The sequence below is a fragment of the Dyadobacter sp. CY351 genome (assembly GCF_021502625.1).
GTDB lineage: Bacteria > Bacteroidota > Bacteroidia > Cytophagales > Spirosomataceae > Dyadobacter > Dyadobacter chenhuakuii.
Genome location: NZ_JAKFFU010000011.1, coordinates 173,015 through 230,685, shown reverse-complemented (window position 1 = coordinate 230,685; position 57,671 = coordinate 173,015). Strand labels below are relative to the sequence as shown.

At 45.9% G+C, this 57,671-nt stretch carries 55 protein-coding genes (1 of these 55 cut by a window edge); 25 read left to right on the top strand and 30 right to left on the bottom strand.

The genetic code is table 11. The features are described from left to right. Positions 1–38: 38 nt before the first annotated feature. Both L0660_RS20095 and L0660_RS20090 read left to right on the top strand, forming a co-directional pair. Complete coding sequence (locus L0660_RS20095) at positions 39–560, top strand: HAD family hydrolase (RefSeq protein ID WP_235161081.1); 522 nt, start codon at positions 39–41, stop codon at positions 558–560. 30 nt (positions 561–590) lie between these two features. After that, positions 591–1,706 (top strand): acyltransferase, encoded by a 1,116-nt coding sequence (locus L0660_RS20090; protein ID WP_235161080.1) that lies wholly within the window; start codon positions 591–593, stop codon positions 1,704–1,706. 2 nt (positions 1,707–1,708) lie between these two features. Here the strand turns inward: L0660_RS20090 and L0660_RS20085 are convergent, their stop codons facing one another. Beyond that, complete coding sequence (locus tag L0660_RS20085; protein ID WP_235161079.1) at positions 1,709–2,461, bottom strand: polysaccharide deacetylase family protein; 753 nt, start codon at positions 2,459–2,461, stop codon at positions 1,709–1,711. Positions 2,462–2,578: 117 nt separating this feature from the next. Between L0660_RS20085 and L0660_RS20080 the strand changes: the two genes are divergently transcribed. Beyond that, positions 2,579–3,802 carry an exonuclease subunit SbcD gene (locus L0660_RS20080; protein ID WP_235161078.1) on the top strand — a complete coding sequence of 408 codons (1,224 nt, stop codon included), beginning with the start codon at positions 2,579–2,581 and terminating at the stop codon, positions 3,800–3,802. 1 nt (position 3,803) lies between these two features. Here L0660_RS20080 and L0660_RS20075 read toward each other — a convergent pair whose 3' ends face one another. From L0660_RS20075 to L0660_RS20045, 7 genes are all read right to left on the bottom strand, one after another. Next, the gene (locus tag L0660_RS20075; RefSeq protein ID WP_235161077.1) at positions 3,804–4,442 is read right to left on the bottom strand and encodes a nucleotidyl transferase AbiEii/AbiGii toxin family protein; all 639 of its coding nucleotides are present in this window, start codon (positions 4,440–4,442) and stop codon (positions 3,804–3,806) included. Continuing rightward, the gene (locus tag L0660_RS20070) at positions 4,432–4,692 is read right to left on the bottom strand and encodes a DUF6922 domain-containing protein (protein WP_235161076.1); all 261 of its coding nucleotides are present in this window, start codon (positions 4,690–4,692) and stop codon (positions 4,432–4,434) included. Before L0660_RS20070 ends, L0660_RS20075 begins: the two co-directional genes overlap by 11 nt. 128 nt (positions 4,693–4,820) lie before the next feature. Next, positions 4,821–5,204, bottom strand: coding sequence for a TraR/DksA C4-type zinc finger protein (locus L0660_RS20065; RefSeq protein ID WP_026631728.1), 384 nt, complete (start codon positions 5,202–5,204; stop codon positions 4,821–4,823). A 34-nt stretch (positions 5,205–5,238) separates the two neighbouring features. Beyond that, on the bottom strand, positions 5,239–6,219 hold the full coding sequence (locus tag L0660_RS20060) for a pyruvate dehydrogenase complex E1 component subunit beta (protein WP_026631727.1): 981 nt from the start codon (positions 6,217–6,219) through the stop codon (positions 5,239–5,241). 172 nt (positions 6,220–6,391) lie between these two features. Beyond that, on the bottom strand, positions 6,392–7,267 hold the full coding sequence (locus tag L0660_RS20055; RefSeq protein WP_235161075.1) for a transglutaminase family protein: 876 nt from the start codon (positions 7,265–7,267) through the stop codon (positions 6,392–6,394). Further along, positions 7,257–9,812, bottom strand: a complete 2,556-nt coding sequence (locus L0660_RS20050) for a circularly permuted type 2 ATP-grasp protein (protein WP_235161074.1) — start codon at positions 9,810–9,812, stop codon at positions 7,257–7,259. Before L0660_RS20050 ends, L0660_RS20055 begins: the two co-directional genes overlap by 11 nt. A gap of 30 nt (positions 9,813–9,842) precedes the next feature. Beyond that, a complete protein-coding gene (locus L0660_RS20045) occupies positions 9,843–13,268 on the bottom strand; it encodes a DUF2126 domain-containing protein (RefSeq protein WP_235161073.1) in 3,426 nt (1,141 codons plus the stop codon). 314 nt (positions 13,269–13,582) lie between these two features. Here L0660_RS20045 and proC point away from each other — a divergent pair, with 314 nt between their 5' ends. Then, positions 13,583–14,386, top strand: a complete 804-nt coding sequence (gene proC / locus L0660_RS20040; protein ID WP_235161072.1) for a pyrroline-5-carboxylate reductase — start codon at positions 13,583–13,585, stop codon at positions 14,384–14,386. Positions 14,387–14,456: 70 nt separating this feature from the next. Beyond that, positions 14,457–15,365, top strand: coding sequence for a DUF1338 domain-containing protein (locus tag L0660_RS20035; RefSeq protein WP_235161071.1), 909 nt, complete (start codon positions 14,457–14,459; stop codon positions 15,363–15,365). A 1-nt stretch (position 15,366) separates the two neighbouring features. Here L0660_RS20035 and L0660_RS20030 read toward each other — a convergent pair whose 3' ends face one another. From L0660_RS20030 to L0660_RS20020, 3 genes are all read right to left on the bottom strand, one after another. After that, a complete protein-coding gene (locus L0660_RS20030; protein ID WP_235161070.1) occupies positions 15,367–15,666 on the bottom strand; it encodes a hypothetical protein in 300 nt (99 codons plus the stop codon). Beyond that, positions 15,666–15,929, bottom strand: a complete 264-nt coding sequence (locus L0660_RS20025; protein WP_235161069.1) for a DUF4160 domain-containing protein — start codon at positions 15,927–15,929, stop codon at positions 15,666–15,668. The genes L0660_RS20030 and L0660_RS20025 overlap by 1 nt, the downstream gene beginning before the upstream one ends. A 64-nt stretch (positions 15,930–15,993) precedes the next feature. After that, on the bottom strand, positions 15,994–17,934 hold the full coding sequence (locus tag L0660_RS20020) for an SGNH/GDSL hydrolase family protein (RefSeq protein ID WP_235161068.1): 1,941 nt from the start codon (positions 17,932–17,934) through the stop codon (positions 15,994–15,996). A 93-nt stretch (positions 17,935–18,027) separates the two neighbouring features. Here L0660_RS20020 and L0660_RS20015 point away from each other — a divergent pair, with 93 nt between their 5' ends. Then, positions 18,028–18,318 carry a hypothetical protein gene (locus L0660_RS20015; protein WP_233799044.1) on the top strand — a complete coding sequence of 97 codons (291 nt, stop codon included), beginning with the start codon at positions 18,028–18,030 and terminating at the stop codon, positions 18,316–18,318. A gap of 43 nt (positions 18,319–18,361) precedes the next feature. On the opposite strand, the gene L0660_RS20010 is transcribed toward L0660_RS20015, so the two are convergent. From L0660_RS20010 to L0660_RS19995, 4 genes are all read right to left on the bottom strand, one after another. Continuing rightward, positions 18,362–19,240 (bottom strand): NAD(P)-dependent oxidoreductase, encoded by an 879-nt coding sequence (locus tag L0660_RS20010; RefSeq protein WP_235161067.1) that lies wholly within the window; start codon positions 19,238–19,240, stop codon positions 18,362–18,364. A gap of 21 nt (positions 19,241–19,261) precedes the next feature. Further along, on the bottom strand, positions 19,262–20,875 hold the full coding sequence (locus tag L0660_RS20005) for an acyl-CoA carboxylase subunit beta (RefSeq protein WP_235161066.1): 1,614 nt from the start codon (positions 20,873–20,875) through the stop codon (positions 19,262–19,264). A gap of 122 nt (positions 20,876–20,997) precedes the next feature. Then, complete coding sequence (locus L0660_RS20000; protein WP_235161065.1) at positions 20,998–21,963, bottom strand: MlaD family protein; 966 nt, start codon at positions 21,961–21,963, stop codon at positions 20,998–21,000. A gap of 41 nt (positions 21,964–22,004) precedes the next feature. Further along, positions 22,005–22,799, bottom strand: coding sequence for an N-acetylmuramoyl-L-alanine amidase (locus tag L0660_RS19995; protein WP_026632835.1), 795 nt, complete (start codon positions 22,797–22,799; stop codon positions 22,005–22,007). Positions 22,800–22,916: 117 nt separating this feature from the next. On the opposite strand from L0660_RS19995, the gene L0660_RS19990 reads away from it, so the two are divergent. Then, complete coding sequence (locus L0660_RS19990) at positions 22,917–25,775, top strand: putative LPS assembly protein LptD (RefSeq protein ID WP_235161064.1); 2,859 nt, start codon at positions 22,917–22,919, stop codon at positions 25,773–25,775. 106 nt (positions 25,776–25,881) lie between these two features. Here L0660_RS19990 and L0660_RS19985 read toward each other — a convergent pair whose 3' ends face one another. Next, entirely contained in the window at positions 25,882–26,277 is a 396-nt protein-coding gene (locus L0660_RS19985) for a DUF1573 domain-containing protein (RefSeq protein WP_026632059.1), read from the bottom strand. 209 nt (positions 26,278–26,486) lie between these two features. Here L0660_RS19985 and L0660_RS19980 point away from each other — a divergent pair, with 209 nt between their 5' ends. From L0660_RS19980 to L0660_RS19965, 4 genes are all read left to right on the top strand, one after another. Further along, the gene (locus tag L0660_RS19980; RefSeq protein ID WP_235161063.1) at positions 26,487–28,895 is read left to right on the top strand and encodes a thiamine pyrophosphate-dependent enzyme; all 2,409 of its coding nucleotides are present in this window, start codon (positions 26,487–26,489) and stop codon (positions 28,893–28,895) included. Further along, entirely contained in the window at positions 28,825–29,499 is a 675-nt protein-coding gene (locus L0660_RS19975; protein WP_235161062.1) for a sugar transferase, read from the top strand. The genes L0660_RS19980 and L0660_RS19975 overlap by 71 nt, the downstream gene beginning before the upstream one ends. Positions 29,500–29,597: 98 nt before the next feature. Then, the gene (locus L0660_RS19970; RefSeq protein ID WP_235161061.1) at positions 29,598–30,266 is read left to right on the top strand and encodes an acetyltransferase; all 669 of its coding nucleotides are present in this window, start codon (positions 29,598–29,600) and stop codon (positions 30,264–30,266) included. Beyond that, complete coding sequence (locus tag L0660_RS19965; protein WP_235161060.1) at positions 30,193–31,320, top strand: aminotransferase class I/II-fold pyridoxal phosphate-dependent enzyme; 1,128 nt, start codon at positions 30,193–30,195, stop codon at positions 31,318–31,320. Before L0660_RS19970 ends, L0660_RS19965 begins: the two co-directional genes overlap by 74 nt. 64 nt (positions 31,321–31,384) lie before the next feature. Here L0660_RS19965 and L0660_RS19960 read toward each other — a convergent pair whose 3' ends face one another. The 4 genes from L0660_RS19960 to L0660_RS19945 form a co-directional block, all read right to left on the bottom strand. Then, positions 31,385–32,251: an FKBP-type peptidyl-prolyl cis-trans isomerase gene (locus L0660_RS19960; RefSeq protein ID WP_235161058.1), complete on the bottom strand. Its 867-nt coding sequence runs from the start codon at positions 32,249–32,251 to the stop codon at positions 31,385–31,387. Between the two features lie 77 nt (positions 32,252–32,328). Beyond that, a complete protein-coding gene (nth, locus tag L0660_RS19955; protein ID WP_235161057.1) occupies positions 32,329–32,991 on the bottom strand; it encodes an endonuclease III in 663 nt (220 codons plus the stop codon). A gap of 61 nt (positions 32,992–33,052) precedes the next feature. Further along, positions 33,053–33,301 carry a hypothetical protein gene (locus tag L0660_RS19950; protein ID WP_233799053.1) on the bottom strand — a complete coding sequence of 83 codons (249 nt, stop codon included), beginning with the start codon at positions 33,299–33,301 and terminating at the stop codon, positions 33,053–33,055. After that, a complete protein-coding gene (locus L0660_RS19945; protein WP_026632052.1) occupies positions 33,276–33,875 on the bottom strand; it encodes an RNA polymerase sigma factor in 600 nt (199 codons plus the stop codon). The genes L0660_RS19950 and L0660_RS19945 overlap by 26 nt, the downstream gene beginning before the upstream one ends. 381 nt (positions 33,876–34,256) lie before the next feature. Between L0660_RS19945 and L0660_RS19940 the strand changes: the two genes are divergently transcribed. After that, the gene (locus tag L0660_RS19940; protein ID WP_235161056.1) at positions 34,257–34,952 is read left to right on the top strand and encodes a YjjG family noncanonical pyrimidine nucleotidase; all 696 of its coding nucleotides are present in this window, start codon (positions 34,257–34,259) and stop codon (positions 34,950–34,952) included. Here L0660_RS19940 and L0660_RS19935 read toward each other — a convergent pair. From L0660_RS19935 to L0660_RS19920, 4 genes are read right to left on the bottom strand one after another with little or no spacing between them, the layout of a single operon-like run. After that, positions 34,949–35,839 (bottom strand): trypsin-like peptidase domain-containing protein, encoded by an 891-nt coding sequence (locus tag L0660_RS19935; RefSeq protein WP_235161055.1) that lies wholly within the window; start codon positions 35,837–35,839, stop codon positions 34,949–34,951. The genes L0660_RS19940 and L0660_RS19935 overlap by 4 nt on opposite strands. Before the next feature lie 21 nt (positions 35,840–35,860). Continuing rightward, on the bottom strand, positions 35,861–36,400 hold the full coding sequence (locus tag L0660_RS19930) for a DUF2911 domain-containing protein (RefSeq protein ID WP_235161053.1): 540 nt from the start codon (positions 36,398–36,400) through the stop codon (positions 35,861–35,863). 4 nt (positions 36,401–36,404) lie between these two features. Continuing rightward, positions 36,405–37,106, bottom strand: a complete 702-nt coding sequence (locus tag L0660_RS19925) for a DUF6089 family protein (protein WP_233799057.1) — start codon at positions 37,104–37,106, stop codon at positions 36,405–36,407. Positions 37,107–37,118: 12 nt separating this feature from the next. Then, entirely contained in the window at positions 37,119–38,129 is a 1,011-nt protein-coding gene (locus L0660_RS19920) for a hypothetical protein (protein WP_235161051.1), read from the bottom strand. Positions 38,130–38,293: 164 nt separating this feature from the next. Between L0660_RS19920 and L0660_RS19915 the strand changes: the two genes are divergently transcribed. Genes L0660_RS19915 through L0660_RS19905 form a run of 3 tightly spaced genes read left to right on the top strand, consistent with a single transcriptional unit; the run spans position 38,294 to position 40,675 of the window. Continuing rightward, complete coding sequence (locus tag L0660_RS19915; protein WP_235161045.1) at positions 38,294–38,920, top strand: ABC transporter ATP-binding protein; 627 nt, start codon at positions 38,294–38,296, stop codon at positions 38,918–38,920. A 27-nt stretch (positions 38,921–38,947) separates the two neighbouring features. Then, complete coding sequence (locus L0660_RS19910) at positions 38,948–40,165, top strand: FtsX-like permease family protein (protein WP_233799060.1); 1,218 nt, start codon at positions 38,948–38,950, stop codon at positions 40,163–40,165. 57 nt (positions 40,166–40,222) lie between these two features. After that, on the top strand, positions 40,223–40,675 hold the full coding sequence (locus tag L0660_RS19905; RefSeq protein WP_233799061.1) for a DUF3299 domain-containing protein: 453 nt from the start codon (positions 40,223–40,225) through the stop codon (positions 40,673–40,675). Here the strand turns inward: L0660_RS19905 and L0660_RS19900 are convergent, their stop codons facing one another. Both L0660_RS19900 and L0660_RS19895 read right to left on the bottom strand, forming a co-directional pair. Beyond that, on the bottom strand, positions 40,676–41,761 hold the full coding sequence (locus L0660_RS19900) for a complex I subunit 1 family protein (RefSeq protein WP_235161140.1): 1,086 nt from the start codon (positions 41,759–41,761) through the stop codon (positions 40,676–40,678). Positions 41,762–41,808: 47 nt separating this feature from the next. Continuing rightward, a complete protein-coding gene (locus L0660_RS19895) occupies positions 41,809–42,819 on the bottom strand; it encodes a gliding motility protein (RefSeq protein WP_235161043.1) in 1,011 nt (336 codons plus the stop codon). Between the two features lie 14 nt (positions 42,820–42,833). On the opposite strand from L0660_RS19895, the gene L0660_RS19890 reads away from it, so the two are divergent. Continuing rightward, the gene (locus L0660_RS19890; RefSeq protein WP_235161041.1) at positions 42,834–43,712 is read left to right on the top strand and encodes an NAD-dependent dehydratase; all 879 of its coding nucleotides are present in this window, start codon (positions 42,834–42,836) and stop codon (positions 43,710–43,712) included. Positions 43,713–43,764: 52 nt separating this feature from the next. Here L0660_RS19890 and L0660_RS19885 read toward each other — a convergent pair whose 3' ends face one another. The 3 genes from L0660_RS19885 to L0660_RS19875 all read right to left on the bottom strand — a co-directional run bounded on the left by L0660_RS19885 (position 43,765) and on the right by L0660_RS19875 (position 47,127). Continuing rightward, positions 43,765–44,919, bottom strand: coding sequence for a peroxiredoxin (locus tag L0660_RS19885; RefSeq protein ID WP_233799064.1), 1,155 nt, complete (start codon positions 44,917–44,919; stop codon positions 43,765–43,767). A gap of 33 nt (positions 44,920–44,952) precedes the next feature. Next, complete coding sequence (gene gatB, locus L0660_RS19880; protein WP_235161039.1) at positions 44,953–46,446, bottom strand: Asp-tRNA(Asn)/Glu-tRNA(Gln) amidotransferase subunit GatB; 1,494 nt, start codon at positions 46,444–46,446, stop codon at positions 44,953–44,955. Between the two features lie 87 nt (positions 46,447–46,533). After that, the gene (locus L0660_RS19875) at positions 46,534–47,127 is read right to left on the bottom strand and encodes a hypothetical protein (RefSeq protein WP_233799066.1); all 594 of its coding nucleotides are present in this window, start codon (positions 47,125–47,127) and stop codon (positions 46,534–46,536) included. A gap of 274 nt (positions 47,128–47,401) precedes the next feature. Between L0660_RS19875 and rpmG the strand changes: the two genes are divergently transcribed. The 5 genes from rpmG (at position 47,402) to L0660_RS19850 (ending at position 50,860) form a co-directional block, all read left to right on the top strand. Then, entirely contained in the window at positions 47,402–47,584 is a 183-nt protein-coding gene (gene rpmG / locus L0660_RS19870) for a 50S ribosomal protein L33 (protein ID WP_026632037.1), read from the top strand. 28 nt (positions 47,585–47,612) lie between these two features. Beyond that, positions 47,613–47,765, top strand: a complete 153-nt coding sequence (locus tag L0660_RS19865) for a DUF4295 domain-containing protein (RefSeq protein WP_015813059.1) — start codon at positions 47,613–47,615, stop codon at positions 47,763–47,765. Between the two features lie 153 nt (positions 47,766–47,918). Next, positions 47,919–48,881 carry a signal recognition particle-docking protein FtsY gene (ftsY, locus tag L0660_RS19860; RefSeq protein ID WP_235161038.1) on the top strand — a complete coding sequence of 321 codons (963 nt, stop codon included), beginning with the start codon at positions 47,919–47,921 and terminating at the stop codon, positions 48,879–48,881. Positions 48,882–49,003: 122 nt separating this feature from the next. After that, positions 49,004–50,314: a 30S ribosomal protein S12 methylthiotransferase RimO gene (gene rimO / locus L0660_RS19855; protein ID WP_235161034.1), complete on the top strand. Its 1,311-nt coding sequence runs from the start codon at positions 49,004–49,006 to the stop codon at positions 50,312–50,314. Positions 50,315–50,383: 69 nt separating this feature from the next. Beyond that, positions 50,384–50,860: a DUF4293 domain-containing protein gene (locus L0660_RS19850; RefSeq protein WP_235161033.1), complete on the top strand. Its 477-nt coding sequence runs from the start codon at positions 50,384–50,386 to the stop codon at positions 50,858–50,860. Positions 50,861–50,959: 99 nt separating this feature from the next. On the opposite strand, the gene L0660_RS19845 is transcribed toward L0660_RS19850, so the two are convergent. Continuing rightward, positions 50,960–51,934, bottom strand: coding sequence for an SIS domain-containing protein (locus L0660_RS19845; RefSeq protein WP_235161031.1), 975 nt, complete (start codon positions 51,932–51,934; stop codon positions 50,960–50,962). 92 nt (positions 51,935–52,026) lie between these two features. Between L0660_RS19845 and recQ the strand changes: the two genes are divergently transcribed. The 4 genes from recQ to L0660_RS19825 all read left to right on the top strand — a co-directional run. Then, the gene (recQ, locus tag L0660_RS19840; protein ID WP_233799073.1) at positions 52,027–54,240 is read left to right on the top strand and encodes a DNA helicase RecQ; all 2,214 of its coding nucleotides are present in this window, start codon (positions 52,027–52,029) and stop codon (positions 54,238–54,240) included. Positions 54,241–54,290: 50 nt separating this feature from the next. Further along, complete coding sequence (gene purD / locus L0660_RS19835; protein WP_235161030.1) at positions 54,291–55,580, top strand: phosphoribosylamine--glycine ligase; 1,290 nt, start codon at positions 54,291–54,293, stop codon at positions 55,578–55,580. Between the two features lie 116 nt (positions 55,581–55,696). Continuing rightward, positions 55,697–56,791: a regulatory iron-sulfur-containing complex subunit RicT gene (locus tag L0660_RS19830; RefSeq protein ID WP_235161028.1), complete on the top strand. Its 1,095-nt coding sequence runs from the start codon at positions 55,697–55,699 to the stop codon at positions 56,789–56,791. A 74-nt stretch (positions 56,792–56,865) separates the two neighbouring features. Next, positions 56,866–57,671, top strand: partial view of an anhydro-N-acetylmuramic acid kinase gene (locus tag L0660_RS19825; protein ID WP_235161027.1) — the 5' portion only. The gene runs 388 nt beyond the window's last position; only the first 806 of its 1,194 coding nucleotides appear in the window; its start codon is at positions 56,866–56,868; its stop codon lies beyond the right edge, outside the window.

Sequence of the window (57,671 nt, the reverse complement as noted above, 5' to 3'; positions counted from 1 at the left end):
TTAGGCTATATTTGCGGGATTCATTATTCGGATTTTTCATGAATGCAGCACTAATAGACCGCTTTAAACGCATTACAACCTTTATTTTCGACATCGACGGCGTCATGACAGACGGCAGCGTGATTGCGCTGGAAAGCGGAGAACAGCCTCGTAGTTTTAATGTAAAGGACGGTTACGGCATCAATCGCGCGATTAAGATGGGTTACCGGGTGGCTATTATTTCTGCACAAAATCAAATGGGTGTCCGCAAACGGCTTGAATATCTGGGCGTATCGGACATTTTCATCGGAACTTCACCGGATGGGAAGTTGCCGATTTTTAAAAAATATCTCGAAGAAACCAATCTCACAGAAGACGAGATCGTGTTCATGGGCGACGATCTGCCCGATTATGAAGTGATGCGGACCAATGTGCTGAGCGCCTGCCCGGCAGATTCGGTGGACGAAATCCTCGCATTATCCGACTATATATCTCCTAAAAACGGCGGTCACGGCGCAGTACGCGACCTGATCGAACAAGTAATGAAGGCTCAGGGCAAATGGATGGCTTGGTTTCAATAATCTTCAAAAGCAGAAATCAGGCTTAACTAAGTGGAAAAAAAGCGTTACTTCCCAAATCTCAACGGAATCCGGTGCATTGCGGCCCTTTTGGTTGTTTTTCACCATTTGGAGCAGGCCAAACATGCTTTGGGAATTGCCAATATTTACGAGCTTCCCATTATTCAGCACGCTGGCAGGCTTGGCGTTGGCCTTTTCTTCGTGCTTAGCGGCTTTTTGATCACTTATTTATTATTGGAAGAACGCGGGCGTTTTGGTGATGTGGATACTAAAAAGTTCTACTTGCGACGGGTCTTTCGGATCTGGCCCATTTACTTCCTCATTATAGGCCTCTCTTTTTTCGTTTTCCCGCACATTGAGTTGCTAAGCTTTCCCGGGACCGACGAGAAAATCACGATTCACGCCGCCGAGCGGTTAACATTGCTGCTTTTGGTTTTGCCCAATTTCGCTTTCGTGCTGTATGACTTGCCTTACTGGTGCGCTCAAACGTGGTCCATTGGTGTCGAGGAGCAGTTCTACTATCTGTGGCCCTGGCTGATCAAATATCCAAAAAAGCGCATTCCGATCATTCTCCTTTTCCTGGGCATTACGGCAGCAATCCTGTTCATTGGCTTGCATTATGTGAATGTTGATGAAGAAACGAAAAGCACAATGATCTCAACTTTTCTGGGCCAATTCCGGATCCAGACGATGGCTTTGGGTGGGTTATGCGCCTGGCTGGTTTACAAGCAAAAAACAAACGTCCTGCAAGTGGTTTTCAGAAAAGATCTTCAAATTGTCGTCTATACGCTGCTGATCGCCCTTTTCCTTTCCGGAATCCATTTTTACGGCTTTCTTGAAGTTTACGCCCTTTTCTTTGCCTTTTTTATTCTGAATGTTTCCTGTAATCCAAACACGATAGTCAGTCTGAACAATGGTGTGATGAATCATTTGGGTAAAATCTCTTATGGACTTTACTTATATCACGTAGCTGTGATTGTGTTCATTATCAATGTTTTGAACAAATATCTACCCGATTGGACCGGCACATCTTACCACATTGGCCTGTATGTGTTGACTTTCTTAGGATCGGTTGCAGTGGCGTCGCTTTCTTACTCTTACTTTGAAAAACCGTTGTTAGCCTACAAAGACAAGCGCTTCGGGAGATAATCTCAATTCCTATCAGGCAATTCCGACATGGTGTAGAATTTCAAATTTTGTCTGGCTGCTTCCTTTAATATTTTTTCGAGAAATGGCACATGAAAGCCGTATTCGCCATTTTGCGGCTTTCCATATAAAGGCTCGTGTCCGAATAACATTAAAGCCGTGTTATCATTTTTCGCTTTTTCCAGCGCTTCTTGCATTTCCGGGTCGGTTAATCCGGAGTCTTCGTCGATTAGCAGCGCATCCACAATGCGTTCATTATCAAAATTATAGTAAATCCAGGGCATCAGTCGTGGCGCCAGGGCATACATTTGAAAACCCATAATTTTTCTTCTGGATATGGCCACGTCGCGCAAGATCTTAAAGCCGCTGGCTAGCAACACAGAGTCAACCCGGGCGTTATGGTTCCCTCCGGGATGCGCATAGGAAGTGGGCTTAAAGCCTGCTTCGGCCATATGTGCAAGGCCGGGTGCCAGTTCAATATTTTTATAACTATCCGGCCCTGTGGCAATCAATTCTGTTGATTTACCATGAATTGTGCCGTGAAAACCGATCTCATGACCGTCGGCCTGCAATATTTTTAGTTTAGAAATTTCGTCGGCTGTCAGGCTGTCGGGACAGGTTATGAAAAAGGTGACTTTCGCATTGTATTTCCGGAACATCGGCCGCAATGCAAACCACTCGTTGATAAAATGATCGTCGAAAGAGATTGCTATCCCCGCCTTTTCATGCGTTTCAGCATCCCGCCGACAATGCGTCATGCTGATTCCGACACAGAGAAAAATGCATTTTAGGAAGCAATGACGCAGGAATGTTGCAGTTGAATATTTCAATTCTTACCGGATGAAATGTTATTTTCGCTAAATTAATCACACAAAATGAAAATCCTCCACACCGCCGACTGGCACATTGGTAAAAAGCTCGACAATTATTCCAGGCTCGAAGAACAACGGCTCGTGCTGGCAGAAATTTGTGAGATCGCCGAAGCCGAGCAGGTCGATGCAGTTGTCGTAGCAGGAGATTTGTTTGATAATTTCAATCCTTCTTCGGAAGCCACAGAGCTATTATACAGCACATTACACCGCCTCTCCGCCAACGGGAGCCGCGCTGTGATCGCCATTGCAGGCAACCACGATTCCCCGGAACGCATTCAGGTTCCGGACGCATTGGCGAAAGTTTGCGGGATCATTTTTGTTGGTTTTCCAAACACCGAAATCTCGCAATTCTGCACGCAGGCGAAGGTTGACATTCTTCGGACTGCGAAAGGATTTGTTGAAATTGAGCTTCCTAATGCCAGTTTCCCGTTAAGAATTCTGCACACACCTTATGCGAACGAGCAGCGTTTGAAGACTTTTTTGGGTGTAGAAGATTCAGAAGAAGCGCTTCGCGTCCATTTGCAACAGCATTGGCAGGAACTAGCAGACAAGTATCTGGATGATGCGGGCTTCAATTTACTGATTACCCATTTGTTCGTCATGAAAAAAGGCGAGCCGGTGCCCGAAGAGCCTGAGGAAGAGCGCCCTATCCTGCACATTGGTGGCGCACAAGCCATTTATACCGAAAATTTCCCGGACAAAATACATTACATTGCCCTCGGACATTTGCACCGTTACCAGGTTATTGATAAAACACCAGCGCCAGCCATTTATTCCAGCAGCCCGCTCGCTTACAGCTTTTCGGAAGCGAACCAAACCAAATATGTGGTCCTGATAGAAGCAGAAGCCGGAAAGCTCGTTTCCTACCGCGCGATCGAGCTCACCAAAGGCAAAAAACTACGCAGAAGAAGCTTTAACGACATTGACAAAGCCATCGAATGGCTCGGCGAGCACAGTGAAGACCTCATTGAACTTACCATCGTTTCCAACAATTACCTGGAAGCCACCGACAAAAAACGCCTGAACGAAGCCCATCCCGGCATCATCCAGATCATCCCCCAAATCAAAAAGAGCGAACTCGCAACCACCACTTCCGAAATCGACCTTTCCCTAAGCATGGAAAAGCTCTTCCAGGAATACTTCAAAACCAAAAACAAAGGCCAGGAACCCTCCGATGGATTAATGGCGGTTTTTAGGGAGGTTTTAGGGACTGAGGAGGAAAACTGATTTATTGGAAAAGCTTGTTTCCTGAGATAATAGCCTGCTCTATGCGTTGCTGAATCTTCGAAATTGGCAGCTTAACCTTCATTTTAGGTGGATCCATTTCGGGATCTATATCATAGAAATAGGATAACGATTTCAATGCAATTAACGGGTTCATGTGTGGATACTTTGTTTCAAAAAATGAAATAATTTCATTCAGCGAAAAGTGTTCGAGCAGAAAGTAAATGTCCACAAAGTCTTTCAGTCGCTTGCCGGAATTTATAATGGCATTCACTTTCATAGCTGCGATATCTTCCAAACCTAACAAAGTAATTCCTTCTTCTATTTGGGGCTGTTTTATCAATGTATAATCATGGCGAATGAAATCTGTCTTGATGTTATCGATAAAGGTGAAAAGATTATTTGTACTCTTTTGATAGGCAACTTCTACTTTGAAGGATTCGCGTAGCAACTCGATTAACTCACTTGTTTCAAATGTTACATTCGTAAACAGGTCGATATCGATGGAATTTCGGTGTCCGATTTGTAATGCGAGGGAAGTGCCTCCAACCAGATAAAAGTTTTTCAACTCAGGAATAGCCTGGATTCGCTGAATCAGCTTAAACGTATCCGGATGAATTACGAAAGGGTCTTTATACAACATTCACAAAGTCAGAGTTAATGAATAATCTGGAAAAGCGCTTGTCCTTTTCATCTATTTGAGATGACCATTCAATCGTCTCCAAAATTTGACTTTTGGAATAGAACCTGATCATTTCCCGCCAGTTGTCCAGATTCCCCCGTTCTAAAACCCGCTCAATTACAATTTTATACGATTTTTTAAAATCGAAACTATCGTAATCAAATTCCCAAAGGAGCCTTGATGGAATATTTGGTTTGTTAGTGTTCTGCATATTGTTTGAAGGCAATAAGTAAATTTACATTAATTCAAATAACTGGCAATTCTCCCGCTTCATAAACAAAAAAGCGACAAGCCATCCGCAGATCACTTGTCGCTCACGATAAATTTCAGAAGCCTGAATTAGCTCGCTCTTCTCAGCTTTGCTTCGATGGTTTGCTGGGTATGAGGAACGATTCTTAATCTTTCCTTAGGAATCAGCTTGCCGGTGTCAATGCAGATGCCGTAGGTGCCGTTTTTGATGCGGACCAGGGCGTTTTCAAGCTGGATCGAGTATTTCTGTAATCTGGCAGCCAACTGGCTCAGGTTCTCACGTTCGCTGGCGTCGGCGCCGTCTTCTACAAGCTTGGCCGAACCAGCAGTGATTTCCGTACCACTGTCGTTCTTCTTACTTAAACCTCCCTTGATATAATTAAGCTCACTCATTGTCGCTTCGAGTTTTCCGCGAATGAGTTCTTCAAATTCCCTCAACTCTTCCTCCGAATATCTTGTGCGTTCTTCTTGCATAACGAGAAATGGCTTTGTCTTTTTCTTTAACTTCTTATTTGTAAAGCACCGACTTTACTGCTTCCACCACACGCTTAACGCTAGGCAGGATTTCTTCGATCAATGTTGGTGCGTATGGAAGCGGCACATCGCGGTTGGTTACGCGGATCACCGGTGCATCCATATAATCAAATGCATGACGCTGAATGTGATAAGTAATTTCTGTTGAGATAGATGCAAGCGGCCAGGCCTCTTCCACAACCACACAGCGGTTTGTTTTCTTAACAGATTCAATAACCGCAGGATAATCGATAGGACGAACAGTTCTCAAATCAACCACTTCTACGTCAATGCCTTCTTTTTCCAATTGCAAAACGGCTGGCATCACAACGCGGGGGATCATTTTACCAAAAGAAACAATGGTAACATCCTTGCCCTGACGTTTCACATCTGCTTTACCCAGCGGGATCAGGTATTCTTCCTCCGGAACCTGCATTTTATCACCGTACATTACTTCCGATTCCATGAAGATTACCGGGTTGTTGTCGCGGATAGACGATTTCAAAAGTCCTTTCGCATCATATGGGTTCGAAGGAACTACTACTTTCAGACCGGGCGTGTTAGCAAACCAGTTTTCAAAGTTCTGCGAGTGCTGCGCTCCCAATTGTCCTGCGTTACCGGTTGGTCCGCGGAAAACGATCGGGCAGCCATACTGGCCGGCAGACATGGAAAGAATTTTCGCTGCGCTGTTGATGATCTGGTCGATCGCAACAAGAGAGAAGTTGAAAGTCATAAATTCAACGATCGGGCGAAGTCCGTTTCCGGCAGCTCCTACTGCGATCCCGGCAAAGCCAAGCTCAGCAATAGGCGTATCGATCACGCGCTCGGGACCGAATTCGTCCAACATTCCCTGACTTGCTTTATAGGCGCCGTTGTATTCTGCAACTTCCTCTCCCATTAAAAAAATACTCTTGTCAAGGCGCATCTCTTCCGACATGGCGTCGCGAATGGCATCTCTGAATGCTAATTCTTTCATTCGTAATTTTATAATTATTTAATTCTTAGAAGAAACCATTGCCAATCCATGCGAAGTGCAGGATTTTAAACTGCTTGGTTACATTAAAAGACGTTTTGTATACTTATTTCAAAATGATGTGTAAAATTAGAGAAATGAGGCCAATTCTCAAATTCTTTATATTAACTATTCTTCACACGGGAATTACATCCACTTCCACTTTCAGCGTGTGTTTTCCATAACTGAAAATGATGCCCTTCAATGGTGGCACGTCGCTGTAATCGCGGCCCCAGGCAGTGACAATGTGCCGTTCACCGGGAACAATGTTATTGGTCGGGTCAAAATCGCACCAGCCGAAGTCGGGAATGTACACCGAGATCCAGGCATGCGACGCATCCGAGCCTTGTAATTTCTGCTTTCCGGGCGGCGGCAGCGTTTCCAGATAGCCGCTCACATAGCGTGCAGCAAAGCCGAAACTCCGGATGCAGGCAATGGCCAGATGCGAAAAATCCTGGCAAACACCCTTTTTAGCTGCAATAACATCCTTAATAGGCGTATGCACGGTTGTAAAATCCGGAACAAAATCGAATTCATGGAAAATCTTGGCGCAAAGCGCTTCCACACAAGCATATAGCGGCATTCCTTCCTGAAAACAATCTTTTGCAAAATTCCGCACCTCCTGATCCCATTTGATCATAGGGCTCGGCAGCATGTATTCCAGCAGCGAAATTTTCAGCGCCCGGTCGCCCAGAAGTTGCTGACGGGCTGCTTCGCAGGAGATTTCGGAGGGCAAAAACAAAGACCCGGTTTCCTCGGTAAGCCGCTCCACCATGGCTGTTGTGAGTACGGTAAGCGTTTTGTGCGGGGAATGCAGGGAGAAATAATGGGTTGTATTTCCGTAAAAATCCTTCCGGTCGATGATCTGCGAAGGTTCGGGGGAAATTTGAATGTCGAAATTCTGGCACAGCTGATTCGGCAGCGAGCGCGGCGCGAGGCACACCAGACTATGATAATTATTGACCGCCTCCGCGTATTTATATTCCGTTTTGTGAATCAGCTTATATTTCATCCGTATCGTAATCCATCGGATCGTAAAATGAATGATGCATAAAAGTGTGGCTGAAATACATGTTGGTCAGGTTCACCGAAACGGAGCTGATGAGCTTGGATACTTCCGAAAGGAGGTTGAACAATTCCCGTCTTTCCAATCCCACATTGCATTTGCTCAAATCGCTCACATCCGCCAGCTTGACCAATGTGGCCGCCTTCAAAACGAATTTCTGCGCCTCATTAAGCCTTTCGCTCCGGGTTGTTACGGGCAGCTTGCTAATGTTGTTTTTCAGCTCATCGAGCATATAAACCAGCGAGTAAGGCAATGTTTTTTCCAACAAAACCATATCCAGCATCGCTTCCACGCTCAAATGCGACTTATAGATCTGCCGGTAATTTACCAGCAAATGATGGTTGATCAATGTCGCCTCGATCAGCTCATTTTCAACGCCAGGCGTGTTTTTTACACCAAAATTAGATTGGATAACACTGATCCGCGACAGGATGCGCTCGATCAGCTTGCCCGTTTCGAGGAGCAAAAAGCTGTTGTCGCGCGGCATACTTTCTGCTATCACGCCCAAAAACGTGAACATATTATTGAACAATCCATCAAGAGTCTTCTGAATGTTATTGTTATGCATCGACGACGCATTGCGGATCTCATGATAACCATTATCGATCAAATCCACGATCCGCCAGATCTCCTGGTCCCACTGGTTCCGCACCGCTGCAACAGCATTCAGAAATGCACCGATATTGGCCGCAATGGTGCCTGGACGGCTGGTGTTGGAAATCAGGTCAATGATCTCAGTGTAAGGATCTGACATTAAATCCTCCTCTTCCAGAAAACCCGGATAAGTGGAAGACAAATGTGTGAGTGATTGCAACAGGATCTTAATGTGCTCCTGCTTCGCTGAGCCGCCGAAATTCCTGTCCAGGTTAAGCACATTGATCGTAATGTTCATAAACTTGATAACGGCCATCGTCCGCTCGCAATAACGCCCTATCCAGAACAGATTTTCCGCGCTGCGGCTGGGGAGCGAGACGTGCTTGTTAACCGAGATCGGTGAAGTCAGAACGATCTTTTCCTGAATGTCTTCCGTTTTGTCCGACACAATCCAGGTGTCCTTCGACAAGCCGCCATATTGATTTGAAATCACAAAACGGTCCTTAACCGGTGAGCTCCGCGTCAGTCCGCCTTGCATGACGTGGTAACCACTTTCATCGGCCACCATAAATGCCCTTAATGCAGCATAACGCGGCTCAATGTTGCCATTGATCAGGGACGGCGTTGTGGACAAGCTCACTTCCTGCTGCGCGATAAACTCGTGCGGCCGCTGAATGATCATTTTTTTCAGCTCGTCCTTTTCAGCAAAAGTCAGCAGCCTACCGTAAATCGACCTGAATTTCGTTTTGCGATTTGCTTTCTTAATGATCAGCTCATCCATGTGTTCCAGCACGTAATTGAGCTCTTTCACATGCCCGCACCACCAGGTGGCCACGGAGGGCATAATCAGTTTTTCACCTAAAAAATAATTGGAAATATTGCCCATAAAGGCATGAAATGCATGATTTTCCAAAACACTCGTCCCCGGCGGGTTCAAAACCTGCACATTACCAAGCCTGATGGCCTGCAACAATCCTGGAACGCCCAAACGGGAATCTTCGCGCAGTTCAAGCGGATCACACCAGTCGTCGTCGATACGGCGGATGATCACGTCCACTTTTTGCAAACCATCAATGGATTTCAACCAAACGCAGCCATTCCGCACAAGCAGATCGTCGCCCTGCGCGAGTGTATAACCCAGGTAGGAAGCCAGATAAGCGTGCTCGAAATAGGCTTCGTTATTTGGTCCCGGCGTGAGATAAACAATGTTCGGCGCGTCTTTTCTTTTATCCGATAATTTTAAAACTGTGTTTTGCAGACTGTTAAAAAAAGGCGACAGCTTGCTAACATACATTCCCTCAGCCAGTTCGGGAAGCAGCTTGCTCATTACCACACGGTTTTCCAATGTATAACCCGACCCGGACGGAGCCTGCGTGCGGTTGTCCACAATCCACATCTGCCCATCGGGCCCGCGCGACATATCGGCCGCGTACATGGTTAGCTGATTATTGCCCGGCACTTTTATGTCAATGCACGGGCGGAAAAAGCCGGTGTTGTCAAAAACGAGTTCTGCCGGGATAATGCCGTCTTTCACCAGGTTTCTGGGTCCGTAAAGGTCTTTCAGGATCAGATCCATCAGGATTGCGCGCTGCTGCAAGCCTTTGGCAATGCCGTTCCATTCTTTTTGTTCAATTAAAAAAGGGATAGGGTCCAGCTGCCAGGGACGGTTAAGGCCGTCGGGCGTGCCGTATACATTATAAGTCACCCCGTTTTCCCGGAGCTTGCTGATGATTTCCTGGTTCCGGATTTTCAGTTCATCCATGCCCAGCCTTTCCAGCTGAGAAAATAGCGCTTTCCAGTACGGCTTTACCTTCCCGTTCAAATCCAGCACTTCGTCATAAGAAGTGAGTCCGTTTTGATAGGATTGTAAAAGATCCACAGGAGCCTCGGTAAGCATAATGTAGTAAGTAGGGTTTGTACTAAAAATCTATTTTGATTTCCAGTATTTACGTAAATCCAGCGTATTCGGATACTCCGGATTAATTAATTCGATCGGCGTATCGCTTTTCATTTCTTTCTTCGTCTCAGCAATAAAACGTGACACCGCACCCGTCGATTTTTCCAGAATAGGCACTTCCTGCTTGGCAGATGGCGTATGCCCAAAACCCTGGAACAAGCTTATTTTGCGTGATTCTGCTTCAAAACTGTTCACCGGATAAGTATCAAAAGCGCGGCCTCCCGGATGTGAAACAAAGTAAGTGCAACCGCCCAATATACGGTTATTCCAGGTATCCACAATGTCAAAAACGAGCGGCGCATCGGCCCCGATCGTCGGGTGCAATGCCGATGGCGGGTTCCAGGCTTTATATCGAATTCCCGAAACAAATTCGCCCTTAATCCCCGAACTGCGCAGCGGAACGCGGCAGCCATTGCAAACCAGAATGTGCCTTCCTTCTACAAATCCGCTCACTTTCACCTGCAAGCGTTCCAGCGAAGAGTCCACAAAACGGGCAGTGCCGCTGTTGGACAATTCTTCTCCCAAAACATGCCAGGGCTCGATGCCCAGTCGCAGATCGAGCTGAATGTTGTCCACTGTAATGCCGCCATAATGCGGAAAACGGAACTCAAAGAATGGGTCAAACCAGGAAATATCGAAGTTATAGCCCGCATCTTTCAAATCCTTTACCACATCCACCATATCCAGGTAAGCAAAATGCGGCAGCAGGAAACGGTCGTGAAGTTCCGTTCCCCAACGGATGAGCTTGTGCTTATAAGGGTTTTTCCAAAACTTCGCAATCAACGCCCTTACAAGCAATGTTTGGACGAGATTCATATGCTTGTGCGGCGGCATATCGAACGCGCGGAATTCCAGAATCCCGAGTTGTCCCGTTGCGGAATCAGGTGAATAAAGCTTATCCATGCAGAATTCCGAACGGTGCGTATTGCCCGTAATGTCCACCAGCAAGTTCCTGAAAATGCGGTCAACCATCCAGAATGGCACTTCTTCTCCTTCGGGAATTTGTTCAAATGCAATTTCAACTTCATAAAGCTTCTCGTCCCGGCCTTCGTCAATGCGCGGCGCCTGGCTTGTAGGGCCAATGAATGGTCCTGCAAAAAGGTAACTTAATGCAGGGTGATGCTGCCAGTAAGTCAGCAAGCTCCTCAGCAGATCGGGCCGGCGCAGAATTGGGCTGTCGGCAGGCTTTGCACCGCCAATGGTCACGTGGTTACCGCCGCCGGTTCCGGTGTGGCGCCCGTCAACCATGAATTTATCTGTGCCTAATCTTGAAAAGAAGGCCTCTTCATACAGCGCACTCACATTATCAACGAGTTCCTGCCAGTTTTTGGCCGGGTGAATGTTCACTTCTATCACCCCGGGGTCAGGCGTAACAATCAGTTTTTGAACCCTTGCATCCGTTGGCGCAGCATAACCTTCGATCCGGACGGGCATTTTCAGCTTTTCCGCCGTGGCTTCTATGGACGCCATCAAGTCCAGATAATGTTCCAGATAATCCGTCGGAGGCAGATATACATAAATGATTCCCTCCCGTTCCTCAACACAAAGCGCCGTTTTGATAATCGGAAGCTCAAAAAGAAGTTTGTCTTCCGCCTCTTTTTCGGTTAATGGTGTCTTATCATCCTCCTCCTCTTCAAAAATCGCATTCACCGGCAGCTCATATGGAGGCGCCACCGACCCATAACGCGACTCTACAACCGGCTTGAAATCAATCAGCGGCGGCAAATCTTCAAACGGACTGCGTTCCACCGGCTGCTCGCGATGCGCTTTGGCAACTTCTGGCAAGGATTTCAGCGGCAAACGGAAACCGATCGCCGAATTTCCGGGCACAAGGAAACAATGGTTGCGCTTAAACTGCCAGGCTGAGCTCGACCAATGCTGTCCTTTCTCATTCCATTTGATAGGTAAAACAAAGCCAGCTGGGTTGTTAAGGCCTTTTTCAAGCAATTTTGCCAATGTCCTTCTTTCAATCGAATCTTTGAGGTTCACTTTCAAAGGGTCCACATTCACCGGCAATTTCCCCTCTTCCATCGCCCAGTAAATCGGGTCCTCGTAAGCTGGCGTAATGTTGTTGGTGTCTAAACCAAGATATTTTGTGAGTTCGGTTGTGAAGATTTCAGCTTCACGGAATGTGTATTTGGTCTGGCCTTCTTTGGTTACCAGATCATCATTACGCCACATCGGAACGCCGTCATTGCGCCAGTAAAGTGCATATTGCCATCTCGGAAACGGCTCGCCGGGATACCATTTGCCCTGACCAAAATGCAGCAATCCGCCATGCGCGAAGCGTTTTTTAAGCCTTAATGAAAGGTCATAGGCCAGTTGTCTTTTCAATGGACCGTCCGCAGCCGTGTTCCATTCCGGGGATTCGAAATCGTCGATCGAAATGAATGTTGGCTCGCCGCCCATCGTCAGGCGCACGTCACCTTCCTGCAAATCCTTTTCTACATCATGCCCCACCTGCATCACCGCTGCCCATTGTTCCTCTGTATAAGGCTTGGTAACGCGCGGATCTTCGTGGATCCGGAAAACTTTGTTATCAAATTCAAAAGTCACTTCGCAAATGTCCGTCGCACCCGAAACCGGCGCAGCACTCGCATAATCGGGCGTGCAACAAAGCGGAATGTGGCCTTCGCTGGCGAACAGTCCGGAAGTCGGGTCGAGGCCAATCCAGCCAGCACCAGGCACATAAGCCTCCGTCCACGCGTGCAGATCCGTAAAATCCTCTTCCGGGCCACTCGGACCGTCCAATGACTTAATGTCCGAAGTCAGCTGCACCAGATATCCCGAAACAAAACGCGAAGCAATGCCCAAATGTCTCAGAATCTGGACCAGTAACCACGCCGAATCCCGGCAGGAACCGCTTTGAATATTCAATGTTTCTTCGCATGTCTGGACGCCCACTTCCATGCGAATGTTATAATGTATCGCGTTGTAAATCTGCTGATTAAGGTGCACCAGAAAATCCACTATCTTGATATCACGGTTCACTTTCGCGTTCTCAACCCATTCCATCAGCGCCGGACTTGCCTCTCTCGGTTCGAGATAAGGGCCAAGTTCCTTTTTTAATGTCGGCTCATAAGCAAAAGGATACATCTCAGCGTATTCTTCCACAAAAAAATCGAACGGATTGATCACCTGCATTTTAGCGATCACTTCCACTTCCACACTTAATTCAGTCGTTTTTTCAGGAAAAACAACCCGCGCCTGATAATTGCCGAAGGGATCCTGCTGCCAGTTGATAAAATGATTTTCGGGGGTAATTTTTAATGAATAACCTTCAATGGCTGTCCGGGAATGCGGGGCGGGGCGAAGTCGGAAAATGTGCGGTGAAAGGGAAACGCTCCGGTCAAACTGGTATTTGGTTTTATGAGAAATAGCAACTTTTATAGCCATAATTGAAGTATTGCAATAGTGTTAGGTTAATTCGGCTCGTGAGAATGTATGTGCCTGTAAAAAAATGTATTATATCAATTTTTCAAAATATTAAACAGGATAAAAATACATATGCAGAATATTATATTTCCTCCACTCTGTATTTCAAAATTCCTGATTTAAGCGCTGCAATAACGGCATATGTTTTCTAACATGCCTCACGCGGGATTCATTCCGCCGGAAATTTTCGCTATTTGTTTTTCCAAAGCCGATAATTGTATAAAAGTTACGTAATTCGCTCAAAACCTTTTAATACAAAATACATTATCCTTCAAATGAAAATTGCAATCATCGGCTGCGGCAATATGGGAATGGCCTTCGCCCGCGCGTTCCTGAAATTTGATCTGGTAAAAAAGGAAGATTTTCTCCTGGTAGAGAAAAGTGAAGACCGCATGGAAAGCCTCAACAGCTTCCAGCCGGGCGTCATTACCGGCATTATTGGTCCGCAGATCGGTGAATATGATCTTATTATTTTATCTGTTAAACCGCAGGATTTCACTTCCGTTTCCGCGTCCCTGCGCGATGTGGTGAAGCCCAATCAGGTTGTGCTTTCCATTATGGCCGGTGTAACCATTGAAATTATACAAAATGCGCTCGACCATAAAGCAGTAATCCGCGCTATGCCCAACACGCCTGCCATGCTTGGAATGGGCATTACAGCCTATTCTGCGTCGCCGGAAGTAGACATTAATCAACTAAGGAAAATCGAAAACCTGATCAACGCGACGGGGCGTTCGGTGTTTTTGGAAGATGAAGACCAATTGAATGCGGTCACGGCATTAAGCGGCAGCGGACCAGCTTATTTCTTTTACGTGGTAAAAGCCATGATCGAAGCAGGCAAGCAAATGGGCTTTGAAGAGTCTGTGGCTGCATTATTGGTAAAACAAACCATGCTGGGATCGTTTCATCTGATCAACACCGCAGATAAATCGCTGGACGAGCTGATTAAAGCCGTCGCCTCCAAAGGCGGCACCACAGAAGCAGCATTAAGGCAATTCGAAGAGGGGAAACTGGACGAAACCTTGAAAAACGGCATCATAGCAGCACAAGTAAGGTCAACCGAACTATCGAAAGGCTGATAACGAAGCGCAGTTTCTTGCTAATTAATTCATAGTCTGCACGTTAACACAACATTAAAACACTAACACTATGAGCGCAACACACAGACTTGAAACATTGGACATCGTACTAAACGGCCTGATGCGCCGCTACAAAGAGCGCGTTCCTGACGTGGGTGTAATCCTGAATGCAATGATGGCTAATGGCGTTGTCCCCAGCGCAGACAACATTGAAAATGACCACATTGCATTCCGCACGATGGGCGTCGCCAACCTCGGGGTGCAATCATTTGAAAAGATCTTCCTGCATTATGGCTACGAAAAGCGCGATCATTATTTTTTCGAAGGGAAAAAGCTCGATGCATGGTGGTACAGCCCGCCCAGAGAAACTGATCCACGTATTTTTGTGAGTGAATTGCGGGTGAATGACCTGTCCGACGAAAGCCAGCGCATTATAAGAAGTTACACCGATGAAGTTACCACTGATCCTGTTGACGCATTGGATCTGGACAATGGCGCAGAAGTCGACGCATTTCTGCATCAGCCTTTGTGGCGCACGCCGACGGTGGCAGATTACAAATCCCTTTTGCTGGAAAGCGAATATGCTGCGTGGGTGATTTACAACCGATATTACCTCAACCACTTCACGATCAGCGTACATAACCTGCCGGAAGGTTACAACACCGTGGCAGCATTCAATGAGTTTCTGGAAAAGAATGGCATTCGCTTAAACACTTCGGGAGGAAAAATAAAGATCAGCCCAGACGGCGGCCTGCTACAAAGTGCAACCATTGCGGAAATGATCAACGCGAAATTCGCCAACAACGAACACCTGGAAATTTCCGGCTCCTACGTAGAATTCGCCGAAAGAAAAATCCTCCCTCAATTCCAAAACATCCCCCCAGCCGAAATCACCAGAAGACACCGCCGAGACGGCTTCGAAGCCGCCAACGCCGACAAAATTTTCGAAAGCACGTACACAACGCAGACTGGTAAGTGAGCTAATCCACCAGAACCGAATATTGAAGCAGCACATCCGGGCTGAAATCTAGGGGTGCGGGGATTAGTTTTCCATCATAGTCGACCATTTCGGAGATGTTTTCCCAGTAAATTGTTTTTCCGTCGGTTTTTGCCCTGCGGAATTGGTTTTCGTTCAAGATTTTGAAATAAACGCTTTGCTCTTTTTGGAAATATTCGGAAAGGAATGAGCCAAAATCGGTTGTCCGCACCCTATCATCGCTCCATAAAGCTTTGATAACAAACGGCTCAATCGATAATATTTCTTTTACCCTTGGATTCATTATTGTAAAGGTTTGATTTTCCTGAACTGTCCATTATCCTTCTGTGATTCTTGATAATTGATTGTCAGCTCCTCCCTATGCAGTTCGACCCAGGCTTGAATAAGCCGAATCTGCTTCCTTGGCAAATCACCAATGATGATGTTACCGGTTTCAATCGAAAATTGCGCTTCCTGATCGCCATACTGTGCATGAAAATGAGGCGGCAGATGATCTTTGAAATACATGTAAATCACTATTCCAAAAAAACGGGAAATCTCGGGCATATGTTCGTGTTTAAGTGTGTGTAATGAGAAAGCAAGCAGTTAATACTTCACCAAATTTATAGAATCATTCATTCACTAAAAAATAAACAATCCGGCAAGCATTTCCTGTGCTTTTTTCATTCTTATCCCCAGCGATGGTGAGGTGGACTTTGTGTTTGCCGCTTTTTAGTTCGTCGTTTAGCATGAGATACCAGGGCAGGTGGAGTTGGTTGCTCCATGGGGTGAAGGTTTCGAGGGTTTTGGGCGGGTTGTTGTCGATGGTGTAGGTGATTTTTCCGGCGTCGGGGCCCGAGATGATGGCTATGCCAATGCCGCGGCCTTTGAATTCAAAGTCGAGAGAGGCGTTGGGTTGTTCGCCTACGAGCATCGGGACATTGACGAAGCCGGGACGGGTGGGTGTTTTGTCTGCAGGTTTCCAGTCGGGGACGAGCGTGAAGCCTTTCAGGTTTTTGGCTTTGGCGACTTCGTGGTAACATCCTTTTTCGTAGGAAAATTTGTCGAGAGGCGCGGGCAGTTTTATGGCGTTTGTCGCGGCGCTGCTGTCGGTTTTGATCAGTTGTTTGATGGTTTGGAAATACACTTCCTGGCCATAGGGCGAAGGATGGAGGTCTTTGAAATCATATTTCCACGAAAATTCCCCTGCGGTGATCCGGTCGTAGACTTCCCTGGCGAGATTAATGTAAGCTGTGCCGTAATGTTTAGCAATGCGCTCATGAACAGCCACTTCTATGGGCTCCTTCCCTTTTTCATATTCCGCATTCTTTGTAGGCTCAGCGAAGGCCATTAATACAACATTAGCATTCGGATTTACAGCATATAAATGCCTTAAAATCCCTTCCAAGCCTCTTACCTGCGCTTTTTCGCTGAAACCATTGCCCCGGTCATTCACGGCCGATTCCAGGAAAAGCAAATCGGGCGTGCCTTTTGCCAGCACGTCGCGCTCGAAGCGGAACGCGTGCGGCGTGCTCCCGAGTGACGGAATACCTGCCGCTATGAAAGTAAAGTCGGTGTCCGGAAAATGTTCTTGAAGATATTGAGCCGTTTTATCGCGCCAGCCAGGGTTATGCGTGATGGAACCGCCCAGAAATGCAACCGTGCCCTTTTTCTCTTTTCTGAATTTTTCAAACGCATTTCCCAAACCCCTATTCACCTGAATATAAGGCTTATGTGACAATGGCTTTTGCACGGGAAGGCTGTGCTGCTCAATAAAATTGGCAAAAAACTCGGGATGCTCGATGGGAAAATGATGCCCTTCCATTTCCTGCTCGCCGCGTGTCATCGGATAAACGCTGATCGGGCCACCGAGCTGCATGTAGCTTTTGACCAATAAATCACTGTTTTCCTCCGCCGGCACATGCTTGTCCTTTAATCCGATAACATGAATTATAGGCACTTTGAAAGCCGCCAAACCCGCCAGATCATTTAAAGGAATGTCTGTAAACTTCGTAGCTTCCTCTTCCGAAAGGTTGAACAGTTTCAGCCATGCAGCCCAATCCTTTTCCGATCCCGGCCCTTTCCCCTTTCCTCCCGGCCAGCTTTTAGGATCGCAAACGGGCGCTTCGGCGTAAATGCAGCTTACTTTGTCAGGATTTCGCTTGGCCCAGCCGTACACATACAAGCCTCCCCGGCTTACGCCTTCGAGTGCGACTTTGGGTGCAAACTGTTTTTGGTTTACCAAATAATCATAAAAAGCATCCCAAACCTGCATGGCCTTGGGATGGGCAAACATGTCGTTGGTGTTGATATAAGCAATGTGAAAGCCACGAGACAGCAGTACACTATCCATCTCCGTGTGCCAGGTGGGGAAATGTGCGCGCCACACCCAGGGGTTGCCGGCCGCGGCCTTCTGCGGTTTCACATACCAGGCATTCCTGTTCTCAAAGGTGAATTCCACCTTTTCAAATCCCTTCCAGGATGATGTCTTTTCATTGGACTGAGCTTGAATAACCGGCCCAGACATCACAAAAAGCACGAGAGTTATAAACGCTAATTTTCTCCTAATCATGGCAAACAAAGGAAAATGAAGACCAGATTTACCGGTGAATTTTCCGTATTGGTATGATATTTTAAGTGTTACAGCAAACTATAAACAAGACTTATGGATAAGATCGAGAAATATAAGACTATGGAGAAAGTCCTTCGTGAAATCGAGGATTTGAAAAACAGTGAGACTGCAGTGATCAAAAAAATAGGTCAGATCGAGACGGAGAACATGAATTTGAATGTTCAAGGTTTGGATAAAACACTAAATGAAATCTACGACGGTATTTATAAAAACCTTGAACTCGTAGAAGGTCTTCATACTTCTTTCACAGAAACGGTTTCTGACTTCAAAGAGAAGAATAATATAAGTGATGAGATGTTACTTGAATTTAGCGAGAATAATTAATTCGTTGCTAATCAATGAAAAAGGCTGCACATGCAGCCTTTTTTTATGCCCCAGCATCATCGGACGCACCTTGCGCCAGCGCGCTCCAATCCAGATTATCCCGCTTTTTGGCTAATGCAGAAATAAAACGGTTACGGATCAGATCCGCCATCGGCATAGGCACATGCACGTCCGAGGCGGTTTGTAATGTCAGGTTAATGTCTTTCAGGCCCAAAGCCAGCTTGAATGCAACCGGTTCGTAAACATTGTTGGCCACGAATTTCCCGTAATTCTGAAAAATCGGCGCAGCAAACAATGTTTGGGTTAGCATTTCGTAGATGCTTTGACGGGAAATCCCGTTTTTCTCAGCCATCGTAAATGCTTCGCCCATCATTTCCAAACTCGCCGCAATCATGAAATTTCCGGCCAGTTTGACCACATTCGCAGCGCCGGGATCTTCTCCAAAATCATAAATGCCTTTGACGAATCCCTGCAAAATAGGCTTCGCTATCTCCTTCGCTGCGGCTTTTCCGGAAATGGCAATGTTGCCTACTCCTGCTACTACTGCTTCTGGCCTGGCAAAAATGGGCGCGGCAATGTAAGTTACTTCGTACCAGTCGTGTATCTGGCTCATTTGGCGGGAAGTTTCGGGCGATATGGTGCTCATGGAAATGTGAATACCGCCTTTTCCCAACTTTTCGACCAGTTCCATGTTGAAAATCTCCTCGACGACCGAATCATCTGCAAGCACCGAAATCACGATCCCGCCCGTTTCAACGGCGTCGATTGCATTTTCGGCGACTTTCGCCCCTAATGTGACCAATGGATCCGCTTTCGAGGCAGTTCTGTTCCAAACCGTTAGCTCGTAGCCGGCCTTAATGAGACTTTCTGCAATGGGTGTTCCCAGGTTACCCAAACCTATAAATGCTATTTTCTGAGACATAATAATGGACGTTTTTTAAAATTAAACCTGCATCACACCCACATTAAAAGGTTTCTCGATGGGAGCCTGATCTGCGGCTGCAATGCCTATGGAGATAATTTTCCGGGTTTCCACCGGATCAATGATGCCGTCGACCCATAACCGTGCCGCGGCGTAATAAGGAGATAATTCCTGGTTGTAGCGATCTGTGATTTCGTCGAGCAATGCTTTTTCGGCTTCGGGCGTAATGGTTTCGCCTTTTGCTTTTAATGTTGCTGTTTGCACTTGCAGCAGCGTTTTGGCTGCGGTTGCGCCGCTCATCACCGCCATTTGAGCCGTGGGCCATGCGAAGATCAACCGCGGATCATACGCCTTTCCGCACATGGCATAATTGCCTGCGCCATAAGAATTCCCTACGATGAATGTGAATTTCGGAACCACAGAATTGGCGACGGCATTTACCATTTTAGCGCCGTCCTTAATGATCCCACCCTGCTCGGCACGGCTTCCAACCATGAAGCCGGTTACGTCGTGGAAGAAGATGAGCGGGATTTTTTTCTGGTTACAATTCATGATAAACCGCGCTGCCTTATCAGCCGATTCACCATAAATCACGCCTCCCATCTGCATTTCGCCTTTACCTGATTTCACCATTTTGCGCTGATTCGCCACGATTCCCACAGCCCAGCCATCCACGCGGGCATAAGCACAAATCAAGGTTTTGCCGTAATCGGGCTTGTATTCGTCGAGTTCCAAGTCGTCCACAATGCATTCCAGAATATGGCGCATGTCGTAGGGTTTGAGCCGGTCGGTGGGAAGCAATGTGTAAATTTCTTCGGGATTGCGTTTGGGTTGTATCGTTGGTTTTTTGTCAAAACCTGCGGAAGCAGGTCTTCCTATTTTGTCAATGTGGCGCTTAATGGCGTCCAGACAGGATTTATCATCGGGAAACTTGTTGTCAGTGACGCCGGAAATTTCGCAATGCATGGACGCGCCGCCCAATGATTCGGAATCCACATCTTCCCCTATGGAGGATTTGACCAGATAAGGGCCCGCCAGATAAACGGAACCTGTGCCTTCGACAATGAATGCTTCGTCAGACATGATCGGCAGATAAGCCCCGCCGGCCACGCAACTGCCCATAATAGCCGAAATCTGGACAATTCCCATCGCTGACATTTGCGCATTATTCCTGAAAATCCTTCCAAAATGCTCCTTATCAGCAAAAACCTCGGCTTGCATAGGCAGATAAACGCCCGCGCTATCCACGAGATAAATGACCGGCAGGCGGTTTTCCATCGCAATTTCCTGCGCACGAAGATTCTTTTTGGCTGCAATAGGAAACCATGCGCCTGCTTTTACCGTGGCATCATTGGCCACGATCATACATTGTTTTCCCGAAACATAACCAATTCCAGCAACCACGCCACCGGATGGGCAACCGCCTTCATTGGCATACATGCCATCCGCAGTGAATGCACCGATTTCCAGAAAATAAGAATCCGTATCGACCAGGTAATCAATACGTTCTCGCGCTGTGAGCTTGCCTTTTTTATGCTGGGCCTCGATTTTCTTCTGACCGCCACCGAGTTTTACCTGCTCGAATTTTTCTTGAAGAACCTGGATCAAATGGGGAAGACTTTCTTGACTGGTCATATTGATGAAGTAATGTAATGCGCCACTGGCCGGAAGGTCAGGTTTATTTTCAAAAATAAAAAGTCGTTTACCCGTAAGCAAACGACTTTAATTTTATTTGAAAATGCCTGAAACTGAAATGTCTATTTGATGACCGTGGTTGTATCGAGCGGGGATTCGGACGGGCCTTTGTCTTTTTTACCAAAAACGGAAATGTTAATGTAACGCTTCGGATGTTCTCGGAGGTTGGTCAACAGCTTGTTGAGGCTTACCATCGTGCGGTCAATGTTATTGTAAAGCGTTTCGTCCTTAATAAGCTTTCCGGCAGTGCCTTTGCCCGATTCCACACTTGCCAGCAAGGTATGCAGTTCGCCAATGGTCCTGTTGGCATTCTGCACCGTTTCGCCCAGCCGCAAAGCATTAAGCGAGTCTGCTAATGTGCCTGTTTTGGCCAAAAGCGGCTTCAATTCCTTTTCTGTTTCGACCAGGGAAGTGGAAAGTTTGTTCAGATTGGAGGTCAGGGCGACCAGATTAGCGCGGTTTTCATTCAGTAACCCCTGCAAATTCGTCCCGGTCTGGTTGTAGTTCTTCAAAACCTGGTTCAAGATCAAACCGGTTTCTTTAAACCCCATTACCACTACATCCAGGTTCTTAATGAGCGAATCGGCGTGATTTACGAGCGGTAATGCCTGCTGTTGCAAAACGGCAGAAATGCCCGCTTCCTTTCGCGAAACCAACGTATCGCCATCCTGCAAAGCCGGGCCGGTTCCCATGGCGAGATTAACGACTTTTCCACCCAGTAAACCGCCATCCGCGAGGATTGCAGCCGTTCCAGCAGGAATAACAATACTTTTCTGCACATCGACGCTTACCAGCAACCGGTTCTTTTGATTTTGCAACAATCTGATTTCCTGCACTCGGCCCACATTCAAACCATTCAGCAGCACCGGATTGGAGGCTGTCAGACCGTCAATGTTGTCGTAAACCACGTAGTACTGATGTGTTCTGGAAAAAACGTCGGAGCCTTTTAGGATGTGAAAGCCGAAATATAACATGACAATGGCGAAAACGGCCATTATCCCAACTTTTGCTTCTCTTGATATTTTCATGGGCTAATGTATTGAACTCGAAATATAAGATATCGCCGTATTTACCGGTCCATATCTTTCTTGTATGCCATAAACGCCTGATGAATGGATTCCGCCACTTCTTTCTGCCCTTCTTCTGAACCCAGATATTCCTCTTCATCCGGCGTGGATAAAAAGCCTGTTTCGATTAAAACACTGGGCATAGCGCATCTCCATAGCACTAAAAACCCGGCTTGTTTTACACCGCGGCTGTCGCGATCGGACACAGATTGAAATTTCTTTTCAATCAGATCTGCGAGGCGAAGGCTGCTGGAAATAAATGCACTCTGGTAGTTGGCGAGCATGATGTGCGCCAATGGTGAGTTTGGATCGAAGCCCTTGTATTTTTGCTTATAGTTCGTTTCCTGCAAGATAACCGAGTTTTCACGCTTCGCAACGTCCAGGTTTCCTTGTGTTTTGTGCAAACCCATCACGAATGTTTCCGTTCCTCTCACGGACCGGGAGCTCGGTGTTGCATTGCAATGGACCGAGATAAAAAGGTCGGCATTGTTGCGGTTTGCAAAAGCAGAGCGCTCACCTAATTCAATAAAAACGTCAGTTGATCTGGTATATAGTACTTTTACTTCCGGAGTTTCTTCTTTGATCTTTCGCCCGAGTTCAAGTGCAACTGCCAGTGCTACGTCTTTTTCTTTGGTAACACGTCCGCGCGTCCCGGGATCTTTACCACCATGGCCTGCGTCGATGACCACCGTTTTTACTTTGCTGGATCTGGCCGGTGCGGCATCATCTTGAATTACAAAAGCGAGGCTTACAAAAAGGACACTTACTACAATTACTAATTTAAGAACTTTTAACATTATTTTTTAATTAGGGCGTTACTCGTTAGAGGTTTCTCTGCTAATTTTGAAATTCGTTATGCAAAAATACGCTATTTGTTAGAACTGAAAAGAAAGGCGATTATTATATCGTCAGTAGTGGCAGCGTTTCTTATATTCAGCACAGTCGCCTGTGTACAGCAACGCACTAAGAGAACCGGGAAAAATCAGGGTAAGCCGAACGTCACAACTTCTGCCAAACAGACAGCGGACTCTCTCCTTGCTGTAAAAAAACAAGCTGGCATCGACACAACCGGTGCCGGGAAGAATGCTGCGTCCGTCAATGGTACAGTTGCACGGGGCGATACTTCCCTCACTAACAAAGGATTAGCAGATTCCACCGCGGTAGATTCTTTATCAAATCAGGACGATCTCCAAAACACGGTTAAATATACGTCAGAGGATTCGACGATCACGGATGCGGTTTTAAAGCAGGTGCATTTGTATGGAAATGCAGAAGTGACTTACGGGACTATTAACCTGAAAGCCAGTTATATACGGCTCAACTGGATCACCAATGAAGTTTATGCCGTTGGAACCCCCGATCCTGCCGACTCTACCTCAAAGAAAACGATCGGCGATCCCATATTTCAGGATGGGCCTGAGACTTACAATACCAAAGAAATCCGGTATAATTTCAAAACAAAAAAGGCCTTGATTCAGGGCATTGTAACGCAGGAAGGGGATGGAAACATTCGTGGTGAAAAGGTAAAAAAGGATGCGGAAGGCAATTTTTACATTCGCCATTCCATGTATACGACCTGTAATCTGACACATCCGCATTACTACATCAATGCGCCGAAGATTAAAATGGTGAATAAAAAGCAGGTTATTTCCGGGCCATTCAACCTGGTAATCAGCGATGTTCCGTTGCCTATTGCGCTTCCTTTCGGGTTTTTCCCTTTTCCAAAAAAGAAAGAAAACGGAACTTCCGGGATCCTTTTCCCTACGTATGGTGAGGAGCCTAATGGACGTGGGTTCTACCTGCGGGAAGGTGGCTACTACTTTGCAATCAGTGAATACATTAATGCATCAGTAACCGGGCAGATTTACTCAACCGGCAGCTGGGGTTTGGGCGTGGCTTCTACTTATTCCAGGCGTTACCAGTACAATGGTAATTTCGCATTGCGGTTCAATAAAAATAAGTCGAGTGACGAGGTGGACAGGGATCTTGGCCGCGGACAAACCAATGATTTCAGCATTATATGGTCGCATGCGCCGAGGCCGCGCGGGAATTCGCAGTTTTCTGCAAATGTGAATGTGAGCAGCAACAGTTACAACCAGTTACAGGAATTTGAAACCAATAAATACATTTCCAATGTCGCGAGTTCGTCCGTTCAGTATAACCGTACTTTCGGGCAGTTCATGCGCGCTGCGGCGAGTTTGCGGGTAAACCAGAATTTCGGGCAAATTGATCCTGCTGACGGAAGAAAGAAAAATGGTAAGACCAACGTTTCGACCGATTTCAGCTTTGGCGTAAACCAGATTGCGCCTTTCGCATTAAAAGGCGGGCGGGGACGCTGGTATGAAAGCTTCCGTCTTGGACTCGATTTCAGTGGTAACTACGCATTGACCAACTCGCTGACTGCAATAGATACTTCTTCATCAAGCCTGGGCTTCTCGATCATTAACAACGTTGACCCGACACGCGCTAACAAAACCAAAGTAGTTGAATTTAACCTTAATAATCTTCCCCAAATGTTGAAGGATGCGCAGTTCACGGGCCGTTACAGCCTGCCGATTTCACTTCCTAACTTCAAAGTTTTACGTTTCGTGAATGTTACGCCGAGCCTTTCCCTGCAAGGTGAAGTTTTTACCAAACAATACGCTTATTCAGTTGAGAAAAACCAGGTCCGCATTGATACATTAAGGCAGGCCGGAACTGAATATTCTTACAACTTCGGTGCGGGTGTCAATACGCGTTTTTACGGAACATTCTTCGTTAAAGGCAAACGACTGGAAGCAATCCGCCACACGGTTATCCCTTCATTATCATTCACTTACACGCCGGATTTCACGGGTGATGCTTTTGGTTTTTATCAAAAAGTAAACATTAAAAACCGCGGTCTGGACCGGGAATACTCATTATCCAGATTTAGGGGCGTGGGAACGGGCGTGAGCAACGGGCAGGCTTCGAGTGTCGTTTCTTTTAGTTTGAACAACTCATTTGAAATGAAACTCAAAACAAAAAGCGACACGGCTGCGCAACAGTTTGAAAAAGTGTCGTTGCTGGATAACCTGAGTTTGGGAGGAAATTATAACCTGCTGGCCGATTCGCTGAACCTGTCCAACATTACGGTGAACGCCAATGCAAGAATTGGTAAGAACCTGAACTTGAACTTCAATATGAACCTGGATCCTTACGCATATGAGGCGAATCCACGGGTGTTGAGCAATCAGGTGGGAACGAGGGTGAATAAATATGCCATTACGCAAGGTCAGGGATTGGCCAACCTGCAAAATCTGGGCTTTACATTAGGGACCAGTTTTGCACCGAAAAGCTCTGACAAGACAAAACCTGTGGTGCCACCAGCGAACGGAAACCCGACCGTTACTGAGGAGCAGCGTGAGTTTATCGCCCAAAACCCTGAACTCTATGTAGATTTCAATATTCCCTGGAATGTGTCGCTGAACTATAACTTCGGCCTTACCAAGCCTGGACTTTCGAGAGCACAACTCATTCAGGCCGTTCAGGTTACGGGGGACCTCAGTTTGTCCAAAAACTTCAAGGTCAGTGTAAATACGGGTTTCGACTTCACTGCATTTGAGCCTACTATTACGTCCTTAACCCTTTACCGCGACCTGCATTGCTGGGATATGAGTTTCAGCTGGACGCCGTTTGCGGGAAGTGCTTCACGTGTAAGCAATTACAACTTCACATTGAAAGTAAAATCCAGCATTCTGCAGGATTTGAAAGTAACCCGCCGCCGTTCGTTCTACGACAGGTCTGCTTACTAGCATGAGGGGTTAACATTCAGCTCAGGCCATTAACACAACATTCATTTAAAGCAAAAAAATGGCAGCCCTCCCCGGACTGCCATTTTAATTAAATAACCGTTAAGGGTTATTTTGAAGATTTTGCTGCTGCTTTCGGAACAACTTCACCATTCAGGTATAATGTAATCGAACCTCCTTCGGTGTTGCTGAAAACAGTTACAGGCTTATTAAACGGACCTGCTGCGGCTGCGTTGAATGTAGCTTTTACAGAACCTGTTTTACCTGGAAGCACGGGGTCTTTTGACCAAACCGGCGTTGTACATCCGCAAGATACGGTTACGTTAGAAAGTACAACCGGATCGGAACCTGTGTTAGTAAATACAAACTCGTGTGTTACAGGCGTTCCTTGTGGCACTTTACCAAATTTGTGCGTTTCTTCCTTGAATTTCAACACACCTTTTTGCGCAAAACTAACGGTGGACAAGCCTACCAATAAAACCAGCGCGGAAAAAAATACTTTCATGATACTAACTATACATTTAGTGGTGAAAAAAGTAACTAGCAAACAAGATTAAGTTATAAAACTTAAATTTAATAATCATTAACCAATATTAACAATGCGGCCGAAAGTTATACGCGCTGCTGCGGTCTTTATTATTTTCCTGCATAATTTTGGCTTGCATTCAAAAAAACGTAATTTAACTACGGATTAATTCCAAGTAAATTTTGCTTATGCTTCAAAATGATAGTTTGACCGGTTCCAGTGTGTTGAGTAAGGAAAGTATCACCAAAGACTATCGCCTTGCGTGCGAAAGTCGTCAGGTGAGTTTGCTGGGAAGGAAGGACACAATGGGTGGACGTTCGAAATTTGGCATTTTTGGAGATGGTAAGGAAGTAGCTCAGATCGCATTATCGAGGGCCTTTCAGCTGGGTGATTTTCGCTCGGGATACTACCGCGACCAGACCATTGAGGCGGCGCTTGGCAACATTACATGGCAACAGTTTTTCGCACAAATGTACGCCCACGCCGATCTCGAACATGAGCCTAGCACAGGCGGGAGGTCCATGAACGGCCATTTTTCTACGCGGTGGCTGGACGAAGAAGGCCAGTGGCTGGACCAGACAAAACTCTATAATTCAGTTTGCGATATTTCTTCTACGGCAGGCCAGATTCCACGCGCCGTGGGGCTTGCATACGCTTCAAAATTATTCAGGAACAATAAAGACCTGCACGATCTGACCAACTTTACACGCCAGGGAAATGAAATTGTTTTCGCAACGATCGGTGACGCTTCCACTTCTCAGGGCATGTTCCTGGAAGCAATGAATGCGGCCGGTGTTTTGCAAATTCCATTGCTGACTTCGGTTTGGGATGATGGTTATGGCATCTCGGTTCCTGTTGAATATCAAACTACAAAGTCCAGCATTTCCAAAGCGCTGGCAGGTTTGCAGCGCAATGAGGAAGAGCCTGGATTAGAAATATTTACTGTAAAAGGCTGGGATTATCCGGCCATTATCGAGACATACCAGCGGGCCGCAGCGCTCTGCAGGGCAGAGCAGGTTCCTGTTTTAGTCCATGTTACCGAGCTCACCCAACCACAGGGACATTCCACTTCGGGCTCTCACGAGAGATACAAATCCAAGCAGCGCCTGAAATGGGAAAATGACCAGGACTGCAATGTGATATTCAGGAACTGGATCCTGCAAAATGGTTATGCAACGGACGAGGAACTGGAACAGATAGAAATTGAGGCCAAGGAAACTGCTCATAGCGCCCGTAACCAGGCCTGGCAGGCTTACCGCAAGGAACTAGATAAAGAATATCTCGAAACGATCCAGCTCCTGCAGGATGCCATGCGTTCAAGCGCGCATGCCAATGAACTGAGTAATATAGTCCTGGAACTCTCCAAAACGTATTTACCGGTAAGACGGGATATGGTTTCCAGCATTCGAAAAGCATTGCGGTTGCTCGGCAGAGAAGATAATCCGTCGAAAGATGCGCTCAAAGCCTCCCTTCAAAATAGCCTGAAAGACAATGCACAGCGTTTCAGCACCTATCTTTACAGCGATTCTGCCGACTCGCCGTTAAATGTCCCCCCGGTAAAACCCGAATTTTCAGAAGAAAGCCCGACCGTTGATGGCCGTGAGGTCATTCGTTCTTATTTCAATGCGCTTTTCGAAAGAGATCCGCGCGTGGTGACATTGGGTGAAGACGTCGGTTTCATTGGAGATGTAAACCAGGGGTTAGCCGGCTTGCAGGAAAAATTCGGTGAATTAAGAATTACTGACACGGGAATCCGGGAAACAACGATCGTAGGCCAGGGAATTGGCATGGCCATGCGCGGATTGAGGCCGATTGTGGAAATTCAATATTTTGACTACATCTATTACGCACTGGCAACGCTCACAGACGATCTGGCAACACTGCGTTACCGGACAGCTGGCGGTCAAAAAGCACCATTGATCGTTCGTACGCGCGGGCACAGGCTCGAAGGGATCTGGCACTCGGGCTCGCCGATGGGCACCATGCTGAGCAGCCTCCGCGGAATTCATGTTATTGTGCCAAGAAATTTTGTGCAGGCGGCTGGATTTTATAATACATTAATCAAAGGCGACGATCCGGCGCTGATCGTTGAACCACTGAATTCTTACCGGCAAAAAGAAATTCTTCCAGATAATATAGGCGAAATCTGCGTCCCATTGGGCGAACCTGAAATAATTCGTGAAGGAAATGACATTACCATTGTGACCTATGGTTCAATGTGCCGTATAGTAATGGAAGCCGCTGCTCAATTGCAAAAATCAGGCATTGAAGCAGAGGTTATTGATGTGCAGACTTTGTTGCCTTTTGACATTCACAGCCGCATTTCGGAATCGGTCAAAAAAACCAACAGGGTTATTTTCGCTGACGAAGATTTGCCGGGAAGCGCTTCTGCTTATATGATGCAGCAAGTGGTTGAGAAGCAAAATGTTTATCGCTGGCTGGATTCTGCACCCATAACCGTTTCGGCGAAAGATCACCGTCCTCCATATGGATCGGATGGGGATTATTTCTCTAAACCAAATGCAGATGACATCTTTGAAGCAGCTTATCGGATCATGCAGGAAGCCAACCCGGAACATTACCCGGAGCTTTTCTAACGCGTTTAATGCTGTTTATTTCGAAATAGGAAAAAGACTTTCAGATATATTTTTAGCGGCGACCGGACTAATCATCCTGTCGCCGCTTTTTTTTATAATATCCTTTGTCCTTTGGTTTGAAACCAAAGGCAATGTGTTTTTTTGTCAGTTGAGGCCTGGATTGTATGGGAAGATTTTCACTATATACAAATTCCGGACATTAACCGACGTCCAAAGCACTTCATATCAGCCAAATGCTCCGCCGTCTATCTCACGATTCGGCAAATTTCTTCGCAGATCTTCATTAGACGAAATCCCCCAACTCTGGAATGTTTTAAAAGGGGATATGAGCCTGGTAGGCCCGAGACCATTGCTCCCGGAATATCTTGAAATCTACAACGCTCAACAATGCAGGCGTCACGACGTTTTGCCCGGCTTAACCGGCTGGGCGCAGGTGAACGGGCGCACTGCGATCAGCTGGGAAAAGAAATTTGAACTCGATGTCTGGTATGTTGAGAACCGTTCCTTCCTTCTGGATATGAAGATTTTGTATCTGACCTGCTCATCAATTTTCAAAAACCAAACAGAACACTCATCAGCACCATTTAAAACATTCAAAGGCTAAAATTTCAACATTCAAACATTCACTCATTCACACATTCACTCATTCACTCATTCACTCATTCACCCATTCACTCATTCACTCATTCACTTCTAACGACTATGCTCATCTACGGCGCCGGCGGCCATGCCAAAATTATCATCAGCCTGTTGCGGGATGCAGGATTTGAGATCCATGCGATCTTCGACGATGATCCGGTCGGGAAAACTTGTGCAGGATTTTCGGTTTCAAAGTATGATCCTGTGTTGCATCCCGCTCAGCCTTTAATTCTTGCGATTGGCAATAATAGGACCCGAAAGAAATTGGCCACGGACGTAAGTCACGGTTTTGCCAATGCATTTCATCTTTCATCCCTCATTGCACCTGATGTTCAGTTTGGTTACGGCAATGTGGTACTCCATCGCACTGTAATTCAAACAAATACAATTATCAGGAATCATTGCATTGTCAACACCGGTGCATTGATTGATCATGAATGCCGGATTTCGGACTTCGTTCACATTGGGCCTGGGGCGGTGCTTTGTGGTAATGTTACAATTGGTGAATGCACCTTAATTGGCGCCGGAAGTGTAGTTGTTCCCAATGTTGTTATTGGAAAAAATTGCGTAATCGGTGCGGGAAGCGTTGTTACGAGAAACATTCCTGATGGAGCCATTGCCCGCGGAAATCCTGCCCGAATCATTAAACAAACACACTATGGAAAAGAAAATCTGGCTGTCCCCGCCACATATGGGCGGGACGGAAATGAGTTACATTCAACAGGCATTTGACACAAACTGGATTGCACCGGTCGGAGCGAATGTGGATGCTTTTGAGAAGCAGATTGATGAGTTTATGGGTTACGGACATGTGGCAGCACTGTCATCGGGGACCGCGGCGTTGCATCTTGCATTGGTTTTGCTTGGCGTTACGAGAGGGGATTTCGTGATATGTCAGTCCCTTACATTCGCAGCCAGTGCTAATCCTATTATCTACCAGGGCGCGACTCCTATTTTTGTTGACAGTGAACCACTTACCTGGAACCTTTGCCCGGATGCCTTGGAAAGCGCTATCAAGCATTGTGTCAGAAAAGGCAGAAAACTCAAAGCCATCATTATTGTGCATTTATATGGCATGCCCGCGCGTATGGATGAAATTTTAACAGTATGCCATCACCACAACATTCCAATAATCGAAGACGCCGCGGAAGCACTTGGCTCTGCATACAAAGGGCAAAAGGCTGGCTCATTATGCAGATTTGGCATTTTCTCTTTTAACGGAAACAAGATCCTTACGACATCGGGTGGCGGGGCACTGTGGTCGGAAGATCCGATGGTTATTCAAAAAGCTAAGTTTTTGGCAACGCAAGCCAGAGATCCTGCACCGCATTATGCGCATTCGGTAACCGGTTACAATTATAGTTTGAGCAACATTTGCGCAGGAATAGGGAGAGGACAAATGGAGGTTCTGGAAGAAAGAATTGCGCAAAGACGGGCGAATTACGCATTTTATCAACAAACATTGAGCACATTACCCGGATTGAAATTTCAGAATGAACCTCCCGAATGCCTTTCCAATCGCTGGCTAACCGCATTGACATTGGATTTCCAACAAACAGGAATCTCTCCGCAAACACTAGTAGCAGCACTGGAATGCAAGAACATTGAATCCCGGCATTTATGGAAACCAATGCATTTGCAGCCTTTGTTTAAGGACGCGCCTTATTTCGGGGGCACCATTGCCGGTGACTTATTCCGATCCGGCATTTGCTTGCCCTCCGGTTCCAGCCTGGCGGAGGATGATTTGCAGCGCGTTACCCAAGTTATTACCAACCTTTTTGCATAAAAAAATGTCCGCGAACAATGCCGCGGACATTACTTTTACACTGATATTGAAACGCTTACGAATTCTAATCCGCTAAAACTTCTATTTCGAATTGCAATGGTGCGTAAGGCAATATTTTGTCGCCCCTACCGGTTTTTCCATATCCCAGTGCCGATGGGAAAATAATGATTGCTTTTTCTTTTTTTCTTAGTTTACGCAACGCACGGTCGAACCCTGCAATAGTGCCTCCTGATGAAGTTGTAAATGAGCTGGTGCCTTCATCAAACTTGACGTCGTCCAGAAGCTTACCTACATATTTAACTTTAACCGCTTCTCCGGCTTTAATCGTATCGCCGGTTACTTGGTTTGATCTGATAATAACCAGATTATCAGATGTGCGCTCAAAATTTTTGTAACCCTTTTTGGCAATGAGTTCATCAATCTGCTGCACTTCAGAGCGTGTCTGAATAAATTCAACTTCCAGACGGATCGGTGAATAAGCCGGAATGTTCACTTTATCCACATTTCCGGAAGCCAGATAAAAAGGCAAGAAGAATGTTGCTTTTTCGCCCGTCTTCATCAAAAATATCCCTCTCTCAATGCCACCCCAGAAAAGGTAACCTTCAACCGGGAAGGTAAAAGTTGTCTTGCTGTCCACAGTTGACGACACTACTTTGGTTCCGTCGAGCAGATAACCTGTGTATTTAATGGTTGCAGCATCTCCTCTCTTCGCAAGCTGGCCGTTCGGGTTCGCAACGCGGGTGATGTAATAAAGGCCGGAGCTGTCTCTGATTGCTTTTGATCCCAGACTGTCTGTTTTGAGATAGTTCTCGATCGCGGTCTCGTTTTCCTTCACTTTTGCCGTGTCATCCGGACCATCCGAATCCATACAACCCGACAAACCGATAAGCAGCGCAAATACGATGACCAATGATAAATTAATTCGCTTCATTTCTTTTCCTTCTTCTTTAAAATTAATGGGGACTGATACTATTAACACAGATGCTAGTAACCTTGAAATGGTTGTAATCAGGATTGAAAAAGGGAAACTTTTACATTCTTTTCGTAAAATTTACAACACTGCCTCAAGGGGCACTCCATGCATTTTGGGGTTCTGGCGAGGCAAATATAGCGCCCGTGCAGAATGAGCCAGTGATGCGCCTTATGAACGAGATCTTTGGGAATATATTTTAAAAGTTCTTTTTCAACCGCAAGTGGCGTGGTAGCCGTAAGCGGAACCAGTCCAATGCGTCGTGAAACGCGAAAAACATGGGTGTCGACAGCCATAGCAGGCTGATTGAAGATAACGGATGCAATCACATTTGCAGTTTTCCGTCCGACGCCGGGCAGCTTCTGCAAGTCATCTATGGAAGCGGGCACCTCGGAATTGAATTGCTCCACGAGCATTCTTCCCATGCCCACTAAATGTTTGGCTTTGTTATTGGGATAAGAAATGGAGCGGATGTATGTAAAAACCTCCTCCACATTAGAGGCCGCCAGTGCAACCGGATCGGGGAACCGCTCGAAAAGCGCAGGCGTAACCATGTTCACACGCTTATCCGTGCATTGCGCGGAAAGGGCTACGGCAACCAGCAACTCATAAGGACTTCCGTAATGCAGCTCAGTCTCAGGTTCAGGGAAGTTATTGGTAAAATAATCAAGGAAGAACTTGAATCGGTCTTTTCTAAGCATAGGAAAATCCTGCCTGCAAATTAATACAGGCGGTTACAAATTAAATAAAAAGACCCACCTCTTAAAAAGAAAGAGCGGTGGGTCTTTTTGGTAAAAATTGTTGGGAGTATTTGAAAACTTTCGCAACCGACGAATCCGAAGGGGTCCGAACGATTTTATCCATCTGGCTCTGAATGTCGAGCGAGTCCAGATAAAAGCTCATCAAATCATTGTCAAGCGCTAGGGCCTCAACAATCAGGTCATTTTCAGTCTCTGTTGTTTCGGCATATAAATACCTTACAACGTCATCGTAGGTAAAAGTTTTTGTCATACTGTGGGGCACGTTGGTTGAATTGCTTACGCAAGTTTATCAACGCGTAACGCATCCTGCCCAATGCCGTATTAATACTCACTCCTGTTGCATCGGCAATTTCCTGAAAACTCATGTCCTCATAGTGGCGCATGATCAAGACTTGCTTCTGAACATCAGGTAACCGCTGGATCATCTCCCGCAGTTGCTCATGTGTTTCCTGACGAATCTGGATTGACTCTACGGAATCCTCCGAAAAATCCAGCGTATTGAAAACACTGCTTCCATCTTCAAATACTACATTGGGGTAGCGTTTATCGCGTCTGAAATAATCAATGGCGAGGTTGTGTGCGATACGTATAATCCATGGCAGGAATTTGCCTTCATCATTATATCTACCACCTTTTATCGTGTCAACGGCCTTGATAAATGTATCCTGTAATAAATCCTCGGCTACATACTGGTCCTTGACAATCAGATAAATAGTGGTGTATATTCTTGATTTATGGCGCTGAACAAGCTTTTCAAATGCCTTTTCATTACCGCGGATATACAATGTTACCAACTCACTGTCGCTAACTTGGACTTTCTCCATTTTTACTATTCGATTTAGTTAACGTAGAGCGGTTCGTCGATATTGTTTCTCCTTTCTGTTTAGTGAAATATTGAACTGTCTTTTCTGTATTTTGAATTATACATATCAAAGAAATGGATTTGAAAAAGAATTTGCAAATCTTTAGGTTTCTTTTTTTTGTAAAATAAATTTCATTAACAACTGTTAACAACAAACCCCTCTTTTGAAGAATATACGTGTACTGGCTGTACGCTGTGTTCCTATTGCAATAATTAATAGAACTTATCAAATGACATACGACCCTGTTATGCCGTTTGGATCACTTCTTATTTTTTATTTATGAATTTTGGTGAATAAAAATTAAATTTCACTTTTCTAATAAAATTTGAATTTTTACCAGATATGAAATACCGGCATCTTTTCTTCGATCTGGACCATACACTTTGGGATTTTGACAGAAATTCTTCCGAATCGCTGGAAGAAATTTTTAACACATTGACCCTGATTCAGTACGGCGTATCGTCTTTGGACTCGTTTATCCAGTCTTTTTTGAAAATAAATACCGCATTGTGGGATGCATTTGACCGCGGAACGGTGCACCATACCTATATACGTGAAAACAGGTTCAAGATGGTGTTTGAAGAACTCGGCGCCAACTTGCCTCCTAATCACACAGAAATCGGCGAGGCCTATCTTCGAACATTGCCGGATAAGAAGCATTTGCTGGAAGGCGCGCTCGATCTGCTCAACTATGCGAACTCGGCTGGCTATTCCATGCACATCATTACGAATGGTTTTAACGAAATCCAGGCGAGGAAGATCGCCAGCTCGGAAATAGGCCACTTTTTTGAGAACATCATTACGTTTGACACGGCAAACGCCAAAAAGCCGGATCCTAAAATTTTCGCTTACGCATTGGAAACGGCCCGGGCGGTGCCATCGGAGAGCATTATGATCGGGGATAACTGGGTGGCCGACATTATGGGTGCGAAGCAATTTGGAATGGACACGGTTTATTATAATCCCGCCGGACTCCAGTTTGATGAGAGCCCTACATACGATATCAGGCGTCTGGAAGAATTAATGCTGATCCTTTAAACTTCCTCTTCATAGAATGTGACGTTTTTCTCGCGCAGAAATTGCTTGATCACGTCCACATGCACACATTGGCCCACATTCAGGAAAGGATAATTAGAAACCCTTTTCCTTTGTCCTTCCGTCGTCACTTCCCTGTTCACCTGGTCAAATCCCAAATGCAGGTGGCGTGTGGAGCTTTGCATGCCGTAAATGATCCCATTTGTGTCAAAAAGCGGCCCGCCACTCTGTCCTCTTAATCCTGGGGTGCTCATTTCAATACCCACAACACCATTGCTTTCACCGATATGGCGCGTAATAATGCCGTCGATCGGGAAACTCGGCGTGTTAATGCGCCCTGCTTTGAGCCACTCAATGTCACCTGTGTTTTTGTTGTATTGATAATTGGTAAATTCGGGAAATGGATAACCTAAGCGGCAGAGATATCTTCCTTGCTTTACAAGTCTGGAATCTTTTAAAAAGCGCGCATAACCCTGATATTGCTTGCTGTCATAATCCCGGAACTGAATGATCGCCAGGTCCTGAGTCGGGTGCAGGTGAATGGCCAGGCCTTTATAAGCCGTGACGCAGTTGATAAAATTAAAAAGTATCCGGATCGGATTATCGTTGCTGATCCTGTATTTGGTTTCCAGAAAAGCGCGCTGTGTTTCCAGCCCGGGATCTTTCTCAAATTTTCTGAGCTCACCCTTAAATTTGAGGTAATTCTCATAAATGGAGCTGGCATACAAGATCTGCTGCGCTACGTGCCGACAGGTGATCGCGTATCCATGTTCATTTACAAAAAACAATGTGGCAGTGCCCGGCACAATGTCACTGCCGGTGTAATAACGCAATATAAAATGAATGGGACGGGTGTACTGATCTACTTTTTCAATAGCTTCAACAAACATAAGGGCGTGCAGACGAGCGGTTTAATTGGTGATAGGAACCAATGCTTCTGTCTGGTCCCAGCTTAAAATCATGTTGACGCCGCCCGGTATATCTTCGAAGTAAATATTGAACAATTCCTGAACTGTCGGCCTGATCCTGATAGGCACTTCCACGCGCATCACATCTTTGCCATCATTATATTCCGTGCCCCACTGGCCGGTCTCCGAGTTAAGGATAATTTTCCAGGTGCTCTGCCCAGGGACCGAGTAAAGCGAATAAGTACCCGCTTTCACCGGCTTGCCGCCGATAGACAAGCCCTCGCCGAGTTCAATGAGTGTGGCTTCATTAGCGCCGGTGCGCCAGACTTTTCCGTAAGGCGCAAGTGCCTTATCTTGTTCCCTGCCAAAAAGCAGTCTTCCTTTCTTGCCTGGCTTACTATAAGTGACTTTTACACTTACACCATTGTTCGTTGTTTCTGCAACTGCTTCCGGGCTGAAAGATTTGGTATACTTTCTCATTCCAAAAAATCCAGCTAAAACAACAACGAGCACGCCGGCAACGATAAGGAGAATTTTTTTCATAGGATCAAGGGCAAACGATTTTATAAAAAGTGTACGTAACTGAAAGTCGTAAATAGTAGTAATTATCCTTTAAAGACGGGTCGCCTTGCTGAAATTTATCAGTCCCTATCGGATCCCCTCCCAAGTTATCAAGATAATCCGAATAAGTTTTTCTGGCTCCGTATTCGATGCCAATGTTCCAGGGACGCCTGATCTGATATTTGATCCCAACCCCATAAGGAAGCACAAACGAGCTGGTTTTGTAACCCACGCCTTGCGGATCAGGATTGAATTTGGTATACCCGATTCCTCCAAAAACATATGGACTCCAGTTCACAGCAAAACGCCGTTCCTGAAAATTAAGAAAGTTATATTCCGCAACGGCGCTTCCTTCAAAAATGCGCGATGTGAATGAAAAATTACGCGCTTGCTGAAAAGGATCCTTGCTATGCTTGTCCTCCGCGCCGATAATGCCGCCCATCAGTTCCGCCCGCAGAGACAATGCCTGGGAAGGATTATACCGAAAAAAAACGCTTCCGGCGGGTTTAAAAAAACGAAGCCTAACCGAAGGTGCAATGTCTCCCTTGTAATTCAATGCGCCTAACCCCGCTCCTATCTCGATTTTTTGCGCCATAACCGCATTCCCGGAGGCCACAAAAAAATAAATACCTGCCGCCAGATTAAGCAGCAAGTATTTTGCATTTATAAATTTTAAAGAAGACTTCAATGGATGCCTTAGTTATTTTAATGGAGGACATTTGATCTGCGATGGCAACATATAGTTGATATGGATCATACCAAAAAGATAGTTGTCCGTGTAAGTAGGGCTGTTTCCCCGGTCTGTGCCCGGCGATCCAAAGCCCGTGGTTGGCAATGCTGCTAAGGGATCATTGGTATCCAGCATGTAGTTAACCACAAGGAATTTTTTCAATGCCTCCGTGCGGTCAGCACCTTTTCTTGCAGCATAACGCTCTGTTGTCCTGTTACTTAGTGCAAGTGCAGTCGGATTGTCCGCAAACAATGCCGGGTCCGCATATTTTCCGTGCGCATCATCTAAGTAATCTGTAAATGTCTTACGGAAACCCAGTTCTGCCGAAATATCAAACTTAGAGTTGATCTTATAGCGAACGCCAATTCCTAATGGAATAGCAAATTGAACCAGCGAGTAAGGCTTATCATAACCTTCATTTCCCTGACCCTCAGTTCCCAATGGCTGTAATTTAACCCAGTCGCCATCCAGCGAATCAAGTGCTTTCGGGTTGTGGGCCGTAAGCGCTATCCCGGCAAACAGGTACGCTCCAAACTGCGGCCTTCTGTCGTAGCTTCTATTATCAGGTGTCAGTTTGAAAATACCCTGCACAGAAAATTCTTTCAGATCATTTCTGAAATGCAGGTTTCGGGCGTAAAAAATGTTGGATTCCTGTTTCTCGCTACGATTCATAATGTAATCGTCACCCGCGATACGCGCATAAATAAAGCTTGCTCTTGCACCCAGACGGGGCGTAAAATGGCGTGTGTAATTCCCGCCAATGCTCCAACGCATCATTTTAAATGTGGAAGCAAGTGGCCTTCTGTAAGGTGCGAAATCTCCAAAATAGCTAGAAGTCCCGAGCCCAAATCCGGCTGTTGAATACGGAACAAAAATGCCCCTGCTCTGCGCCTGGACATCCTGATTCATAAACAAAAGCCCACAAGTCAAGATAAACACCAATGCCCCGGACACTTTCTTTAATTCAGATTTTCTACGCATTTGTGAGATCAATTTTTTGCAAAAATAGAACAGTTGTTGGTTTTATTCAGGGTATATCACCATTTCAACGTATTTCCGAATGATTTATTTGTAACACGAAAATTTTTTAATGTTGCCAAAAATAAAACTTCATTATCATTGCAAATGGAAAAACAGCCTTTGCAATGATTTCAAGCACCAATCTTCACTTTTCTTACTCAGCCCAAAAGCAGTTCAGCTTCCCGGACATTCACTGCAAGGACAAGGAAACACTGCTGATATTGGGCCAGTCGGGTAAGGGAAAAACAACATTGCTGCACTTGCTGGCGCTGCTGCTGAAACCCGAATCGGGACAAATCCTGATCGCACAAAAGCCGGTAACAGCCCTTTCCCCGGAGGAAGTAATGAAGGTAAGAGCGAAAAATATCGGGATCATTTATCAGAAACCCCATTTTGTCAGCTCACTTTCGGTTCTGGAAAATATACTGCTTTCCAACTATCTGGCAGATCAAAAGGAAAACACACAAAAAGCCCGTATGCTGGCGGAAAAACTGGGGTTTGCGGAACATTTGAACAAAAAAACCAATCAACTCAGCCAGGGCGAGCAGCAGCGGGTTAGCATTGCCCGCGCACTCATGAACGAGCCAAATGTCATTCTTGCCGACGAACCTACGTCCAGCCTGGACGATAACAATACCCAAAAAGTAATCACATTATTAAAGGAACAATCCGCCTCCATAGGCGCAAGCCTGGTTGTGGTCACGCACGACCAGCGGTTGAAAGATGCGTTTTCCAACCAGGTCCACCTTTAATAGTGCCATTATCCTAATCCTGAACAGATGAATGTTGTCAAAATAAGTCTGGCCAACCTGAAAGAGAAAAAGCTGAACAGTTTTTTAAGTGCGCTTTTGCTTACGCTGGGAATTGGTATGATATCACTGCTTTTGCTGCTCAACAAACAACTGGACGAGCAGTTTCGCCGGAACATTCGCGGCATTGATATGGTGGTGGGAGCCAAAGGCAGCCCGTTGCAACTGATCCTGTCCAGCATTTACCAGATCGACGCGCCTACGGGCAATGTGCCGCTGGCCGAAGTGGATGCATTGCGTAAAAACCCTTTTGTTAAAACCGTGATTCCGCTTTCCATGGGCGACAGTTACCAGGGGTTCAGGATCGTGGGCACGACGCCAAAGTATATCGAGCATTTTCAGGCAAAACTGGCCAAGGGGCAGATTTATAATGCTTCGATGGAGGTTGCAATCGGCAGTAAGGTGGCGGCAATGTCACAGCTGAAAATCGGTGATACATTCGCCAGCTCGCATGGGCTCGATGGTGCGGGCGAGGCGCATAATGACAAGAAATACAAGGTTACAGGCATTTTCGAAACCACTGGCTCCGTTGTCGACCAGCTTATACTGACCAGATTATCAAGCGTTTGGGACGTTCATGCGCATGGAGAAGAAGGCGCTGCCAAACATGAGGAGCATGAAGAGCACGACGAAGCCGAAGCAGGCAGGCAAGTTACCAGCGCACTGATCCAATTCCGGAATCCAATGGGCTTAATGACCCTTCCGCGGCAGATCAACGAAAACACATCCATGCAGGCTGCATTACCCAGCATTGAAATAAACCGGCTTTTCTCGCTGCTGGGCGTGGGCATTGAAACACTCCGCGCATTAGCACTTATCATTATCAGCATTGCGGGGATCAGCGTTTTTATTTCGCTTTACAATTCACTGAAAGAACGAAAATACGAGATGGCGCTCATGCTTTCTATGGGCGCAACGCGTACAAGGCTATTCCTGATGCTATTGCTGGAAGGCTTAATGCTGGCCGTAATCGGCTATTTTTCAGGGATTATTCTGAGCCGCGTTGGGCTTTGGCTGTTTTCGAGAGCCGCAGAGCAAGATTTTCATTATTCGTTGCGGAAATTCACGATTCTGCCCGAAGAAATTTACCTGTTTTTTGCAGCCTTGCTGATCGGCTTCCTGGCCTCGGTGCTTCCCTCGCTGGGCATTTACCGGTTGAATATCTCCCGCACACTGGCAGAGGAATGATATTCTACTTAAATTTGTTTACTTAGTTAAATCCTAACCAAGACAAAATAAGGCGCAATGAAATCTGTAAGAATCATCATATTGCTTTTTTGCTTTACCTCTTTATTCGCATTTACGCCGGCTGTTAACCCGGTTAAGGTGACGTGGGAAACGTTGCGTGATGTGACTTTCAAAAAGAAGTGGTATGCCGAAGAATCCATTTATATGCTTCATCCTACGTTCGGGCCGAGCGTTCAGAAGTTGAAAAATCAGCAGGTTACTATTACGGGATACATTCTGCCTGTGGATCTGGATGCTAATTTATATGTGCTTTCCGCATTTCCTTTCAGTGCTTGCTTCTTCTGCGGAGGCGCTGGTCCTGAGACGGTTATGACTTTGAATTTCAAGAAAAAAGATGGCCGCAAGTTCAAAACGGATGAACGTCTGACCTTCGTAGGAACATTGAAACTGAATGCAGACGATATTTATCAGATGAATTACATCCTAGACGGCGCTGAAATCGCTGAGTAATCAGATCCCAATCAGCCGCCAGACGCCGGAAATGAAGAAAAGCACTAGTCCAACCGGCGTTAAGACTTTCCAACCCAGATACATAAGCTGATCCACACGCAGTCGGGGAAGCGTCCAGCGTGCCCACATTTGAATTAAAATTCCAAAAATCGCTTTGCCCAGCAGCCAGAATATGCCTGTAATGTAACCAAACCAGGTTCCGGGTTCTCCACTGGTCCAGTTGGCCAGCTTCAACGGGCCAATGTTGGGGAAAGGCGTATTCCAGCTTCCCAAGAACAAAATAGCGCCTAACAGACACACCAGGAGCATCATTCCATACTCCGAAAGCATGAAAAGTGCCCAGCGCATGCCTGAGTATTCGGTGTGAAATCCGGCAACCAGCTCCGATTCACCTTCCGGCAAGTCAAAAGGTGCGCGGTTACATTCTGCCAATGAGGCTATAAAGAAGACAATGTATGCCAATAGTAAAAAGGGGTTCCGGACAATGTTCCAGGACAAAAATCCACCTACATTCGTCACATCAATGCCCAGGTCTTTTATGCCAAATAAATAAACAGGCTCATTGGAATAAATGCCTTGCTGAAAACTGATAATCTGTAAATCCAAGGTCTGCGAAAGCATTACCACGCACAAAATGGATAACCCGAGTGGAATTTCATAGGAGATGATCTGCGCAACCGCACGCATCGCACCGAACAGCGCAAACTTGTTATTAGAACCCCATCCGGCCATTAAAAGCCCTATAACGTCCACGGAAACAATGGTCAGCAAGAAAAACACGCCAACCGATGCCCCCGAGCCGGCCAGGTCAGGCGCCAGCGGAACAACTGCAAAACCAGCAAAAACGGAAACAAAAATGACAAACGGGGCGAGAAGAAAAAGACGCCTGTCCGCGGCTTTTGGAACGATATCCTCCTTTTGAAGGAGTTTGAGCAAATCGGCGAAAAGTTGAAGCAAGCCCCATTTACCTACTTCCATCGGACCCATCCTATCCTGAATAAATGCAGAAACCTTGCGCTCCAGATAGACGCCGATAACCACAAAACCAGGCACAAGAAGAAGAAAAATGATGAGTGTAAACGGTATCAACGGTGTTTCGGGATCTTAGTGACTGCCAAAAGTAAACAAAAAACTTACTCTACTTCGTCTGGTTCACCGTTATATCCCGATTCCTGCAAAATCTGTGCAGCGTTTTCCATTCCCATCAATTCGGAAAGGGTTACGCCCGGATTTTCGGCCCTGAAACGGTTTACGATCCGCCAGCCCACCCAACGCGCAATGGCGCCCGGCACCTTTTGCCCGATTTCGGTTGTGAATGGTCGTTCTTCAATAAACTTCTTTTTTTTCATCTCCGCCGACTCGTACAGCAATTTTCCAGCAATAAAATAAGCCCATATCTGCTGCTGGCTCGCATCTGTTCTGCGCAAATTGTCGGCCGAATATCCAATGATCAGGCTATCCGCAGCAGTCGGCATGATTTGCTTTACAAATGCATAACCCTTACCATAACCGATCATATCCGCGAGCAATGTCTTATCGGTAGGATCAATTTTGTTGAAACGGTTGGATTCGAAAAAGACGATAGAAGGAACAATGTATTCTTTCTGGTATCTGCGCAGCTGATAGTCAAATACATCCGGACGATACATGGCGTCTGGCCCGCCGAAATAATCCAACCCGATAATGATCAGTGAATCGGTAATATATAGGTCTGTCCCTGTGAAGCCTGTTACCAAAAACTGCACTTTGGGTGCTTGGAAGGCTGGATAATGATATTTTATTTGCTTAAATGCTTCCGCCAGCGGGTCAAAAATGTTGTGTTTACGGTCGCCTATGAGGCTATCGAGCTGGCTGCGAAATGCTTGAAAATCAGGGTTTTGTGAAATATTGAATAAACGCGTTGCCAGCTGTTGGGGATCCATTTGTGAACTCGCAAAATATTCCTTTGCCAGATATGGACGCGCGTCGAGAAAATTTTCCACATCTTTAACCGATTTGCAGGCAAAAAGTGCCTGATCCAGATTTTCGGACTGAACATTGACAACGGCCTCACTCGTGTCGGATTCGAGGCGCTTATCTTTATTACAGGAAATAAAAGAAACAGAAATCAGGAAGCAAAAGAGAGCAAATCTCGATAGGAACATAGCCTTAATATCAAATGACGGATAACGATTCAAAATTAGAAAAAAAACAAATAAGCATTCTGGGATGCGGCTGGTTAGGTTTTCCATTAGCTCAACGCTTACTAAGCCTGCATAGTACGTGGGAAATCAGTGGCAGCACCACTACAATGCCAAAAATGAACGCATTCGTGCAAAAAGGAATCTCGGCCCATTTGATTCCGATGAATCCTGACTTCATATCCAAAGAGGGTCTGGATACATTTTTCGACGTTGATACGCTTCTGATCTCGTTACCGCCGCGCCTGACGAAGAATGAACCAGGATTTTATGTAAAACAGATCAAAGCAGTCATTCAGGAGATTAATCAGTCGAGAATCCGCGACATTATTTTCATTAGCTCAACGGGCATTTATCCCGAGCTGAACCGGATTGTAGTTGAAAATGATGTAAAAACACCTGAGGAATCGGAATCTCCGGAAATGGTTGCGGCGGAAAATCTGTTAACTTCCTTACGTCCCGACCGTAATGTTACCATTCTCAGGCTGGGAGGCTTACTAGGCTATAACCGCATTCCAGGGAAATATGTGCAGGGTAAAAAAGATATGACAACCGGCTCAATTCCTGTTAATTACATACATAGGGATGATGCTGTGGGAATTATAACGATCATTCTCGAAAACGGCATCATGAACGAAACATTCAACATTGTATCGCCGATCCACACAACGCGCCGTGAAGTTTATGAAACTTCCTCCGCACAATTCGGGTGGGAAGCACCCACATTTATCGAGCCAGTCGAAAAGCCCGATTTCAAAGTTATATCAGGTGAAAAATTGGATAAGCATTATAAATACGACTTCAAATTTCCCGATCCGTTACAGTTTTATTATAGTCTGGAAGATGTTGGCGCATAAAAAAAATCCGCAAGACAGATCTTGCGGATTTTTAACTACATCTAATCTATTATTATTGAGCGCCCAGCAATTCAGTAAGCTTGCTTTCCAATGCTGGTCCGCGTAAGTTCTTGGCGATGATTTTCCCGTCCTTATCAATCAGGAAGGTGGCTGGAATGGCATTCACGCCATAAGTTTGCGCAACGCCGGAATTCCATTTTTTCAATTCCGATCCGTGCAGCCATTTCAGCTTATCGCGCTCAATGGCCGTTTTCCAGGCTTTTTCGTTATCATCCAGTGAAACGCCGTAAATATCAAACCCTTTGTCCTTGAACTTGTCATACATGCGTACAACATTCGGATTTTCCATCCGGCAAGGTCCGCACCAGGATGCCCAGAAGTCGATTAAGACAAACTTTCCGCGAAGTGAGGACAATGCAACCGGCTTTCCGTCAGGGCTATTCAGTGTAAAATCAGGCGCTTGCTGTCCGACTGAAACGCCCGCAATTCTTTTTATCTGACCAATAAAACCTTTCGCTAATGTCGGTGTCGGCGTTACTTTTTCGTAGTCGTCGGCCAGTTTTTTAAGCATTTCAAGATCATTATCCGGACTTAAAAAATTATTAGCCGTAAAAAGGGCGACTAATGATGTGCCCATTTCAGGAAGCAATTTCTTAATTACATCCAGCCTTTCCTTATCCGCGCCAGCAAATGCCTGTTGCACTTCCTGGATTTTCTTAGCGTCTTTTTTCTCCTCAGCCTTTGCATATTCCTCGTTCCAACCCGTCACTTTGGCCGCGAAAGACCGCATAAGCTTGTCTATCTGACCATAGTATTCCATGTTTTTTGATCCGGAAATATCTGCGTTGCCACCATTTCCCTTTTCGTCCCTTGCAGTTCCGTCGGCAACAACATTGAATGTCTCACCACCTTCCACCAGCAAAATCACCTTCTGACGATCCGCAATGTTCAACGAAAAGAAACTTCCGCGATCATTCTCAACTCCTTTAATAGCAAATGTCCCGTCGGCCGCAAGCTGGGTAGAATCCAGCTTGATTGATGATCCGCCCGCCGTGGTTCGCAGCAATGTTACTTTCTCTCCTTTCGCGCCATTCTTCACTTTACCGTTAACCGAGAAATCCTTGGGTGCAAGTTGCTGTGCCTGAGATTGAAGGCTCAAAAAAGCTAGACTAAATATGAAAATACTTTGCTTGACTATTCCTTTCATAACCTTCTATATTGTTTTTGTTAGGCTTGGCTATCAGAGTTTTGCGTTGAGCAACTGGCTTACCAGCTTAGGATCAGCAGTGTTATTTGATTTTTTCATGACTTCTCCCACAAATAGACCCAGTAACCCCTTTTTTCCTTTTCGATAAGCTGCAACCTTATCCGGCATTGCGTCAATAACCTCATTTACCAACGTTTCAAGCTCGTTTGTATTGCTGTTCTGAATCCAGTTATTTGACGACGCGATCTCTTTCGGATCACGTTGCGGCTCAGCCAGAAGCACCGGGAATATTTTTTGCGTAGCCACCGAATTACTCACCACATCCGCCTCACTCAGGTCGATCAATGCAGCCAGATTTTCGGGACTGATCGGGAAACGGTCGATGTTGCCTTCGTGATCATTCAAATACGATTTCACAGGTCCCATCAACCAGTTCGAAGCAGCTTTATAGGCGTTTGTTTTGGCACAAACTGCTTCGAAGTAAGCAGCAATTTCGCGCGTATCCGTAAGTACAGCCGCATCGTAAGCCGGAATTCCATATTGATGCGTAAATTTCTCACGCAGCTCGTGCGGCAATGCGGGCATATCGGCTTTAATGCTTTCAAGCCATTCATCAGAAACAACAACCGGACTGAGGTCAGGATCAGGGAAATAGCGATAATCGTTCATCGTTTCCTTCACGCGCATGCCGTACGTCTGCCCGCTTTCCACATCAAACATCCGCGTTTCCTGCTGGATCGCCTGCTCATTTTCGAGCATAGCAACTTGTCTCTTTTCTTCAAAACTAATGGCCCGCATCATGTTACGGATCGAGTTCATGTTCTTGATCTCCACCTTCGTGCCGAGTTTTTCAGCTCCTTTTTTCCTGAGGGAAACATTGACATCGCAACGCAGCGAGCCTTCTTCCATATTGCCATCGCTAATGTGCAGATAGCGCACAAGCCGGCGGATTTCGGTAACAAATGCTCCTGTTTCTTCCGCAGACCGCAGATCGGGCTCGGAAACCATTTCAACCAAAGGCGTCCCGGCGCGGTTATAATCCAGCAATGTTTCGGTAACACTGCCATCGTGCACCGATTTTCCGGCGTCCTCTTCCAAATGTATGTGATGGAAGTGGATCACTTTTTCGGTCATTTTTCCTTCCGCGTTTTTCGTGGAAATCGTCACACCGCCATTTTCGCAGATCGGCTTCTTGTCCTGAGAGATCTGGTAACCTTTCGGCAGATCAGGATAAAAGTAATTCTTGCGGTCAAAAATCGTCCTTTTACTGATAGAACAGCCACAAGCCAGTCCTAAACGGACCGCATATTCAACTGCTTTCTTATTGATTTTGGGCAATGTCCCTGGTAATGCAAGCGTAAGCGGGCCAATGTTTGTATTAGGATCAGCCCCGAAAAGGTTTCTGTCCTGCGCAAAAAGTTTGGATTCCGTCAGGAGCTGACAATGCACTTCGAGTCCGATTACAGTTTCATACCGGGCCAGAAGTTCATCCGTGATGTCAGCCGGTTGCAGTGCGTTTTGAGTCATATTATAATAAAATGCGTTCGCAAAGATACGAATACGGGCCGTCCATAGCATGAACGGCCCGTATTTTCTAATATTGATAACCCTATATTACAAAGAGTTGATCCAGTTGGCAATCACAACGATATCACCTTTTGGAACGTGTGCCATAGGCGCCATCGGCGGGTAACCAGGCCAGTGTTCCGGTTTTGGACTGTGAACCAGCTCTACAATTTGATCAGAAGTATATTTTTTCTTGGCAACATCCGCATAAGCCGGCCCGATCACTTTGTCATAAGGCTGGTGGCAGGCAAGACAAGCATGTTTGTTAAGCAATGCCGAAACGTCTGCCGGAACAGGCTTGCGTTTCGCAGGTGCCGCCGTGGGAGCTGCCGCTGCATCCGGATTAGTAGCAGCCGCTGCCGCACCTCCCTGACCAATTGCCGCGTCGCCAGAACCAGCATTTGCTGAATCACCGGCTGCCGGTGCCGCTGCTCCTTGTCCGGAAGCTGCCGCCGCAGGCGCTGGGGCAGGCTGATTTCTCCTTTCATTCTGCAAAGCTACAAGCGCCGTTTCTTCTCTGGATTTGCTGCCAGATCCGTAATAATGATCATATTTATCTTTGTCTTCCTGTGAAGAGCAACCAATGAAGAACGAAACCGCCAGAGCTATAAGCGCTAATGGGGTACTTTTTTTAAGAGTCATTGTTTTTAAATTAAGAATTTCCGCCAGAATAAGGATTTGCAAACTAACTGCACACGAAGAAAGTAAGTTTGCATTAGATTTCCTTCAAATTTAATGCAGAAATTGAAACGAGGCAGATTATAAGCACAACTTATTTATTTGTACACCAAGACCTTAATGAAGACCGGGCAGAATAAAAATTTTCAAAAAATATACTAAATTTATTAGAGAGCATTGTGAATAAAAGTAAATGTTCTTACTTTTGCAGTCCTATTTGTAAAAACGATGTAAAGCAATGGCTAAGAAAGGTAATAGAGTACAGGTTATATTGGAATGCACAGAACAAAAAGATAGTGGTGTTCCTGGAATGTCACGTTATGTGACTACAAAGAATCGGAAAAATACGCCTGGCCGTATGGAATTGAAAAAATTCAATTCATTCCTGAGACGCTATACAGTCCACAAAGAAATTAAATAAGTTTTTTAACTTTAAAAGATATACAGACATGGCAAAGAAAGTAGTTGCTACCCTGAAAAAAGAAGGCGGTAAAGCATTCGCCAAGGTTATTAAGGCTGTAAAATCTCCAAAAACAGGAGCTTATACCTTTAAAGAAGAAATCGTTCCTTTGGACGGTGTTCAAGGCGCCCTAAAGAACTAGACTGACATTGATTGCAATCGTCCCACTTAGCGAACCGAGCCGCCGGGCGGTCGATGTGCGATATCAAGTTTACAAAAAGTCCCTTTTGGGACTTTTTTTGTTTTATTTTTGAGCACACTTACACAAATACAGAACTTACCCCAATCACACCATATGAGCTTATTTGGTTTTTTTTCAAAAGAGAAAAAAGAAACATTGGACAAAGGCCTGGAAAAAACCAAAGACAGTTTCTTTGGTAAACTATCCCGCGCCATTGTTGGTAAAACCACAATTGACGAAGATGTTCTGGACGAGCTGGAAGACATCCTGGTAAGTTCGGATGTAGGCGTTGAGACCACTGTAAAAGTCATTAAGCGGATTGAGGAGCGGGTTGCGAGAGACAAATATGCCACCACGGCCGAACTGGACGGCATTCTGCGTGAAGAAATCGCAGCATTATTGACAGAAAATAAATCCGTAGACTTTCACGACAGCTTCGAAACAAAGCATTTGCCCAAGCCTTATGTCATTATGGTTGTTGGTGTGAATGGTGTGGGAAAAACGACAACGATCGGAAAGCTTGCGCATCAGTTTCACCAACATGGTCATAAAGTTGTACTTGGTGCCGCCGATACATTTCGTGCTGCGGCCGTGGAACAGCTCAAACTGTGGGGAAAACGCGTTGACGTTCCGGTAATCGACCACGGCATGAACACCGATCCTTCCGCAGTGGCATATGACGCATTGAAAAAAGGAATGGAAACAGGCGCCGACGTGATCATTATCGACACGGCCGGACGTTTACATACAAAAGTGAACCTCATGAACGAGCTTTCAAAGATCAAGCGCGTCATGCAAAAGATCATCCCCGATTCACCTCACGAAGTCCTGCTCGTTCTTGACGGCAGCACAGGCCAGAATGCTGTAATCCAAGCCAGGGAATTCACCAAGGTCACAGAAATCACCGCCTTAGCCATCACAAAACTGGACGGAACAGCCAAAGGCGGCGTCGTAATCGGCATTTCCGACGAGTTCAAAATCCCCGTCAAATACATAGGAGTAGGAGAAAAAATGGACGACCTGCAAGTTTTCGACCGGGCAGAGTTTGTGGATTCTTTGTTTAAGAAGATTGGCTAAGCGATCTGATTTTTACCGAACTTTGCACCCCGTTTCGCCGTTCGTTATCAGTCACTTTCATGTGACGTCTGCATTTTTATTATCACTTAAAGCTAAAAGCCTGGCGCTGATAGCTAACTCTAATGAAAACCAAAGGAATAGTTAAGAATAAAGTCAATATTGTAACGCTGGGTTGTTCTAAAAACCTGGTGGATTCAGAGGTGCTTTATACGCAGCTCAAAGGAAACGGATTCGCCGTTGATCATGAGTCGAAAAAGGATGATTCCCAGATTGTTGTGATTAACACCTGTGGATTTATCGATAATGCTAAGGAGGAATCCATCAACACAATCCTGCGCTATGCCGATGCAAAAGCAGCCGGAATGGTGGATAAAGTTTATGTTACGGGCTGTTTATCACACAGATACAAAGATGAGCTTTCCGTGGAAATCCCAACAGTAGACGCCTGGTTCGGGACCAATGAGCTGCCACGGTTGCTCAAAACGCTGAAAGCCGATTACAAGCATGAACTGGTAGGTGAGCGTTTGCTAACCACGCCTACACATTACGCCTACCTAAAAATTGCCGAGGGTTGCGATCGCCCCTGCAGTTTTTGTGCAATTCCCATTATGCGCGGCGGTCACGTTTCCCGCTCGATTGAAGAGCTTGTTAAGGAAGCAAAATCACTGGCTAAACGTGGCACGAAAGAACTGATCCTCATTGCCCAGGACCTGACTTACTACGGTCTTGATATTTATAAAAAAAGAAACCTTTCCGACCTGCTGGCTCAACTTTCCGATGTGGAAGGCATTGAGTGGATCAGGTTGCAATATGCTTACCCGGCCGGATTTCCGATGGACATTCTGGATATCATGAATGAGCGCAGCAACATCTGTAAATATCTCGATATGCCGCTCCAAACAGGCTCGACAGAGATTTTGAAATCAATGCGTCGCGGGATAACCAGAGAAAAAACGGAAGCATTGATCGAAACGATCCGTGCCAAAGTGCCTGACATTACATTAAGGACCACATTGATCGTAGGCCATCCGGGCGAAACGGAAGCGCTATTTGACGAAACCTACGATTTTGTTGAAAAAATGCGTTTCGACCGTTTGGGAGCATTTCAATATTCCCACGAAGACAATACACATTCCTACACGCTGCCCGACGACATTCCTGCCGAAATCAAACAGGAACGTGCGGATGCCATTATGGAGCTGCAACAAGGCATTTCGTATGAACTGAACCAGAAAAAAATCGGCAATACTTACAAAGTCCTTTTCGATCGCAAAGAAGGCGGGCATTTTATTGGCCGCACGGAATTCGACTCGCCTGAGGTTGATAATGAAGTACTTGTGCCAGCCAGTCAGTATGTTCGGTTAGGGGATTTTGCCAATGTTAATATTACATCCGCGGAGGAATTTGATCTTTACGGGACGGTTATTTCCTGATAACGCTTTCCCACTCATTTGTCTTTATTACATTTGCGGCTTATTCGAGAAAAGCTCAATTTAAAAAATATGTTACAAAGAATTCAGACCGTTTTTTTAGCCCTTACCGTAATCGGAATGGGTATATTTCTTGCGTTTCCAATCTGGTCAAAAGTTTCGATAGCTGGCGAGGAAAGAGCGGATTTAACTGCGATCAAACTGACACACCAAATCAGCGCCGTGCAGTCTAACATTACACCCGTTTATTACCTCATCATTCTGGCTATTCTGGTTGCCGGAGTCGCAGCTTATGCCATACTGCAATATAAAAACAGGGTTTTACAATCCGCCCTTTGCGCAGTAAACTCCATTTTGATGACTATCATCATGGGGTTGATAATCTATTTCACCTTTTACAAAACCGCAAAGCTCTTCGATCCAAATCTTCCTGGAAACTACGAAATAGGGTTTTATGGGCTGGTAGGGTCCATGCTGGCGAATGTTTTCGCGAATCGGTTCATTAGAAAGGACGAGCGGGAAGTGCAGCAGTCGAAGCGGTTTAGGTAATGTAACATCTGTCTTGTCAGCCTGAGCGGAGACGAAGGCACGCCACCAAGCCAGTAACGCGCCTTCGTCTCCGCTCAGGCTGACAGGGCATTTAGGAGCCTACACCAACCCCTCTCGCAACAGATCATGCAGATGCACGAAGCCTAAAATTGCGTCGTCCTCCACAACCACGACCTGCGTGATGCTGCGGGTTTGCATGAGTTCCAGCGCCTTCACTGCGTATTCATCAGGGGAAACTGAAATGGGCGACTTGCTCATGATATCCCGCGCTTTCAGATGCAGAATGTTACCGCCGTCGTGTTGCTCCAACATTCGGCGTAAATCTCCGTCTGTAATGATGCCGGCCATTTTGCCGTTGGCGTTGTTGACTGCCGTTGCGCCAAGCCTTTTAGAAGTCATTTCCAGTATAATTTCCTGCAAGCCAGCATTTTCCGAAACCAGTGGCAGTGCATTATGCGGATAGATGTCGCAGATTTTCAGGTACAGCCTTTTACCCAATGCACCGCCCGGATGAAATTTGGCAAAATCATCGTGTGTAAAACCCCTGGCTTCCAGTAAACAAATCGCTAATGCATCGCCCAAAGCCATTGTCACGGAAGTGCTGGTTGTAGGCGCAAGATTCAGGGGATCAGCCTCTTCGGGGGCGTAGGCATGCAGGATGTGATCCGCGTTTTTGGCCAGGTAGGATTCTTTGTTGCTTACCATGGCGATCATGGTTACGCCGGTGCGTTTCAAAAGGGGGATAAGCACCTTGATTTCGGCAGTGTCGCCACTCCGGGAAATGACGATGACCACGTCGTTATCCTGGATCATACCCAGGTCACCATGAATGGCGTCCGCCGCGTGCATGAAGAGTGCGGGCGTTCCGGTGGAGTTTAAAGTAGCAACTATTTTTTGCCCCACAATAGCGCTTTTGCCTACTCCTGACACAACCACGCGACCTCCGCAGTTGATAATGGCATATACGCAGTTTTCAAATTTTTCATCAATCAATCCGATCAGATTATGCAATGCTTCCGCCTCTTGCCGTAATACTTCTTTTGCTATTGACTGAATATTTTTTATTAATTTCAAATCTGAAACACAGTTTTATTGGGAACCAATGGGATTTTTAATTTCAAAAGCAAAGATATAGAAGTTTGGGATAACCATTTTGTTAACAGAGTATGGTAAATAATGTTGATGCCGTCGTTTTAGACACGTTAAAAGAAAGACTAAAAGAAATTTTTGGGTACAGTCAATTCCGGGGTGAGCAAGAAGTTATCATTCAAAACATCCTGCTTGGTAAGAATACTTTTGTAATCATGCCAACCGGAGCTGGAAAATCGCTTTGCTATCAATTGCCTGCTCTTGTCAGCGATGGTCTTACAATCGTTATATCGCCGCTTATTGCACTAATGAAGAATCAGGTCGACCAGTTGACTGCTTTTGGCGTTAATGCACAGTTTCTCAACTCTACGCTTACCAAATCTGAAATTACGCGGGTAAAAAGTGATGCGCTGGACGGAAGCCTTAAACTGCTATACATTGCTCCTGAGTCACTTACGAAAGAAGACAACCTGGATTTCCTTAAAAAAGTAAAAATATCGTTTGTTGCCATTGATGAGGCACATTGTATTTCGGAATGGGGACACGATTTCAGGCCGGAATACCGCCGCATTTACGGGATTATTGAAAATATTGGCAACCTCCCCATTATTGCGCTTACAGCCACTGCAACCCCAAAAGTGCAGCAGGACATTCGTAAAAATCTCCAAATGGAGGAGGCGGAAACATTCAAATCTTCATTTAACCGGAAAAATCTTTACTACGAAATCCGTCCGAAAAAGGATGTTAAAAAACAGCTGATCCGCTACGTCCGTAACAATAAAGGCAAATCCGGAATTGTGTATTGCCTGAGCAGAAAGACGGTGGAGGAAGTGGCTGAACTGCTTCGCGTTAACGACGTTCGTGCATTACCGTATCATGCCGGATTAGACAGCAACACGCGCATGGCCAACCAGGATGCGTTTCTGAATGAAGAGGCGGACGTGATCGTGGCAACCATTGCATTCGGAATGGGAATTGACAAGCCGGATGTTCGTTTTGTGATACATTATGACGTTCCTAAGTCGCTGGAAGGTTACTACCAGGAAACCGGCCGGGCAGGACGCGATGGCCTGGAAGGAAATTGCCTCATGTTTTACAGCTATGAGGACATTCAAAAGCTTGAAAAATTCAATAAAGATAAAACCGTCACAGAAAGGGATAATGCACGCCATTTGCTGAATGAAATGGTTGCCTACTCCACATTAGGCGTTTGCCGCAGAAGGCAGCTTTTGAGTTATTTTGGTGAATATCTTGAAAAAGATTGCGGTTTTTGTGATAACTGTATCAAGTCAACGGAGAAGACAAAGGTTCAGGACGGTGTAATTCTCGTTCTGAGAGCCGTTCAGCTGACTGAGCAGCGGTTCGACTGCGAGCACATTGCGGACGTCCTGACGGCTACTGAAAACCAATATGTTAAAAGCTACGAGCACGATCAGCTTGATGTGTATGGCAAGGGCTTGGAAATCAGTGAATCGAGAGAATACTGGATCTCGACCATTCGTCAGCTTGTAATTTTTAATTATCTCGAAAAAGACGTTGAAAATTACGGGGTGATCAAACTGGGTGAAAAAGGTGCAAATTACCTGAATGATCCCTATCCGGTTACGCTTCATAAAGACCATAATTTTGATGAGGAGGAAATAAAACCGGAGGATGATGACAAGGATGCGGCTGCCGGAGGCGGAAGTGCGCATGCCTATGATGAAGCACTTCTGGGAATGCTGAAAGCGCTCCGGAAAAAGGTTGCTAAGGAGAAAAATCTGCCTCCTTACGTTATTTTCCAGGATCCGTCGCTGGAAGAAATGGCAACGACTTATCCGACTACCCAGCAGGAAATGGCGCAGATCAATGGCGTCGGGATGGGTAAGGTGCAAAAATTCGGCCGTCAGTTCCTGGACCTGATCACCCGGTATGTTGAAGAAAATGAGATTGAGACAGCAAAAGATGTCGTTATTAAGTCGACTGTCAATAAATCTAAAATCAAAATATTTATCATCCAGCAAGTCGACCGTAAGGTAAGCCTGGATGAAATCGCAGAAGTTAAAGACCTAGCCCTTGCGGATGTTATCGAAGAAGTTGAACATATCTGCTACTCCGGAACAAAGCTGAATCTTGATTACTATATCAATCAGGTGATTGACCGGGAAAGACAGCAAGATATATATGACTATTTCATGACTGCTGAAACGGACAATATAGCCGCGGCATTGGGAGAATTTGCCAATGACGAGATCAGCGAAGAAGAATTACGGCTTATGCGAATCAAGTTTTTGTCAGAACTGGCGAATTAACGGGCTGGAAGAACTTGTTGTCAGTGTTTTAGTGAAACAATTAACCATTTATGAATATACTAATATTGGGATCAGGCGGAAGAGAACATGCCTTTGCCTGGAAAATAGCCCAAAGCCCTCTTTGTGACAGTTTATATGTAGCGCCCGGCAACGCGGGAACTGCGGGTGTTGCAACCAACCTCTCTATATCTTACAATGATTTTGATGCCATCGCCAATGCGGTGTTGGAAAACAATGTTGAACTGGTTATCGTAGGTCCGGAAGAACCACTGGTCAACGGCATTGTCGATTATTTTGAATCCAGGGCAGATCTTTCAAAAATAAAAATCATAGGCCCGAATAAAGCGGGTGCGCAATTGGAGGGAAGCAAGGATTTCTCCAAACAATTCATGCAGAAATACGGCATTCCAACGGCTTCTTCCGCAACATTCACCGTTGATACATTGGAACAAGGCCTGGAATATCTAGAAGCCCATCCACTTCCGATTGTTTTGAAAGCCGACGGACTTGCTGCCGGCAAAGGCGTTATCATCGCAGAAAAGCATTCAGAAGCGGAAACGGCATTCAGGGAAATGCTTCTGGACCGTAAATTCGGCGATGCCGGAAACAAGGTTGTGATAGAACAATTTTTGAAAGGGATAGAATTATCCGTATTTGTCCTTTCAGATGGAGAGCATTATAAAATATTGCCGGAAGCGAAAGATTACAAACGCATCGGCGAAAACGATACAGGTCTTAATACAGGCGGAATGGGCGCTGTATCGCCGGTTGCTTTTGCAGATGCGAATTTTTTGAAAAAAGTAGATGAAAAAGTCGTTAAACCTACATTGCATGGTTTGAAAAGTGAAGGCATTAAATACGTTGGCTTCATTTTTATCGGCTTAATGAACATAAAAGGGGAGCCTTTTGTGATCGAATACAATGTGAGAATGGGTGATCCGGAAACGGAGGTTGTGATCCCACGGATCCAGTCGGATTTTGCTATGCTCATGGCCTCAACGGCGAAAGGGACTTTGAACGATTTTGAATTACAAATCTCCCCGCAGGTGGCCGTGACGACCGTGGTTGTGTCAGGAGGTTATCCAGGAGATTATGAAAAAGGAAAGGTAATTTCCGGCAGCCAAAAAGTAGAAGATGTGTTTTTATACCACGCGGGCACTACTTTCAATGGAAACACCGAAGTTGTGACAAATGGAGGAAGGGTGATGGCGCTTACAGGCCTTGCCAATTCCCTTGAAAATGCGGTTCACAAATCGCAGCGCGCGGCCCAGGCTGTGCAGTTTGAGGGCAAATATTTCCGTCATGACATCGGTGTGGATTTAATACGTTATAACGATTGATGATATGAGTAACTATGGGATGTGGATCATGTTCATCCGGCGGATGCGGTTCTAATGGATCGGCAGTCTCAGGATGTGGAAGTAATGGAACCTGTGGAACAGGTGGTTGCAATAAAATGAACGTTTTTGACTGGCTTAGTCACATGGATGTGCCTGTCAGCCAGCGTTTTGATGTTGTAGAAGTTAAATTCAAAGGAGGAAGAAAAGAGTATTTCAGAAATATAAATCAGCTGGAATTCATCACGGGCGACTATGTGGTCTGTGAAATGGCTTCCGGACAGCATATCGGGACGGTTTCTTTGCAGGGCGAGCTGGTGAGGCTTCAAATGAAGCGCAAAAACGTGGTCATCAATGATGATATGCACGTTATTTACCGCGTTGCCACTGAAAAAGACCTCGATAAGCATACACAGGCCATGGCTCGTGAAATGCCTACGCTGTATCGGACGCGCGAAATCATCCGCGAGATGAAGCTCAATATGAAGCTCTCGGATGTAGAATTTCAATCGGATAACACCAAGACTACATTCTATTATTCTTCCGAAGAACGTGTCGATTTCCGTGAGCTGATCAAATCATTGGCTTCGGAATTCAAGGTAAGAATTGAAATGCGGCAGATCAGTCTGCGCCAGGAAGCGAGCCGTTTGGGCGGTTTGGGCTCTTGCGGGCGCGAATTGTGCTGCTCGACCTGGCTTACGGATTTTAAAAATATATCAACAGCCGCAGCGCGTTATCAAAATCTGTCATTGAATCCTGCAAAATTATCAGGACAATGCGGCCGCTTGAAATGCTGCCTGAATTACGAGCTGGAAACCTACATTGATGCTTTGCGGGACATTCCGACAGTGGATGTGCCTTTGAAGACTAAAAAAGGAGTTGCTGTCTTGCAAAAAACTGACATTTTCAAGAAGATCATGTGGTTTGGCTTCGATAAAGACACGAACTGGTATCCGGTGGCGATCAGTAAAGTGCTGGAAATCATGGAGCTGAACAAAAAGGATATCATTCCGGAATCACTGGAAATCCTGACGCCACAGGTTGAAAGAACTGCGGTGGACCGGGCGCCCGGAAAGATCAACAGCGATCTTGAAAACCTGGACAAAAAGTACAGCGAAGAGCAAAAGAAGAAGAAAAAGAAGAAAAGTCGGTCGGGCAAGAATAAGAACAATGCCAACAAACCGCAGGCTTCTTCTCCACAGAAAACCGATTAAATCCGGCAGAACTAATAACTGAAAGGAAGTCAGGACTTGTAAGAGTTTGACTTCCTTTTTTTACAAAACGGCCTATGAGAGCACATATTGAGAAACTCTACGAGATCTCGGGCAAAAGGTCCCGCAGGATCATTGGGTTAATGTCCGGAACTTCACTGGATGGGCTGGATGTGGCTGTTTGTAACATTGAAGGAAGCGGAACAAAAACGGAACTGGAACTGGAATTTTTCACAACCGTACCTTACACCGAGGAATTTCGCAATGAAATCCTGCAAATTTTCGCAAAAAGACAGATCGATTTTCAGCAGCTTTGTCTCCTGAACCCGTTCATAGGCACGATGCACGCCAAGATGATCCTGGATTGCCTTAATAGCTGGGATCTTGACATTGAGCACATTGACCTGATCGCCAGTCACGGCCAGACGGTTTTTCACGCTCCCAAAAAACAGCATAAGCTTCCCGGCTTCCCGAATGCCACATTGCAGATCGGCGACGGTGACCACATTGCAGCGAAGACGGGCGTGATTACATTAAGTGATTTTCGCCAAAAACACATTGCCGCAGGCGGCGAAGGCGCCCCTCTGGCTGTATATGGGGATCATTTTCTTTTTTCCAAAGAAGGTGAAAACCGCATTCTGCTGAATATGGGCGGCATTGCCAACTTTACATTCCTGCCGGGTTCATTAGATACGACCAAAATATTCACGACCGATACGGGTCCCGGAAACACACTTCTGGACGCCTATACCAAGCGATTTTACCACAAACCATACGATGAAAACGGCACCATTGCAGCGAGCGGCAAAGTAAATGAAACATTGCTGGCAGCATTAAAGTCCTATCCATTTTTCAAAGCACCTTTCCCCAAAACAACAGGCCC

Excerpts from the sequence above, each read along its gene's own strand:
- L0660_RS20095 (WP_235161081.1), top strand. The coding sequence starts at position 39 with ATGAATGCAGCACTAATAGACCGCTTTAAACGCATTACAACCTTTATT.
- L0660_RS20085 (WP_235161079.1), bottom strand. The coding sequence starts at position 2,461 with ATGACGCATTGTCGGCGGGATGCTGAAACGCATGAAAAGGCGGGGATA.
- L0660_RS20080 (WP_235161078.1), top strand. The coding sequence starts at position 2,579 with ATGAAAATCCTCCACACCGCCGACTGGCACATTGGTAAAAAGCTCGAC.
- L0660_RS20075 (WP_235161077.1), bottom strand. The coding sequence starts at position 4,442 with ATGTTGTATAAAGACCCTTTCGTAATTCATCCGGATACGTTTAAGCTG.
- L0660_RS20070 (WP_235161076.1), bottom strand. The coding sequence starts at position 4,692 with ATGCAGAACACTAACAAACCAAATATTCCATCAAGGCTCCTTTGGGAA.
- L0660_RS20065 (WP_026631728.1), bottom strand. The coding sequence starts at position 5,204 with ATGCAAGAAGAACGCACAAGATATTCGGAGGAAGAGTTGAGGGAATTT.
- L0660_RS20060 (WP_026631727.1), bottom strand. The coding sequence starts at position 6,219 with ATGAAAGAATTAGCATTCAGAGATGCCATTCGCGACGCCATGTCGGAA.
- L0660_RS20055 (WP_235161075.1), bottom strand. The coding sequence starts at position 7,267 with ATGAAATATAAGCTGATTCACAAAACGGAATATAAATACGCGGAGGCG.
- L0660_RS20050 (WP_235161074.1), bottom strand. The coding sequence starts at position 9,812 with ATGCTTACCGAGGCTCCTGTGGATCTTTTACAATCCTATCAAAACGGA.
- L0660_RS20045 (WP_235161073.1), bottom strand. The coding sequence starts at position 13,268 with ATGGCTATAAAAGTTGCTATTTCTCATAAAACCAAATACCAGTTTGAC.
- proC (WP_235161072.1), top strand. The coding sequence starts at position 13,583 with ATGAAAATTGCAATCATCGGCTGCGGCAATATGGGAATGGCCTTCGCC.
- L0660_RS20035 (WP_235161071.1), top strand. The coding sequence starts at position 14,457 with ATGAGCGCAACACACAGACTTGAAACATTGGACATCGTACTAAACGGC.
- L0660_RS20030 (WP_235161070.1), bottom strand. The coding sequence starts at position 15,666 with ATGAATCCAAGGGTAAAAGAAATATTATCGATTGAGCCGTTTGTTATC.
- L0660_RS20025 (WP_235161069.1), bottom strand. The coding sequence starts at position 15,929 with ATGCCCGAGATTTCCCGTTTTTTTGGAATAGTGATTTACATGTATTTC.
- L0660_RS20020 (WP_235161068.1), bottom strand. The coding sequence starts at position 17,934 with ATGATTAGGAGAAAATTAGCGTTTATAACTCTCGTGCTTTTTGTGATG.
- L0660_RS20015 (WP_233799044.1), top strand. The coding sequence starts at position 18,028 with ATGGATAAGATCGAGAAATATAAGACTATGGAGAAAGTCCTTCGTGAA.
- L0660_RS20010 (WP_235161067.1), bottom strand. The coding sequence starts at position 19,240 with ATGTCTCAGAAAATAGCATTTATAGGTTTGGGTAACCTGGGAACACCC.
- L0660_RS20005 (WP_235161066.1), bottom strand. The coding sequence starts at position 20,875 with ATGACCAGTCAAGAAAGTCTTCCCCATTTGATCCAGGTTCTTCAAGAA.
- L0660_RS20000 (WP_235161065.1), bottom strand. The coding sequence starts at position 21,963 with ATGAAAATATCAAGAGAAGCAAAAGTTGGGATAATGGCCGTTTTCGCC.
- L0660_RS19995 (WP_026632835.1), bottom strand. The coding sequence starts at position 22,799 with ATGTTAAAAGTTCTTAAATTAGTAATTGTAGTAAGTGTCCTTTTTGTA.
- L0660_RS19985 (WP_026632059.1), bottom strand. The coding sequence starts at position 26,277 with ATGAAAGTATTTTTTTCCGCGCTGGTTTTATTGGTAGGCTTGTCCACC.
- L0660_RS19980 (WP_235161063.1), top strand. The coding sequence starts at position 26,487 with ATGCTTCAAAATGATAGTTTGACCGGTTCCAGTGTGTTGAGTAAGGAA.
- L0660_RS19975 (WP_235161062.1), top strand. The coding sequence starts at position 28,825 with ATGACATCTTTGAAGCAGCTTATCGGATCATGCAGGAAGCCAACCCGG.
- L0660_RS19970 (WP_235161061.1), top strand. The coding sequence starts at position 29,598 with ATGCTCATCTACGGCGCCGGCGGCCATGCCAAAATTATCATCAGCCTG.
- L0660_RS19965 (WP_235161060.1), top strand. The coding sequence starts at position 30,193 with ATGGAAAAGAAAATCTGGCTGTCCCCGCCACATATGGGCGGGACGGAA.
- L0660_RS19960 (WP_235161058.1), bottom strand. The coding sequence starts at position 32,251 with ATGAAGCGAATTAATTTATCATTGGTCATCGTATTTGCGCTGCTTATC.
- nth (WP_235161057.1), bottom strand. The coding sequence starts at position 32,991 with ATGCTTAGAAAAGACCGATTCAAGTTCTTCCTTGATTATTTTACCAAT.
- L0660_RS19950 (WP_233799053.1), bottom strand. The coding sequence starts at position 33,301 with ATGACAAAAACTTTTACCTACGATGACGTTGTAAGGTATTTATATGCC.
- L0660_RS19945 (WP_026632052.1), bottom strand. The coding sequence starts at position 33,875 with ATGGAGAAAGTCCAAGTTAGCGACAGTGAGTTGGTAACATTGTATATC.
- L0660_RS19940 (WP_235161056.1), top strand. The coding sequence starts at position 34,257 with ATGAAATACCGGCATCTTTTCTTCGATCTGGACCATACACTTTGGGAT.
- L0660_RS19935 (WP_235161055.1), bottom strand. The coding sequence starts at position 35,839 with ATGTTTGTTGAAGCTATTGAAAAAGTAGATCAGTACACCCGTCCCATT.
- L0660_RS19930 (WP_235161053.1), bottom strand. The coding sequence starts at position 36,400 with ATGAAAAAAATTCTCCTTATCGTTGCCGGCGTGCTCGTTGTTGTTTTA.
- L0660_RS19920 (WP_235161051.1), bottom strand. The coding sequence starts at position 38,129 with ATGCGTAGAAAATCTGAATTAAAGAAAGTGTCCGGGGCATTGGTGTTT.
- L0660_RS19915 (WP_235161045.1), top strand. The coding sequence starts at position 38,294 with ATGATTTCAAGCACCAATCTTCACTTTTCTTACTCAGCCCAAAAGCAG.
- L0660_RS19910 (WP_233799060.1), top strand. The coding sequence starts at position 38,948 with ATGAATGTTGTCAAAATAAGTCTGGCCAACCTGAAAGAGAAAAAGCTG.
- L0660_RS19905 (WP_233799061.1), top strand. The coding sequence starts at position 40,223 with ATGAAATCTGTAAGAATCATCATATTGCTTTTTTGCTTTACCTCTTTA.
- L0660_RS19895 (WP_235161043.1), bottom strand. The coding sequence starts at position 42,819 with ATGTTCCTATCGAGATTTGCTCTCTTTTGCTTCCTGATTTCTGTTTCT.
- L0660_RS19890 (WP_235161041.1), top strand. The coding sequence starts at position 42,834 with ATGACGGATAACGATTCAAAATTAGAAAAAAAACAAATAAGCATTCTG.
- L0660_RS19885 (WP_233799064.1), bottom strand. The coding sequence starts at position 44,919 with ATGAAAGGAATAGTCAAGCAAAGTATTTTCATATTTAGTCTAGCTTTT.
- gatB (WP_235161039.1), bottom strand. The coding sequence starts at position 46,446 with ATGACTCAAAACGCACTGCAACCGGCTGACATCACGGATGAACTTCTG.
- L0660_RS19875 (WP_233799066.1), bottom strand. The coding sequence starts at position 47,127 with ATGACTCTTAAAAAAAGTACCCCATTAGCGCTTATAGCTCTGGCGGTT.
- rpmG (WP_026632037.1), top strand. The coding sequence starts at position 47,402 with ATGGCTAAGAAAGGTAATAGAGTACAGGTTATATTGGAATGCACAGAA.
- L0660_RS19865 (WP_015813059.1), top strand. The coding sequence starts at position 47,613 with ATGGCAAAGAAAGTAGTTGCTACCCTGAAAAAAGAAGGCGGTAAAGCA.
- ftsY (WP_235161038.1), top strand. The coding sequence starts at position 47,919 with ATGAGCTTATTTGGTTTTTTTTCAAAAGAGAAAAAAGAAACATTGGAC.
- rimO (WP_235161034.1), top strand. The coding sequence starts at position 49,004 with ATGAAAACCAAAGGAATAGTTAAGAATAAAGTCAATATTGTAACGCTG.
- L0660_RS19850 (WP_235161033.1), top strand. The coding sequence starts at position 50,384 with ATGTTACAAAGAATTCAGACCGTTTTTTTAGCCCTTACCGTAATCGGA.
- recQ (WP_233799073.1), top strand. The coding sequence starts at position 52,027 with ATGGTAAATAATGTTGATGCCGTCGTTTTAGACACGTTAAAAGAAAGA.
- purD (WP_235161030.1), top strand. The coding sequence starts at position 54,291 with ATGAATATACTAATATTGGGATCAGGCGGAAGAGAACATGCCTTTGCC.
- L0660_RS19830 (WP_235161028.1), top strand. The coding sequence starts at position 55,697 with ATGAACGTTTTTGACTGGCTTAGTCACATGGATGTGCCTGTCAGCCAG.